This window comes from Enterococcus sp. DIV1279b, assembly GCF_050531515.1.
In the GTDB taxonomy this organism is placed as follows: Bacteria; Bacillota; Bacilli; order Lactobacillales; family Enterococcaceae; genus Enterococcus_D; species Enterococcus_D casseliflavus.
The window spans coordinates 461,371-519,041 of sequence record NZ_CP172891.1; the positions used below are offsets into that span (position 1 = coordinate 461,371).

46 protein-coding genes, 1 pseudogene and 1 other annotated feature (2 of these 48 only partly in view) are annotated in these 57,671 nt (G+C 43.5%); of the genes and pseudogenes, 40 read left to right on the forward strand and 7 right to left on the reverse strand.

Annotated elements, in window-relative coordinates; translation table 11 throughout:
- The 4 genes from chvE to IGI71_RS02205 form a co-directional block, all read left to right on the forward strand.
- A protein-coding gene (gene chvE, locus IGI71_RS02190) for a multiple monosaccharide ABC transporter substrate-binding protein (RefSeq protein WP_005231478.1) crosses the window boundary here: on the forward strand, positions 1-980 show its 3' portion. The gene continues 121 nt to the left of window position 1, outside the view; 980 of the gene's 1,101 nt are visible here — the last part of the coding sequence; its start codon lies beyond the left edge, outside the window; the stop codon is at positions 978-980.
- A gap of 146 nt (positions 981-1,126) precedes the next feature.
- Positions 1,127-2,656, forward strand: coding sequence for a multiple monosaccharide ABC transporter ATP-binding protein (mmsA, locus tag IGI71_RS02195; protein WP_005231476.1), 1,530 nt, complete (start codon positions 1,127-1,129; stop codon positions 2,654-2,656).
- 1 nt (position 2,657) lies between these two features.
- On the forward strand, positions 2,658-3,854 hold the full coding sequence (mmsB, locus tag IGI71_RS02200; protein ID WP_231472812.1) for a multiple monosaccharide ABC transporter permease: 1,197 nt from the start codon (positions 2,658-2,660) through the stop codon (positions 3,852-3,854).
- 12 nt (positions 3,855-3,866) lie between these two features.
- Positions 3,867-4,202, forward strand: coding sequence for a PTS sugar transporter subunit IIB (locus IGI71_RS02205; protein WP_010748708.1), 336 nt, complete (start codon positions 3,867-3,869; stop codon positions 4,200-4,202).
- A 185-nt stretch (positions 4,203-4,387) separates the two neighbouring features.
- On the opposite strand, the gene IGI71_RS02210 is transcribed toward IGI71_RS02205, so the two are convergent.
- The 4 genes from IGI71_RS02210 to IGI71_RS02225 all read right to left on the reverse strand — a co-directional run bounded on the left by IGI71_RS02210 (position 4,388) and on the right by IGI71_RS02225 (position 9,356).
- A complete protein-coding gene (locus tag IGI71_RS02210) occupies positions 4,388-5,683 on the reverse strand; it encodes an ISL3-like element ISEfa11 family transposase (RefSeq protein ID WP_016249833.1) in 1,296 nt (431 codons plus the stop codon).
- A 553-nt stretch (positions 5,684-6,236) separates the two neighbouring features.
- A complete protein-coding gene (locus tag IGI71_RS02215; protein ID WP_005227260.1) occupies positions 6,237-7,346 on the reverse strand; it encodes an ABC transporter ATP-binding protein in 1,110 nt (369 codons plus the stop codon).
- 107 nt (positions 7,347-7,453) lie between these two features.
- The gene (locus IGI71_RS02220) at positions 7,454-8,284 is read right to left on the reverse strand and encodes a helix-turn-helix domain-containing protein (protein ID WP_010748709.1); all 831 of its coding nucleotides are present in this window, start codon (positions 8,282-8,284) and stop codon (positions 7,454-7,456) included.
- A gap of 205 nt (positions 8,285-8,489) precedes the next feature.
- Entirely contained in the window at positions 8,490-9,356 is an 867-nt protein-coding gene (locus tag IGI71_RS02225) for an SHOCT domain-containing protein (protein WP_081116181.1), read from the reverse strand.
- Positions 9,357-9,505: 149 nt separating this feature from the next.
- On the opposite strand from IGI71_RS02225, the gene IGI71_RS02230 reads away from it, so the two are divergent.
- The 5 genes from IGI71_RS02230 to IGI71_RS02250 all read left to right on the forward strand — a co-directional run bounded on the left by IGI71_RS02230 (position 9,506) and on the right by IGI71_RS02250 (position 16,935).
- Complete coding sequence (locus tag IGI71_RS02230) at positions 9,506-10,612, forward strand: GntR family transcriptional regulator (RefSeq protein WP_081116182.1); 1,107 nt, start codon at positions 9,506-9,508, stop codon at positions 10,610-10,612.
- 4 nt (positions 10,613-10,616) lie between these two features.
- The gene (locus IGI71_RS02235) at positions 10,617-12,212 is read left to right on the forward strand and encodes a xylulokinase (protein WP_081116183.1); all 1,596 of its coding nucleotides are present in this window, start codon (positions 10,617-10,619) and stop codon (positions 12,210-12,212) included.
- Between the two features lie 19 nt (positions 12,213-12,231).
- Entirely contained in the window at positions 12,232-12,927 is a 696-nt protein-coding gene (locus IGI71_RS02240; RefSeq protein WP_010748713.1) for an L-ribulose-5-phosphate 4-epimerase, read from the forward strand.
- 19 nt (positions 12,928-12,946) lie between these two features.
- Complete coding sequence (gene araA, locus IGI71_RS02245) at positions 12,947-14,371, forward strand: L-arabinose isomerase (RefSeq protein ID WP_010748714.1); 1,425 nt, start codon at positions 12,947-12,949, stop codon at positions 14,369-14,371.
- 197 nt (positions 14,372-14,568) lie between these two features.
- Positions 14,569-16,935: a phosphoketolase family protein gene (locus IGI71_RS02250; RefSeq protein WP_081116185.1), complete on the forward strand. Its 2,367-nt coding sequence runs from the start codon at positions 14,569-14,571 to the stop codon at positions 16,933-16,935.
- A gap of 129 nt (positions 16,936-17,064) precedes the next feature.
- On the opposite strand, the gene IGI71_RS02255 is transcribed toward IGI71_RS02250, so the two are convergent.
- Complete coding sequence (locus IGI71_RS02255; protein ID WP_005227268.1) at positions 17,065-17,985, reverse strand: LysR family transcriptional regulator; 921 nt, start codon at positions 17,983-17,985, stop codon at positions 17,065-17,067.
- A 126-nt stretch (positions 17,986-18,111) separates the two neighbouring features.
- Here IGI71_RS02255 and IGI71_RS02260 point away from each other — a divergent pair, with 126 nt between their 5' ends.
- The 12 genes from IGI71_RS02260 (at position 18,112) to IGI71_RS02315 (ending at position 32,911) form a co-directional block, all read left to right on the forward strand.
- Entirely contained in the window at positions 18,112-19,266 is a 1,155-nt protein-coding gene (locus IGI71_RS02260) for a cobalamin-independent methionine synthase II family protein (protein ID WP_005227269.1), read from the forward strand.
- A gap of 126 nt (positions 19,267-19,392) precedes the next feature.
- Positions 19,393-19,627, forward strand: a binding site (T-box leader).
- A gap of 308 nt (positions 19,628-19,935) precedes the next feature.
- A complete protein-coding gene (locus IGI71_RS02265) occupies positions 19,936-20,580 on the forward strand; it encodes an amino acid ABC transporter permease (protein ID WP_010748717.1) in 645 nt (214 codons plus the stop codon).
- 12 nt (positions 20,581-20,592) lie between these two features.
- Positions 20,593-21,225, forward strand: a complete 633-nt coding sequence (locus IGI71_RS02270) for an amino acid ABC transporter ATP-binding protein (protein WP_010748718.1) — start codon at positions 20,593-20,595, stop codon at positions 21,223-21,225.
- A 13-nt stretch (positions 21,226-21,238) separates the two neighbouring features.
- Positions 21,239-22,042 carry an amino acid ABC transporter substrate-binding protein gene (locus IGI71_RS02275; protein ID WP_010748719.1) on the forward strand — a complete coding sequence of 268 codons (804 nt, stop codon included), beginning with the start codon at positions 21,239-21,241 and terminating at the stop codon, positions 22,040-22,042.
- Positions 22,043-22,218: 176 nt separating this feature from the next.
- Positions 22,219-22,536 carry an AbrB/MazE/SpoVT family DNA-binding domain-containing protein gene (locus tag IGI71_RS02280; protein ID WP_223597635.1) on the forward strand — a complete coding sequence of 106 codons (318 nt, stop codon included), beginning with the start codon at positions 22,219-22,221 and terminating at the stop codon, positions 22,534-22,536.
- Between the two features lie 7 nt (positions 22,537-22,543).
- Positions 22,544-22,981, forward strand: coding sequence for a PIN domain-containing protein (locus tag IGI71_RS02285; RefSeq protein WP_015508881.1), 438 nt, complete (start codon positions 22,544-22,546; stop codon positions 22,979-22,981).
- A 130-nt stretch (positions 22,982-23,111) separates the two neighbouring features.
- Positions 23,112-25,550 carry an FtsK/SpoIIIE family DNA translocase gene (locus tag IGI71_RS02290; protein ID WP_010748722.1) on the forward strand — a complete coding sequence of 813 codons (2,439 nt, stop codon included), beginning with the start codon at positions 23,112-23,114 and terminating at the stop codon, positions 25,548-25,550.
- A 41-nt stretch (positions 25,551-25,591) separates the two neighbouring features.
- On the forward strand, positions 25,592-26,293 hold the full coding sequence (locus tag IGI71_RS02295; RefSeq protein WP_428210999.1) for a GntR family transcriptional regulator: 702 nt from the start codon (positions 25,592-25,594) through the stop codon (positions 26,291-26,293).
- A gap of 61 nt (positions 26,294-26,354) precedes the next feature.
- A complete protein-coding gene (proC, locus tag IGI71_RS02300) occupies positions 26,355-27,155 on the forward strand; it encodes a pyrroline-5-carboxylate reductase (RefSeq protein WP_231472808.1) in 801 nt (266 codons plus the stop codon).
- A gap of 46 nt (positions 27,156-27,201) precedes the next feature.
- The gene (locus IGI71_RS02305; RefSeq protein ID WP_231472807.1) at positions 27,202-27,876 is read left to right on the forward strand and encodes an HAD family hydrolase; all 675 of its coding nucleotides are present in this window, start codon (positions 27,202-27,204) and stop codon (positions 27,874-27,876) included.
- Positions 27,877-28,164: 288 nt separating this feature from the next.
- Positions 28,165-30,870: a YhgE/Pip domain-containing protein gene (locus tag IGI71_RS02310; protein ID WP_231472806.1), complete on the forward strand. Its 2,706-nt coding sequence runs from the start codon at positions 28,165-28,167 to the stop codon at positions 30,868-30,870.
- A 217-nt stretch (positions 30,871-31,087) separates the two neighbouring features.
- Complete coding sequence (locus IGI71_RS02315) at positions 31,088-32,911, forward strand: APC family permease (protein WP_005227281.1); 1,824 nt, start codon at positions 31,088-31,090, stop codon at positions 32,909-32,911.
- Between the two features lie 73 nt (positions 32,912-32,984).
- Here IGI71_RS02315 and IGI71_RS02320 read toward each other — a convergent pair whose 3' ends face one another.
- Entirely contained in the window at positions 32,985-33,875 is an 891-nt protein-coding gene (locus IGI71_RS02320; RefSeq protein WP_005227282.1) for an ArsR/SmtB family transcription factor, read from the reverse strand.
- A 315-nt stretch (positions 33,876-34,190) separates the two neighbouring features.
- Here IGI71_RS02320 and IGI71_RS02325 point away from each other — a divergent pair, with 315 nt between their 5' ends.
- The 10 genes from IGI71_RS02325 (at position 34,191) to IGI71_RS02370 (ending at position 45,104) form a co-directional block, all read left to right on the forward strand.
- On the forward strand, positions 34,191-35,441 hold the full coding sequence (locus IGI71_RS02325) for an extracellular solute-binding protein (protein ID WP_005227283.1): 1,251 nt from the start codon (positions 34,191-34,193) through the stop codon (positions 35,439-35,441).
- A gap of 46 nt (positions 35,442-35,487) precedes the next feature.
- Entirely contained in the window at positions 35,488-36,378 is an 891-nt protein-coding gene (locus tag IGI71_RS02330) for a carbohydrate ABC transporter permease (protein ID WP_005227284.1), read from the forward strand.
- Positions 36,379-36,390: 12 nt separating this feature from the next.
- A complete protein-coding gene (locus IGI71_RS02335) occupies positions 36,391-37,242 on the forward strand; it encodes a carbohydrate ABC transporter permease (RefSeq protein WP_005227285.1) in 852 nt (283 codons plus the stop codon).
- Positions 37,243-37,250: 8 nt separating this feature from the next.
- Positions 37,251-37,667, forward strand: coding sequence for a hypothetical protein (locus tag IGI71_RS02340; RefSeq protein ID WP_010748727.1), 417 nt, complete (start codon positions 37,251-37,253; stop codon positions 37,665-37,667).
- Positions 37,668-37,682: 15 nt separating this feature from the next.
- The gene (locus IGI71_RS02345) at positions 37,683-38,639 is read left to right on the forward strand and encodes a glycoside hydrolase family 43 protein (RefSeq protein WP_115231664.1); all 957 of its coding nucleotides are present in this window, start codon (positions 37,683-37,685) and stop codon (positions 38,637-38,639) included.
- 18 nt (positions 38,640-38,657) lie between these two features.
- The gene (locus tag IGI71_RS02350; protein WP_010748729.1) at positions 38,658-40,280 is read left to right on the forward strand and encodes a glycoside hydrolase family 43 protein; all 1,623 of its coding nucleotides are present in this window, start codon (positions 38,658-38,660) and stop codon (positions 40,278-40,280) included.
- 10 nt (positions 40,281-40,290) lie between these two features.
- Positions 40,291-41,736: an alpha-N-arabinofuranosidase gene (locus IGI71_RS02355; RefSeq protein ID WP_034857854.1), complete on the forward strand. Its 1,446-nt coding sequence runs from the start codon at positions 40,291-40,293 to the stop codon at positions 41,734-41,736.
- Between the two features lie 4 nt (positions 41,737-41,740).
- On the forward strand, positions 41,741-42,007 hold the full coding sequence (locus tag IGI71_RS02360; RefSeq protein WP_005227303.1) for a DUF6171 family protein: 267 nt from the start codon (positions 41,741-41,743) through the stop codon (positions 42,005-42,007).
- Between the two features lie 136 nt (positions 42,008-42,143).
- Positions 42,144-43,070 carry an AraC family transcriptional regulator gene (locus IGI71_RS02365; RefSeq protein WP_231472804.1) on the forward strand — a complete coding sequence of 309 codons (927 nt, stop codon included), beginning with the start codon at positions 42,144-42,146 and terminating at the stop codon, positions 43,068-43,070.
- Positions 43,071-43,103: 33 nt separating this feature from the next.
- On the forward strand, positions 43,104-45,104 hold the full coding sequence (locus IGI71_RS02370) for a glycoside hydrolase family 31 protein (RefSeq protein WP_225000899.1): 2,001 nt from the start codon (positions 43,104-43,106) through the stop codon (positions 45,102-45,104).
- A gap of 123 nt (positions 45,105-45,227) precedes the next feature.
- On the opposite strand, the gene IGI71_RS02375 is transcribed toward IGI71_RS02370, so the two are convergent.
- A complete protein-coding gene (locus tag IGI71_RS02375; RefSeq protein ID WP_430616160.1) occupies positions 45,228-46,493 on the reverse strand; it encodes an alpha-galactosidase in 1,266 nt (421 codons plus the stop codon).
- A 120-nt stretch (positions 46,494-46,613) separates the two neighbouring features.
- Between IGI71_RS02375 and IGI71_RS02380 the strand changes: the two genes are divergently transcribed.
- The 9 genes and pseudogenes from IGI71_RS02380 to IGI71_RS02420 form a co-directional block, all read left to right on the forward strand.
- On the forward strand, positions 46,614-47,513 hold the full coding sequence (locus IGI71_RS02380) for an AraC family transcriptional regulator (RefSeq protein ID WP_428210993.1): 900 nt from the start codon (positions 46,614-46,616) through the stop codon (positions 47,511-47,513).
- Between the two features lie 40 nt (positions 47,514-47,553).
- Complete coding sequence (locus IGI71_RS02385) at positions 47,554-49,197, forward strand: sensor histidine kinase (RefSeq protein WP_231472801.1); 1,644 nt, start codon at positions 47,554-47,556, stop codon at positions 49,195-49,197.
- Entirely contained in the window at positions 49,172-50,722 is a 1,551-nt protein-coding gene (locus IGI71_RS02390) for a response regulator (protein WP_231472800.1), read from the forward strand. Before IGI71_RS02385 ends, IGI71_RS02390 begins: the two co-directional genes overlap by 26 nt.
- Positions 50,723-50,843: 121 nt before the next feature.
- Positions 50,844-52,430: an extracellular solute-binding protein gene (locus tag IGI71_RS02395; protein ID WP_016609625.1), complete on the forward strand. Its 1,587-nt coding sequence runs from the start codon at positions 50,844-50,846 to the stop codon at positions 52,428-52,430.
- A 102-nt stretch (positions 52,431-52,532) separates the two neighbouring features.
- Positions 52,533-53,456 (forward strand): ABC transporter permease, encoded by a 924-nt coding sequence (locus IGI71_RS02400; RefSeq protein WP_231472798.1) that lies wholly within the window; start codon positions 52,533-52,535, stop codon positions 53,454-53,456.
- Between the two features lie 12 nt (positions 53,457-53,468).
- Complete coding sequence (locus IGI71_RS02405; RefSeq protein WP_231472797.1) at positions 53,469-54,362, forward strand: carbohydrate ABC transporter permease; 894 nt, start codon at positions 53,469-53,471, stop codon at positions 54,360-54,362.
- Between the two features lie 4 nt (positions 54,363-54,366).
- Positions 54,367-54,999 (forward strand): DUF624 domain-containing protein, encoded by a 633-nt coding sequence (locus tag IGI71_RS02410; RefSeq protein WP_060792627.1) that lies wholly within the window; start codon positions 54,367-54,369, stop codon positions 54,997-54,999.
- 49 nt (positions 55,000-55,048) lie between these two features.
- The gene (locus IGI71_RS02415) at positions 55,049-56,989 is read left to right on the forward strand and encodes a glycoside hydrolase family 127 protein (protein WP_231472796.1); all 1,941 of its coding nucleotides are present in this window, start codon (positions 55,049-55,051) and stop codon (positions 56,987-56,989) included.
- 174 nt (positions 56,990-57,163) lie between these two features.
- A pseudogene (locus IGI71_RS02420) lies at positions 57,164-57,671 on the forward strand (endo-beta-N-acetylglucosaminidase); it runs 2,324 nt beyond the window's last position.

Consider the following 57,671-nt stretch of genomic DNA (forward strand, 5'->3'; position numbering starts at 1 on the left):
TTGGGATCGCGATGCCGACCAAATCGGCAGAACGGTGGATCGCAGATGGCGACAACATGGTAGAAGAATTAGAGAAGCTCGGCTATAAAACTGACCTGCAATATGGAGAAGACAAAGTAGAAAACCAAGTGGCACAAATTGAGAATATGATCACCAAAGGCGTTGATACTTTAGTGATCGCCTCGATCGATGGTTCGGCACTGACAGACGTGTTGGAAAAAGCCCATAACGAAGATATCACAGTCATCGCCTATGACCGTTTACTGATGAACTCGGAATACGTCGATTATTATGCCACCTTTGATAATTTTGGAGTCGGCGTGCTGCAAGCGTCTTATATTGAAGACAAATTGGGTCTCAAAGACGGTGAAGGACCATTTAACATTGAATTATTCGGCGGCTCTCCAGATGATAACAATGCACTGATCAATTATAATGGGGTCCTTTCGGTCTTCCAACAATACTTTGACAGCGGACAGCTAGTCGTTCCTTCTGGTCAAACCAACTTCAACCAAATCGCTACTTTGCGTTGGGATGGTTCAACTGCGCAAGCTCGGATGGACAACTTGTTGAGTGCCAACTATACGGATCAAACATTGGATGCCGTTCTTTCACCTTATGATCCAATCAGCCTAGGAATCATTTCATCGCTTAAAGGCGTTGGCTATGGTTCTTCCGATAAACCACTACCTGTGATTACCGGTCAAGATGCGACGGTGGCAGGGGTGAAATCGATCATCGCGGGCGAACAGACCCAAACGATTTTCAAAGATACACGGGTGTTGGCGAAAAACACGATCGAAATGATCGAAGCCATCACCAATGGCGAGGAAGTGCCAGTCAACGATACGGAAACCTATGACAATGGCGTCAAAGTCGTACCAACCTACTTGTCAAATCCCGTTTCTGTGGATAGCGACAACTACAAAGAAGAACTGATCGATACCGATTACTATACAGAAGAAGAGCTAGGCATTTAAGCAAGAAGCGCTGATCCAGCGAGAAAAGATACTAGTTTCCCCGAAAGCAGTAGGGAAGAACGAATCATCCCCAATATTCGTTCTTTCCGCTTTTCTTACAAAGGCAGCGCACCACTTTTACATAAAAAGGAAAAGGGTGAAAGAACATGGCAGATAATATTTTGATGATGAAAGGCATCGTCAAAGAGTTTTCAGGGGTTCGCGCCCTTGATAACGTCAACCTCTCGATCGAGCGAGGAGAGATCCACGCACTGTGTGGAGAAAATGGCGCTGGCAAGTCCACGCTGATGAATGTCTTAAGCGGACTCTATCCTTACGGCAGCTATGACGGAGAGATCTATTATGAAGGGGAGTTATGCAAGTTCAAAGATTTGCGAGACAGTGAGGACAAAGGAATCGTTATTATTCATCAAGAGTTAGCATTAAGTCCTTACCTGTCGATCAAAGAAAATATCTTTCTAGGAAACGAACAAGCCAAACACGGCATCATTGATTGGGATCTGACCGAAAAGAAAACAGACAACCTCTTAAAGATTGTTGGCTTGAAATTAGACCCGAATACGCTGGTTTCACAAATCGGTGTCGGGCATCAACAGCTGGTGGAAATTGCCAAAGCATTTTCAAAATCCGTCCGATTGTTGATTTTAGATGAGCCAACCGCGGCGTTGAATGAAGAAGAAAGTGCCAATCTGTTAGAGCTGATCAAAGAGTTCCGCAACCAAGGGATCACCTCGATCATCATCTCCCACAAGTTGAATGAAATCGTCAATGTGGCGGATCGCATCACGATTTTACGTGACGGGCAAACGATCGAGACGCTGAGTGGTGCCGAAATCTCTGAAGAGCGCATCATTCGCGGCATGGTTGGCCGAGATTTGACCAATCGCTACCCAGAGCGGAACCCCACTATTGGTGAACCGTTTTTTGAAGTCAAAAATTGGACGGTCCATCATCCAATCGACCATACCCGTGTGGTGAATGAGAATTTGAACTTGATGATCCGCAAAGGAGAGATCATCGGCATCGCCGGTTTGATGGGTGCGGGACGGACAGAGTTTGCCATGAGTGTCTTCGGTCATTCCTACGGCAGTTCGATTTCGGGGGAAGTCTATAAAGACGGCCAACCGATTTCTGTCAAAGACGTGCCAACCGCCATCAAAAATGGGTTAGCCTATGTGTCGGAAGATCGAAAAGCGCTGGGTTTGAATCTGCTGATGGATATTCGCGAGAATACCACCATTGCTAGTCTTGCCAAAATCAGCCGCCAAGGGGTCATCGATAAAGAAAAAGAAGTCACGATGGCTGAAGAATTCCGCAAAAAAATGCGGACGAAAACCAATTCGATCTATCAAAACGTCGGCAGCTTGAGCGGCGGGAATCAGCAAAAAGTCGTTTTGGCAAAATGGCTGATGACCACACCAGACATCTTATTTTTAGATGAACCGACCCGTGGGATCGATGTCGGGGCGAAATACGAAATCTATACGATCATCGAAGAGATGGCAGCAGCTGGCAAAGCCATTTGCATCATCTCCTCGGAGCTGCCAGAACTATTAGGCATGTGTGACCGAATCTATACGATGAACGAAGGCCGCTTCACTGGCGAGGTCCTGCGGGAAGAGGCGGACCAAGAACGATTGATGAATCTAATGACATTAGAAGAGAGTGGGGTTTGAGATGGAAACAACCAATAAATTAAAAAAAGAACGCAGCCATTCGCTGAAAGAAAAGGCACTGGAAATCTTTAGCAAATACAGTATGATCATTATCTTAGCAGTGCTGCTGGTGGCCTTTCAGCTCATGACCGACGGGATTTTCTGGCGGCCGCTGAATATCACCAACCTCGTGTTGCAAAACAGTCATATTCTCGTTTTGGCAGCTGGTATGCTCTTGGTCGTCTTGTTAGGACACGTTGATTTATCCGTAGGGTCCGTGATGGCGTTTGTCGGTGCGATTGCAGGCGTCTTAATGGTCAATAACGGCATCAGTCCTTGGCTGGCAGTGCCTCTTTGCTTACTGATGGGCGCAGTGATCGGTGCCTGGCAAGGCTTCTGGGTCGCGTATGTCGGTATCCCAGCATTTATTGTGACCTTGTCTGGTTTACTGATGTTTCGAGGACTGACCCAAGTCGTCTTAGGTGGTCAATCATTGGCGCCGTTTCCCAAGGCATTCCAACAAATTTCTACTGGGTATTTGCCAGATATTGCAGGCGGTCAGATCCATTTACTTTCCATGATTTTAGGTGTAGTGATCACGGGCATCCTGATTTTAGGCCAATGGCGGACCCGTGAGCGTCGCAAAAAAAATCTTTTTGAAGTGGAATCAATGGCAGCATTTGCCTTTAAAGCCGCCTTTACTGCGGTCGTATTTCTCGGCGCTACCTATATCTTTGCCTCTTATCAAGGGTATCCGATCATTTTGATCGTCTTAGGGGTGATCGTGGCTGCTTATGGCTTTTTGACTAACAAAACCGTTGCTGGTCGTCAAATCTATGCAACCGGCGGCAACAAAAAAGCAGCCGAACTTTCTGGGATCAAGACGAAGAAAATCACCTTCTGGGTCTTCGTGAACATGGGGATGATGGCAGCTTTGGCGGGCTTGGTTTTAGCCGCTCGGTTGAACGCAGCCACCCCGCAAGCAGGAACGTCAATGGAATTAGATGCAATGGCCGCAGTGTATTTCGGCGGTGCTTCCACCTCAGGCGGTATTGGTACTGTGATGGGCGCGATCGTTGGTGGGCTCGTGATGGGTGTCTTAAACAATGGGATGTCGATCTTAGGAGTCGGTGTCGATTGGCAGCAAGCCATCAAAGGATTGATTTTGCTGCTGGCCGTCGTGTTGGATATCTACAATAAGAAAAAGAAAATATCGTAGGAGGGCCTGTTTATGGAGGAACAAGCACAAAAGACGATTTTATTGATTTGTACCGCAGGTATCACTACGGGTCTCTTAGTGAAAAATATGCAGCGAGCTGCAGATGAAAAAGGATTAGCCGTGCATATCTATTCGGCACCAGCCATCATTGCTGAACAGATCCTGCAGCAGCAGACTGTCGATGCCTTGCTGATCGGTCCGCAGTCGAAGTACGAAGTCAATCGATTGAAAGACTTTCTCATGGTCAAAGCGGTGCCTTATAAATTGATCAAAGAAACAGATTACGAGTTGTTAGATGGCGAAGCTGTCCTTGCAGACAGCCTGACCCTCTTGCAAAACGATCGCTAACCAGCAGCTTGGCAAAAAGCTAGGTGGTCAGCAGTTGAATAGGCTCCCCAGAGTAGTGCTTGTCATCCCCTACAAGCACTACTCTTTTTGTGGTGCTTTTTTGGGCTCTTTGTCAATAAGGACTGATGAGTTGTGCAAAATCAAATCTGGGTCAGAATGAACCAGATTCTGGCTCAGATTTTTTGTTATCTTACATTGATTAATTGATTGATCAAAAAGATTCTAATTCTCATGTTCTCGAATGATTTAAATCCGTAGGATACTCGTTTCATTGTCTTTATGTGGGTATTCTTCGCTTCTATTTTTCCATTGGAATAAGGATAGATCATTGCGTTGGTGATGCCTTCTTCATAGGTCAGAAGGTTTTGAAGCTTTTCCCGAAAGCCGTCATCTAACGTTTCGGGAAGTTCTGCCAATAAGGAGAAAAATAAGTCAGGGTCTTTGTCTCGAAAGGCTTCAACTAATTCATGAAAAAAGCGATACGCCTCCTTTAGGGGCGGAGAAAACTCAAGCAATCGATCAATCATCATTGCTTCAGTAAGAAATGGGTATTTTGGTGCTCGGAAACTTTTCCATGTTTTGTATTCATAATGGTTGATGTTTGCACGATTTTTTAGCAAAAAGCGCCAGTTCTTTTTCAGTTTTTCTGCCTGGCTTTTCTGTCCGGCTTTACGAAGTTCATTCATTTCACGGATACGCAACTCATTGAACGCTTGATTCATGTGTTTGACAATATGAAACCGATCAATCACGACTTTCGCATTTGGCAGAACACGTTTGGTGAGCTGGAAGTAGGCGGCGTTCATGTCTGTCACCAAGAATTCTACTTCTTCTGGATTGGTACAACCTAAGAAATAGCTTGTTAATCGAGGTAATTTACGCGTAGGCAAAACATCTATTAATTTTCCTGTTTCGCCATCTGCACAAATAAAGCTCATTTTATCTTCTATGGAAGCATGCGAACGAAATTCATCAACCATCAATACTCTTGGGAGAATCTTCTTAGATTGCTTTGGTAAATAGCTTTTAAACTCTTTCAATGTACGAATAACGGTGGTCAAAGATACCTGACAGCTTTTCGCAATAAAAGATAAAGATACTTTTTCAGTCAGTAAAGAAGCAATTTTATATCTAACATGATTTGCGATTGAATGTCTGGGTTGGACAAAATAACTTTGAGCAGTCCAATGGGTGCGACAGTTTTTACAGGTATAGCGCTGCTTTTTTAGGCGCATAACCAAAGGCATATGATTGTATTGTTCAAAACGGACAATTGTTTCCTTCTTCCCATTTTTCACTATAATTGCTTTCCCGTTTCCATCTACCACAGTAGAACCACAACTTCTACAAGCACGAGGAGTAGGCGAGAGAACAGCATCGACGACCAACGTCTTTTTCTTCTGAAGGGTCTCGTAAGAGACCTCTGTAATCATCAAATCTTTCTCTATTATTCTCAGCATTTTTTTGATAGAATCATTCATATAGCATATCGTCCTCTCAGTTGTTTATTTTGTGGTGATTTAATCATACTAGAGAACGATATGTTTTTTAATACCTAAAATGAAAATGGGGCTGAAGAATCAATTCTGATTCATCAGTCCCATAAATTATAGAGCCCTTTTTTGCCTACACTAGCCAAGAAAGCCCCTCTTAAGCAGCAATGCGTGGCAAGCCCGTTGGTTCGTTTTCTCGTGTTTAGGACATCGCATCATAGACAAACAAAAGAGAAGTTGAGGGGGAAGAGGACGAAGCTGACACCACGCGTATGTTGTCTAAAGGCAAGTGATGGGCGAGTGTTTCACGTACTTAAAGCATCGAGGCTGTGGGCGGTAGAAGGGGGGAAATGAGCTGCTTACACCGCTTCTGGTTTCTCGTTCGTAACTAAGCGTTTCGTAGGAAACACAACGAAACCCAAAAACAGACAGTCTGCTGACTGTCTGTTTTTAGGGGATACAAATAAGGAATAAAAGTGGATATTAGTTAAATGCGACTGCCTAGGGGGCAAATCCGAGAACAGTGCATGGTAACTACAAATTAAGGAAGTGTGATGACATTTTCTGAATCTTTGTCGAAGAAGTGTGCTTTGTTGATGTTGAAAGCCAAATCAACTGTTTCACCTGGACGGTGGAAGTCACGAGCATCAACTTTCGAGATAAATTCAGTCGCACCTACGCGTGTATAAAGCATCGTTTCTGCACCTAATAATTCAGATACGACTACTTCGGCACGTACAGTTGCTTCAGGAGAAGCTTCCAATGCGATTTGTTCACTGTGAATATCTTCTGGACGAATACCAAAGACTAATTGTTTGCCTTCGTACCCTTTTTCCACAAGAATCTTGTTCTTGCCTTCAGGAATACGTAAGTTCAAGCTTTGTCCATCAGAGATCATACCGTTTTTCAACGTAACATTGAAGAAGTTCATTGCTGGTGAACCGATAAAGCCGGCAACGAAAATGTTTTTCGGTGTGTTGTAGACTTCTTTTGGTGAACCGATTTGTTGAATGAAGCCATCTTTCATGATAACGATCCGGTCAGCCATGGTCATCGCTTCTGTTTGGTCATGGGTTACATAGATCGTCGTTGTTTCTAAACGTTGGTGTAATTTTGCGATTTCCGCACGCATGGCAACCCGCAATTTCGCATCTAAGTTTGACAACGGCTCATCCATCAAGAAGACTTTGGCATCACGGACGATGGCACGGCCTAGGGCAACCCGTTGACGCTGACCACCTGAAAGGGCAGCTGGTTTACGATCTAAGTATTCTGTCAATCCTAAGATCTCAGCGGCATTTTCTACCCGTTTTTTAATTTCTTCTTTGTCGTATTTACGCAATTTCAAACCAAATGCCATGTTGTTGAAAACAGTCATATGGGGATACAATGCGTAGTTCTGGAAAACCATCGCGATGTCGCGGTCTTTTGGTGCCACATCGTTCATTACTTTTCCACCGATGCTCAATTCGCCTTCAGAAATATCTTCTAAACCAGCGATCATTCGAAGCGTTGTTGATTTTCCGCAACCAGAAGGTCCAACGAAAACGATGAATTCGCGATCTGCGATATCTAAATTAAAATCAGTTACCGAATACGCATCATTATTATCATATTTTTTGTGGATATTTTTTAAGGCCATTTCTACCATTGGGATTACCTCTTTCCATTTAGTTTACATGAACATCATAAATGAAAACGCTTCGAAGGTGCAACGGAAACATGCACAAGAAAAAAACGTTTTCTTGTGCATGTTGTTTAATTGCTCTGATGGGTGAACTGATCGATCAATAAATAGCAAAGCAGCAGATCATCCATATTTTTTAAATTTAAACGTGTCAGTGTTTGAAACTTATCGATCTTATATAGGAGAGAATTCCGATGCATGAACAGTTCTTTGGCTGTGGAGCTTGCATTGCCTTGATTGCGCCACAGTGATTGAATGATCGTTTCGGTCTCTTCTTCAAACCAATCTAGATATAAGGTACGAAACAAGGAAATATACTCGGAAAAGCCGTTGCGAAAAAGAGAGAAGACCACTTTGGGCAGATCCATACTTTTACTGGTGGTTTTCGTTTTTAACTCATTTTTGAACAGGGTAGACTCACTTGCCCATAAGGTAGTGAAATCGTGGCGCGGATGATGGAAGGGACCGACGAACAGCTGAGAATAGCAGTCGAAATCCATATCCAAAGCGACGAATAAGCCGTCGAGATCTTCGATGGGCAAATTGGCACCATCTTGTTTTTCTACGATCACTGCATGGTCTTCGGTGAGGAAAAAAAGATCCACCACGCTAGGGAGCATTTGCTGAATCTCTGCGAGCCATTCGGATTGCAAAGAGTCGATGGTTCGGGTGAAATGAACTTGCAGCAGGCGAATCCACTCCGGCTCTTGAACGGGCTGATGTTCAAATAAAATCGGATACCATGGATGGTTTCGGTTATCGATTTCTGGTTGCAAAGAGCCGTTTCCCAGTTGGATCAGCAATTTTTCACTGTCACTTAATTGGTCAGTTGGCAGCCAAATATATTTTTTGCCGAATGCGATGGATTCGATATCCTTCGTTGTGGCAACTTTGTCATGCAACGTTGCCTGGGGGAAACGTGCTTTGATGTCATTAAAAGAAAAAATGAGAAAGACCTCCTTTGAGATACTCTACGTATTCTTCATTTAGTATAGCATGTTCTAAAAAAACCGTTCAAAATTTTCCCAGGAAAAAAGCACAGCCCTTCACCGAAAGCTCTGCCTTCTCATGGCAGGAGGGCGGCTTTTTTCTCCGAAGTGATTGCTTCTATAATCCTAACAGTTGTTTTTTCTTGAATGCAAATTCTTCTTCAGTCAAAATTCCTTCGTCGACCAGCACTTTTAGTTCGCGTAGTTCAGCAATGAGCGCTTCCGTCGGCTTCGCAGCTGGCGGCGGCGATGGGTTCGTTAACGGGACCGACCGCTCCCGAGGGAAGTTGGTGAGGTAGCGCTGTATGATCCGAGCAATCACCAGGTCTTTTTCGGCAAAGCAAAGAGAGTGATTCGGTTCCATTCGTCTGAAGGAATGGGTTTCTCTGATCGCTCCGCCGCCAATATACAATTCTAAAAAGCCATTGCCTTTCCAAAGACCTGATTCAGCAACTTCTTTCAAATTGACACTGGTAATTTGGGGAATCTGCAGAACCTGTTTCGCTTTCTTCTTGTAATCGATGATTGTGAGGGTATCTTCTGAAATGACCCAAGCATCACGATAATGATAGGAAAGTAATTTGATTTTTCCAGCCTCTTCATCCACGTAACTTTTGGCTGATTGCCCACCAAGTGCTGCCAAATGATCCGTTAAAAATTCATAGGCTTTTTGGGCATCGATTCGATTGGTGAAATAGAGCAATTGAGAATTACCTGGTACCTGCAGTCGGAGGTAGTCCACTAAGAGACCTTTGCCTATATGTAATTCCACATCGGCAATTTTTGCCATGGGGATCTTTTCATCTGGGATTTTTGGATGGGTGTTGTTTATCCAGACGCCTTTTTTCGTAATGATCCAACGACAGCTGGCATCATGTCTGCGATTTTCTCGATATTTTTTTGAATACAAAATAATGGGTTCCTCGTAGGTTTCATTAGGTGTTCTCGTCAAAATACTTACCTCCTTAAACGTAATAAGCAACATTTTATTCAATTATACAACAAATAGTGTTTTGATTCGTTTTATTCTGATGAAAATAAAGGGAATTTATCATTTATCTTCTTTTCGTTAGGTTTTTTTAGAAAAAAAGCCATAGCAGCAATTGACACGGAAGCGGTTTCTTGGTATCTTAGATGTACGGACAACTTTTGAAAGATGGGATTAAAATGGCGAATAAGTACGAACAACTTGCGGATATCTTAAGAGAAAAGATCCGCTTAGGCACCTATCAAGAAGGCGATGCGATCCCTTCAGAAGCAACCTTACAGGAAGAATTTCATTATAGCCGCCACACGGTGCGCCAAGCGATCGCTGTTTTGGTCAATGAAGGCTATTTAAGAAAAGAACGGGGCTCAGGCACCTACGTTTCAAAACCTGAGACTATCAATCATAAAAACCGCAAAACGATTGGGATCATCATGACCTATTTGTCTGATTATATTTTCCCTTCGATCATGCGCGGCGTGGAACAGACATTGCGGGAGCAAGGTTATTCACTGCTTCTAGGATCAACCAACAATGACCATGAGCAAGAAAGAGCGTGCTTGCAGCAAATGATGGATCAAGGGGTAGACGGGTTGATCGTTGAGCCAACGAAGAGCAGCCAGTACAACCCGAATCTTGCCTATTATGTCGCCCTCCAAGAAGCTGGGATTCCTCTCGTCATGATCAATGCCTATTATGAAGAACTAGACTTGCCGCATATTTGTGTCAACGATACACGTTCTGGTTTTTTAGCAACCAATTATTTATTAGAACAACAGCATCAGCAGTTGATGATGATCACGAAAATCGATGACTTACAAGGGAAATATCGGATGAAAGGGTTTGTCAAAGCATTGACCCAAGCCAAGCGGACGTTTGCAGCAGAAGACGTCTTGACGTATACGACGGAGACGAAAGAAGCCGTTATTGAACAAGCGATCCAGCGCTTGACGGCTGCCGATAATCAAGTCACAGGCATCGTTTGTTACAACGATGAGATCGCGCATCGCTTGATTCAAGCATTGACGGCTGCTGGGAAGAACGTTCCTACTGATTTTTCGATCGTGGGTAACGATGACTCGCCTCTTAGCACCTTGTCCACACCGACGATCACCACACTGACTCACCCGAAAGAAGCGATGGGGGAATTGGCGGCACAATGGATCACTACAGGTAAGGCAACAGAAGCGCAACGCTTTTATTTTGAACCGGAGCTGATCGTTCGCGGTTCAGTCAATAACCAAAAAGGAGAATAAGAAGATGACGCAACAAGTAAGGCAAGCAATTATTGACGGGCGCACGTCTCTTGGGATCGAGCTAGGCTCGACACGGATCAAAGCTGTCTTGATCGATGAGCAGTTTCAGACGATCGCTTCAGGTAGCTTTGAATGGGAAAATCAATTGGAGCAAGGGATTTGGACCTACTCACTAGAGGCGATTTGGCAAGGACTGCAAGCCAGCTACCAAGAGTTGGCGCACAACATCCAACAGCAATTCGAGGTACCTTTGACGACGATCGGCAGTATCGGTTTTTCTGCAATGATGCACGGCTATATGGCTTTTGATCAGCAAGGCACGCTGTTGGTACCTTTTCGGACATGGCGCAATGCGATCACGGAAGAAGCAGAAAAAGCCTTGACGGCATTGTTCCAATACAACATCCCGCAGCGTTGGAGTATCGCGCATTTGTATCAAGCGATTTTGAATCAAGAAGCCCACGTCCCAGAGGTTGCTTTTTTCACTACCTTAGCCGGCTATGTCCATTGGCAGCTGACAGGGGAAAAAGTTATCGGAATCGGCGATGCATCAGGGATGTTCCCAATCGACAGTACGACAAAAAACTATGATGCGAATATGCTGCAGCAATTTGATGCACAAATCAGCAGTCAGGGGTATCCTTGGCAGATCAAAGACCTTTTGCCGCAAGTGTTGACAGCAGGCGAACCAGCCGGCACATTGACGGCAGAAGGGGCAAAAAAACTCGACCCAACTGGTACTTTGCAAGCTGGCATCCCGTTATGTCCGCCAGAAGGCGATGCGGGCACTGGCATGGTTGCCACGAATAGTGTGGCACAGCGAAGCGGGAATGTTTCAGCCGGGACGTCTGCTTTTGCCATGATCGTCTTAGAAGAACCCTTAACTAAAGTGTATCCAGAGATCGATTTGGTCACGACGCCTTCTGGTGATTTGGTGGGGATGGTCCATACGAATAACTGTACCTCGGAGATCAATGCCTGGGTCAAACTTTTCCGCGAATTTGCCGATGCAGCTGGAATGAAACTTTCCACAGAAGAATTGTTTGCGACCTTATTCAACGAAGCATTGAAAGGGGATTCAGACTGTGGCGGGATGCTTTCTTATGGCTATTATTCTGGTGAAAATATCACTAAGATCCCTGAAGGACGGCCGCTTTTCGTCCGATCGCCAGAAAGTTCTTTTACTTTAGCAAATTTCATGCGCTTACATCTGTTTAGTGCCTTTGGTGCGATGAAGATCGGGATGAAGATTCTGGAAGCCGAAGACGTCGCTATTGATCGAATCGTTGGTCACGGTGGGATCTTCAAGACGCCAGAAGTTGCCCAACGTGTCTTGGCAGCTGTCATGGAAGCCCCAGTCACGGTCATGGAAACGGCTGGTGAAGGCGGCGCCTGGGGGATCGCCCTTTTAGCAGCGTACCTTCGCCGTCACACGCCAGAACAATCCTTGGCCGCATTCTTAGCAGATCAAGTGTTTAAAAATGACCACGGCGTGACCTTAGCCCCGACAGAAGCCGACATTCAAGGGTTCACCGTCTTTACCCAACGTTACCAAGCAGGGTTGCCGATCGAGCAAGCGGCAATCGATGCGTTGATTTAAAAAGAAAGAAGGGAATTTTGTGTTAGAAGGATTAAAAGAAGAAGTCTTTCAGGCCAATTTGGCATTGCCGAAGCAAGGATTGATCAAATACACTTGGGGCAATGTGTCAGCAGTGGATCGCCAACAGCAATTGTTTGTCATCAAACCTAGCGGTGTTGACTATGAAACCATGCAAGCCAGTGATATGGTGGTTTGTGATTTTGAGGGCAACGTAGTGGAAGGAGCGAAAAATCCTTCCTCCGATACGCCAACGCATGCCGTTTTATACAAAGCATTTCCAGAAATTGGTGGGATCGTCCATACCCATTCTACTTGGGCGACGAGCTGGGCTCAGGCAGGACTCGATTTGCCAGCGATGGGCACAACCCATGCCGATACGTTTTATGGAGCAGTCCCCTGTGCCCGCTTTTTGACGCAAACCGAGATCGATGAAGGCTATGAAGCACAAACAGGACAGGTGATCGTCGAAACCTTTAAGGAACGCGGCATCACGCCAGAAGAAATTCCTGGTGTCTTGCTTCACGGTCATGGACCATTTACCTGGGGCAAAACGGCGGATGCGGCGGTGATGAACGCAGTGGTCTTAGAAGAAGTCGCTAAGATGAATTTTATCACGCGTCAGCTGAACAGTTACGCACCCGAATTGCCGCAGCGGGTCTTAGACAAACATTATTTACGCAAACATGGAGAAAATGCCTATTACGGGCAAAAATAACGAAAAAGGAGCAAGTAGAATGTTAGAAATCGGGAAAAAAGAATTTTGGTTCGTCGTAGGATCACAGCACTTATACGGAGAAGAAGCGTTACAAGAAGTACGGGACCATGCAGAAGAAATGGTCAAAAGCTTAAATGACAGCTCAAAGCTGCCTTATCCAGTCGTTTTACAAGAACTCGCTGTTACTGCCGATACGATTACGAAAATCATGAAAGAAGTCAACTATCGGGATGAAGTCGCTGGGGTGATCACCTGGATGCACACCTTCTCACCAGCAAAAATGTGGATTCGCGGCACGAAATTATTACAAAAACCATTGCTGCACCTTGCCACTCAATACAATGAACAAATTCCATGGGAAACCATCGATATGGACTTTATGAACTTGAACCAAGCGGCTCATGGTGACCGAGAATATGGATTTATCAATGCTCGTTTGAAAAAGCAAAACAAAATCGTTGTCGGCTATTGGAAAAATGAAGCCATCCAAAAAGAAATCGCTGCTTGGATGGACGTGGCAGTCGGCTACAATGAAAGCTTCCAAATCAAAGTCGCTCGTTTTGGCGACAACATGCGTAACGTTGGGGTGACCGAAGGCGATAAAGTCGAAGCACAGATCCAATTTGGCTGGACCGTTGATTATTTTGGGATCGGCGATTTGGTTCAAGTCGTCGATGCGGTGACTGACGAAGAAGTCGATGGACTCTTTGAAGAATACAGCCAGCTGTATGATTTCGATTATGGCGATTACGACAAAGAAGAATGGGCACGTCATGTCAAAGCCCAAGCCAAACAAGAAATCGGTCTGCGCCGCTTCCTTGAAGCAGGCGGCTATACGGCATTTACCACGAACTTTGAAGACCTATATGGTATGCAGCAGTTGCCTGGTTTAGCTGTACAACGTTTGATGGCAGAAGGCTATGGGTTTGCTGGTGAAGGGGACTGGAAAACCGCCGCTATTGACCGCTTGATGAAAATCATGGCCCACAATAAGGCGACTGGCTTTATGGAAGACTATACCTATGAGCTGACACCAGGAAAAGAAGCCATCTTGCAATCCCACATGATGGAAGTCGATCCAGTATTAGCAGCCAACAAACCAAAAATCGTGGTTTCGCCATTGTCGATGGGGGATCGTGAAGACCCAGCCCGACTCGTCTTTGACGGCCAAGGCGGCGAAGGTGTCGTGGTTTCGATGGCAGACTTTGGCACCCACTACAAATTATTGATCAATGAAGTCGATGCCTTTGAGCCAACTGAAGAAGCACCAAAACTACCGGTTGCACGAGTAATGTGGACACCAAAACCAAACTTCCACGATGGCGTCAAACAGTGGATCGAAACAGGCGGTGGCCATCACACCGTCGTCTCACTTGTCCTAAATTCTGATCAGATCGAAACATGGGCGAAGCTTGTGGCATTAGAATACGTAACGATCAAATAAGTACCCAATCACAAAAGAAACCGTTGGCGATGGTCGGCGGTTTCTTTGCGTTTTTCTTAAGCTTTCTTGCCTTCTATCTGCAAAGTGCGGATAAGCAGACCCCTGAAAGCACCAGCAATCAGCAAAATTGACTTTTAAATATAGGGGGCATAGACTTTTATGTAAGAGTGGAACAATGGACTAAAAGGAGGAGCACAATGAAGACAACCTACGATACACCAGAGTATTATCAGAAAATGAACGCTTGGTGGCGAGCAGCCAACTACCTTTCCGTTGGTCAGATTTATTTGAAAGACAATCCCTTATTGCGCCGCCCCATCGAAGAAAAAGATTTGAAAGTGAATCCGATTGGTCACTGGGGAACGATCGCAGGACAAAATTTTATTTACACCCATCTCAATCGCGTCATCAATAAGTACGACTTAAACATGTTTTATATCGAAGGACCAGGCCATGGCGGACAAGTCATGGTTGCGAATGCTTATTTAGACGGCAGCTACAGCGAGATCTATCCAAAAGCCACCCAAGACGAAGCAGGGATGAAACATCTATTCAAAACCTTCTCTTTCCCAGGTGGGATCGCTTCTCATGCGGCACCTGAAACGCCAGGTTCGATCCATGAAGGCGGCGAGCTAGGCTATTCCATCGCCCACGCTACTGGAGCTATTTTAGACAATCCCGATGTCATTGCAGCAGTAGTGGTCGGTGATGGCGAAGCCGAAACTGGACCATTAGCGGGCAGCTGGTTTTCAAATACCTTTATCAATCCAGTCAATGATGGCGCAATTTTGCCTATCTTGCATTTGAATGGCGCCAAGATTGCCAATCCAACGATCTTGGCTCGTAAAAGCGATCAAGATCTCACGAAATATTTTGAAGGCATGGGTTGGACCCCTTATTTCGTAGAAGGGGACGATCCAGAAGCCGTTCATCCGCAATTGGCACAGAAAATGGATCAAGCCATCGAACAGATCCACGCGATCCAAGCAGAAGCCCGCAAAGGTTCTGCGGAAGAAGCCGCTATGCCTCATTGGCCTGTTTTGATCGTTCGCACACCGAAAGGCTGGACTGGACCGAAAGTCTGGGATGGCGAGCCGATTGAAGGGGGCTTCCGTGCCCACCAAGTGCCGATCCCGGTCAATGCGAAACATATGGAACACGTGGATGCTTTGACGGATTGGCTGCAGTCTTATCGTCCAGAAGAGCTTTTTGACGAAAACGGCCGCATCAAAGCTGAGATTCAAGAATTGGCGCCAAAAGGGGAGCAACGGATGGCGGTCAATCCGATCACCAATGGGGGGATCGATCCGCAACCGCTACGCTTGCCAGATTGGCAAGCACATGCCATTGCGATTGAGACACCTGGGGAAACGACTGCCCAAGACATGATGGTCTTTGGGAAATTTGCCCGTGACATCATCAAAGAAAATCCTGACAACTTCCGCATCTTTGGCCCAGATGAAGCCAAATCCAATCGGTTGAACCATGTGTTTGAAGTCACGGATCGCCAATGGTTGGAGCCAAAACATCCTGATTACGATGAATGGCTGTCTTCAGTGGGCCGTGTGATTGATTCACAATTATCAGAGCATCAAGCAGAAGGCTTCTTGGAAGGCTATGTGCTGACGGGTCGTCATGGCTTCTTTGCCAGCTACGAGTCATTCTTAAGAGTCGTTGATTCTATGATCACGCAACACTTCAAATGGTTACGAAAAGCCCATGATCTTGACTGGCGCAACCCGTACCCCTCATTGAATTTGATTGCTTCATCAACGGTCTTCCAACAAGACCATAATGGGTACACCCACCAAGATCCAGGGATCATGACCCATATTGCAGAGAAAAAAGCCGACTTTGTGCGGGTCTACTTGCCAGCCGACGCTAATAGCTTGATGGCTGTCATGGCAGAAACGCTCGCTTCTGAAGAAAAGATCAATCTAGTGGTCTCTTCAAAACACCCACGTCCGCAGTTTTATTCGGCGGATGAAGCGAAAGTGCTTGTCAAAGATGGCTTGAAAGTCATCGACTGGGCATCGACAGATGAAGAACAAGAACCCGATATTGTGATCGCAGCTGCTGGGACGGAACCGAATTTGGAAGCTTTAGCCGCTGTTTCCTTGCTGATTGAAGCCTTCCCAGAGTTGAAAGTCCGCTTCATCAATGTGGTTGATCTATTGAAATTGCGTCGTCCAGCAGTCGATCCTCGTGGGTTGAGCGATGAAGCATTCGAAGCCTACTTTACGAAAGACAAACCGATCGTGTTTGCTTTCCACGGGTATGAAGGACTGATTCGCGATATCTTCTTTGGCCGTCGCAACCAACAGCTTCATATTCATGGGTACCGAGAAAATGGCGACATCACGACACCGTTTGATATGCGGATCCTTTCTGAATTGGATCGCTTCCACTTAGCCAAAGACGCCGCCGAATGGGTCTATGGAGAAAAAGCAACGGACTTTGCCCAAAAAATGGCAGACACCGTTGCGTATCACCATGACTTTATTCGAGAAAACGGCTATGATATCGCCGAAGTCGAAGAGTGGGAATGGAAACCATTGCGTTGATTTATTCTCCACAACGCCAACGTAAGACAGTTTAAGAACAAAAAAAGCACAAAAGAAACAAAACGATCCGCAACAGGGTCGGGACACCTTACTAAGGTAGCCCGACCGACTGTCTGCGGATCGTTTTTTTTAAAAGACGTCGAAACCGTAGTTTTTGATATGCTGCTTCAACAAGGCGAGATAGTCCAAAGCCATCTCACTCAGTTCCATTTTCTTGTGTTTTAGGTAACCTAGTGTCATCGCATCATCGACTTCCAAAGGGATCGCAACGATTTTTTCATCATTCAGCTCACTGCTGATGATCCCAGAGCTGATGGTATAGCCGTTGAGACCCACCATCAAATTGAAGATCGTGGCACGATCGCTGATGCGGATGTGTTTTTTGCGCTGTAAAGTGCTTAAGATCTCTTCAGAAAAGTAGAAGGAATTGGTTTCCCCTTGTTCGTACGACAGATAGGTATATGGTTCCAAATCAGCTAATGTGATGCTTTTTTTCTGAGTCAGGGGATTTTCTCGGCCGATGAAGACGTGGGGTTTGGCTTCAAATAAAGGAATGAATTGCAGGTCTTTTTCGTGGATCAAACGGGTCAAGACCGTTGTGTTGAAATCATTCAGATAAATGACCCCTAATTCGCTCTTAAACGTCTGGATATCATCCAGTACATTTTGTGTCTGGGTCTCCCGCAAGGTGAATTGAAATTCATCTTCCCCTAACTGTTTGACCAGCTCCACGAAGGCGTGGACGACGAAGGCATAGTGTTGTGCGGAAACACTGAAAACATGCTTGCGATGGCTGTCTTTGCGAAAGCGTTCGTCCAAGAGATTGACTTGGTCTAAAACATTTCGAGCATAGTTGAGAAAGGAACGGCCATCATCGGTCAAGGTCACCCCTAATTTACTGCGGTAAAACAGCTGCAGATCATACTCTTTTTCCAACTCTTTCATGGCTTGAGAGAGGGAGGGCTGACTGATGAAAAGCTGTTTGGCGGCTTCATTGAAAGAGCCAGTTTCTACGATTTTTTCCAAATATTCAAGCTGCTGGATACGCATGGGATACAACCTCCTTTTTATGTTATAGGTATTGCCTATGGAATATACAAGTTTATAAGTATTATCTATAGTATAAGATGTTTGCTAGAATAAATCTAACAATTTTGAAAACTTTGTATAGGAGGAATGGATATGGCAACAGACAAATTTCAGCTTGTGGGGTCATTGTTACGACCACAAGATTTATTGGACTACAAAAATCAAATCGAGCATCGGGAGGATATCCGCTACCCGTTTTATGATGCGTTTCCTGGCTACCAAGAAACGGAAGCAAAAGCGATCGCTGACATCATTGCAGCGCAAAAAGAACACGGCATTACAGTCATCACAGACGGCGAACATGGCCGCTCAATGTGGCACCTGGATTTTCTCTGGGGATTAAAAGGCGTTGAACGCTATATCTCCGATCATGGGTATGCCTTTGAAGATTTGGACGGTGGACATTTTGAGACACGTAAAGACATCGGCATCCGAATCACAGAACCATTATCTGGCAAAAACCATCATTACTTGACGTTATTTAAAGAAACCAAACGCCAAGCTGGCGACCTGCCAGTCAAAATCACCGTCTGGGGGGCTGCCCACGCCTTTACCGAGCTGACTGTCTTTAACGACCTCGTTGGTGAAGGTCAGGTGTATCCAACGAAAGAAGCCTTGCGGGAAGGGCTGCTTAACGCCTACAAGGAATTCTTGCAGGAATACCGAGAAGCCGGTGGTGAGATCGTTCAGTTCGATGATTGTTTATGGGAATTATTCGCCGAAGACAATGACAAGAGCTTCTTCACCCAAGGCAATGACGGCTTAGAAGCGTTAGCCGATGAATTCGTGGCGATCAACAACGAAGTCGCTGACTACGCCCACGAATTAGGATTAAAAGTCTGGACCCACAACTGCCGCGGCAATTACCAAAGCCGCGCGGCCGCCAGCGGTACCTACAAAGCGATCGCCGAAAAATTCTTGCGTGATCAGCATTATGACCGCTTTTTCCTAGAGTGGGACGATGACCGTGCTGGTGATATCTCGGCTTTAGAAGCGCTGAAAGACCGTCCAGAAGTGGAGGTTGTCTTAGGCTTATTATCCAGCAAAACCGCCACATTAGACGATGAAGAGCGAGTGATCGCTTTATTAGACAAAGCCAGCCAAATCATTCCTAAGGAGCGGCTTTATCTTTCTCATCAATGCGGCTTTGCCTCTTGTGACTGCGGCAATGAGCTTTCGACTGAACAGCAATGGGCAAAAATCAAGCAAGGACAAGCCTTAGCTGAAGCGTACTTCGGTTAAGCAGCTGCGTCTTCTTTTCCCTGAATCTTCCCTTCGAAATCGGTGCATGCGACAAAGTTTCGAAAATTTCAGAAAAAATGTTTGACATTTTCTTTAAGAGCGAGTAAAGTAAGACACAACTTAATGAAACAGACATCGAAAAGAAGAGTAGCAAGGCTTGCTGTTTGAAGAGAGTCTCTGGTTGGTGCAAAGAGATAACGCATGGTTGTGAAACACATCTTGGAGTCGTTTTTCCGAAAGAAAAGTAGGAGAGACCGGGTTTGCCCGTTACAGCAGCAGTCATTGATTGATGACTTTCTGAGTTCAGTTGCTGTGAAGCACTGATAAACAAAGGTGGAACCGCGTTGATAACGTCCTTTAGCTATAATGGCTAGGGGACGTTTTTTTTCTCTTTTTTTGCATCTCACCGAAAACCGAAAGTGGAAGGATCACAAGGACTGCACGAGGCCTTTTCCTGTGAAGGAAAGGCAAATTGAGGTGGAACCACGTATCAAGCGTCCTCTGGCAAATGCCAGTGTGCGCTTTTTTTGTTTTTCTTTTTTAGAAAAATGAAATTTGCCAGTTGCCCCTCACCAGCCAACGCCCAGCGTCACATAAGCGTCGGAGCAAACCGTCGCTAAGCTGTATCGCTGCTAATCGAAATTGAAACCTATCAAGGAGGAAGTCACCATGTTTGAGTATTTAGTCAATGTTATGCCCCAACTGATTTCAGGAACTGGAATCACCGTTAAATTGTTCGCACTGACCTTAATCGGGTCCATTCCCTTAGGCATCTTGTTGGCCTTTGTTTTAGCCAGTCGCCTGCGTATTTTGAAATTGATCGTGCAAGTCTACGTATGGTTGATGCGAGGAACGCCTTTATTGCTACAGCTGATCTTCGTATTCTACGGTCTGCCGATCTTAGGGATCGTCTTTGACCGCTTTGAAGCAGCCTTGATCGCCTTTATTATCAATTACGCTGCTTATTTTGCCGAGATTTTCCGTGGAGGGATCCAATCGATTCCAGCAGGACAATATGAAGCCGCGAAAGTCTTGCGTTTGTCCCCGATCCAAACGATCCAAAAAATCATCATCCCACAAGTCGTCAAGATCACCCTGCCATCTGTCGGCAATGAAGTCATCAATCTTGTCAAAGACACATCCCTCGTCTACATCTTAGGATTGTCAGACGTGATGCGAATCGGGAAAATCGCCATGGAGCGAGACAGTACCTTGCTTCCGTTAGTTGGGGTCGGCTTGATCTACTTGGTGATGACGGGCGTCTTTACGTTATTGTTAAAACAAATCGAGACCAAACTGGACTATTACCGTTAGGAGGAACCACATATGTTAGAACTAAAACAAGTATCAAAGTCATTTGGCGCTAAAAAAGTCATCGATCAGCTAGACTTGACGATCGAAGACGGCAGTATCTTAGCGGTGGTCGGTCCTTCCGGTGGCGGGAAAACCACCTTGCTTCGGACACTGGCTGGTTTAGAAACGATCGATTCTGGAAGCTTTTTACTGGATGGCAAAACCTTTGATCCCACCGACACAAAAGAACAAGAACAAGTCGTCGGTGTCGTCTTCCAAGACTTCCAATTGTTTCCGCACTTGTCAGTTTTTGAAAACATCACTTTGGCGCCAAAAATGGTGCTAAAACAAGACAAGGCCGCGTATACAGCAAAAGCCGAACAGTTGGCAGAAAAACTAGGATTAAGTGACCTACTAGCCCAATATCCCTTCCAATTGTCCGGGGGGCAGCGGCAACGGGTGGCTATCGCACGAGCGATGGCGATGAATCCCAAAGTGTTGGCCTATGACGAGCCTACCAGCGCCTTAGATCCAGGCTTGAGACAGCAAGTCGAACAGCTGATCTTGGATCTGAAAAAAGAAGGAGTGACCCAGATCGTGGTGACCCATGATTTGGTTTTTGCCGAAAATATCGGTGATCAATTATTAAAAGTAGCAGGAGAATAAGGGGGAGAACAAAATGAAAAAATTACTATTGACGGGAATCGCAGCAGCAAGTGTATTTTTATTAGGGGCGTGTGGCAGCAGCAATGACACCACAACCAGTGCCGCTGACAAAGAAGAAGTGATCGTCGGCCTAGACGATACCTTCGTACCGATGGGCTTTAAAGACGACCAAGGCAACATCGTTGGGTTTGATGTGGATTTAGCCACAGCGATTTTGGATCTAACAGGAACCAAAGTCAAATTTCAACCAATCGATTGGTCCATGAAAGAAACCGAACTAAGCAATGGCACCATCGATATGATCTGGAACGGGTATACCAAAACCGCAGCTCGTGAAGAAAAAGTATTGTTTACAGATACTTATATGGAAAACAAACAAGTCTTAGTCACAGCAAAAACCAGCGGCATTACTAGCTTTGATGATATGGAGGGCAAAGTCTTAGGCGCCCAAGAAGGTTCTTCTGGTTATGAGACCTTCAATAACCAACCGGAAGTTTTGAAGGATCTCGTAGACGGCAATGACGCAACCTTGTATGCCAGCTTTAATGAAGCCTTTATCGATCTAGAAAACGGTCGGATCGACGGTCTTTTGATCGACCGCGTCTACGCAGAATATTATTTGACTCAAACAGGCAAAACCGATGACTTCAACGAAATCGAAAGCCCCTTTGAAGCAGAAGATTTTGCTGTAGGTGTGCGTAAAGACGATCAAGCCATGGCAGATAAAATCAATGATGGCTTGAAAGAATTGCAAGACAATGGCACCTTTGCTGAAATCTCTGAAAAGTGGTTTGGCGAAGACGTCACACCAAACTAAAACAAGTCAACAAGATACACTGGCTGCTTAGCAGTTGGTGTTTTTTTATACATTCATTTCTTTTGCGTATTTAAGGAAAGAAGGAACGATTGAAGTATATACTTGTGTATACATATGCTTGCTCATGTTATAATGATAGGTAGTAAGGAAAATCCGATTAAGAGGGGGGGAGCCTAGTGGAACATTATAAAGAGACCGCTCATTTGATTAAGTGGGGCAACGGACAGGGGGTTCGCTTGTCTAAGAAAATGATTCAGAAATTGGATCTCCAGGTAGGTTCTGAACTAGAAATGGAACTGGCAGAAGAAGTCAATGGCAAAAAACAGTTAGTTATTACAGAAAAGCAGTCAGTAGGAGAGTTGTCCCCAGAGGAGAAACTTCGTTTAGTCGATTCTTTGCAAGGCATTTTAGCAGATTCATTTGAAACACCTGACGTTGTGGACATCAAAAAAGTAAGAAACGAACGGCGTAGGAAAAAATATCTGGGAGAATAAAATAAGCATGACCAAATACAAAGCCAAACGAGTCGTGATTGACACCAATGTGATCCTTGACTATTTATTAGGAAGAGGGTCTAAAAGCCATCAAGAAGCCATCAAACAGATATACAACAGTTCCATTTATGGACTTTGCGAGGGCGTGATTACGGCAAGTACCTTAACGGATCTTTTCTATATTCTCGATGGAGCAGCAGGAGTCGATGCTCGGAGGGAAGTCAAAAAACTGATCCAAGTGCATACCGTCTTAACAGTTACGGAAGCAGATTGCCTTCAGGCGCTTGATTCAACAATGACAGATTTTGAGGATGCTGTTTTAGCAGCTTGTGCGAAGCGAAATCAAATCGACAGTCTAGTAACGACTAATACAGCTGATTTTGAATCATCGGGACTGATTGTCTATACAGTCGCTGAATTTGTGCAGCAGCTAAAAAGAGGATGATCACTGCTATATCTGGCAGACATCCTCTTTTTTCCTTAAATTCCAACAGCTAACCAAAATTTCTCACAGGAAAACTTTTGTTCGCCTTCTTTTTTCGTTATAATAGGGAAAGATGAAAAGAGGGATAGAAATGGCGCAAAAAAAACGCGCAAAGAAACGCAAAACAAAAAAACAACAAAAACAGCAAGAGAAATTAATGCTGGTCGGCGTCGGCCTGCTCTTTGTCTTGTTTTCGATATTTGGCTTTTTCCATTTAGGTTTTTTAGGAACCTTGATTGCCAACGGGTTTCGGATCGTTGGCGGAAACACGTACCAATTTTTGAGTGTTGCCCTAGCCGCTTATGGTGTCTGGTTAGCGATCAAAACGACCGATGCTCGCTTTAAGAGTATTCGGCGAGTGATTGGCTGTGTATTGGTGTATTTTGGTTTACTGATCATCCTCCATGCGCAAATCTTTAGTAATGTGGTGGGAGAACAAGCCAATATCTTCCAAACCACGTGGATGACGCTGTTAGGCGATATTCGGCGCAGCCAAGTGACCCAAAATGTCGGGGGCGGAATGATTGGCGCCATGCTCTATGGGGCGACCTATTTTCTTGTTTCCCAGATCGGCAGCTACATCATCGCTGTTTTACTCATGCTGATTGGGGCGTTCTTGTTCAGCCAAATGAGCAGCCACGAGTTAGTCGAGCACCTGCAAGCAGCTGGTGACAAGCTGCAGCGGTTGTTAGAAGGCTCTCCAGAAAAGCAAGCCGAACGAGAAGCCCGCAAAGCGGAACGAGCAGCAGAGAAACAAGCTGCGAAAGAAGCCAAAAAAGAAGCCGAACGAGCAGCAGTCATGGCGGAGATCAAAGAAAAGAATCAAGTCCGACCAATGACAGAAGACGAAAAATCAGCAAAAGAACAACAGATGCAAGCGCCAGCTGATTTTGAACCAGAGCAGCTGAGCTTTGTACCCATCGACCACTTCCAGGAATTGCCGCAAGCGGCGGGACCAGAGGCCGCTCAAGCACCACATCCAGCAGGAAACAAACCGGGACCAAGCAAAAAGGTCAATGAAGACGGGGAGATTCTTGATGATGATGGTGAAGTATTGGAATTTGAGATTTCGGAAGAAGCTGAAAATCGTGATTATGAATTGCCTTCAGCGCAATTACTCGATTCGATCCCTTCAACGGATCAAAGCAGCGAGTACAAAAAGATCGAACAAAATATCGGTGTGTTAGAAACCACCTTCCAAAGCTTCGGTGTTGACGCAAAAGTCGTCAAAGCCAGCTTAGGACCAGCAGTAACCAAATTCGAAGTTCAACCAGCAGTAGGGGTCAAAGTCAGCAAAATCGTCGGGTTGACCGACGATATCGCCTTGGCCTTAGCTGCCAAAGATGTGCGGATGGAAGCGCCGATCCCAGGGAAATCATTGATTGGGATCGAAGTTCCAAACAGTGCAGTCAGCATGGTTTCATTCCGAGAAGTGATCGAAGCCCAACCGGATCATCCAGATAAACTATTAGAAGTACCTTTAGGACGCGATATTTCTGGCCGTGTCCAAACGGCAGACTTAACGAAAATGCCCCATCTCTTGATTGCCGGATCGACCGGGAGCGGGAAGTCCGTAGCCATCAACGGCATCATCACCAGTATTTTGATGCGGGCAAAACCCCATGAAGTCAAACTGATGATGATCGACCCGAAAATGGTTGAATTAAATGTTTATAATGGGATTCCCCATCTCTTGACACCTGTCGTGACCAATCCCCGCAAAGCGGCGCAAGCGTTGCAAAAAGTGGTCAAGGAAATGGAAGAGCGCTACGAAAAATTTGCGGCAACTGGGGTCCGAAACATTACTGGCTACAACGATTTAGTGATCAATAAGAATTTAGAAGACGGCGAAAATCGTCCGATCTTGCCATTCATTGTAGTGATCGTCGATGAGTTAGCCGACTTGATGATGGTTGCCAGCAACGAAGTCGAAGATGCCATCATTCGTTTGGCGCAAATGGCACGGGCAGCAGGTATCCATATGATCCTAGCAACGCAACGACCAAGTGTGGATGTCATTACAGGGATCATCAAAGCCAATGTTCCATCACGGATGGCCTTTGCGGTTTCCAGCGGTGTCGATTCGCGGACCATCATTGATGGGAACGGAGCCGAAAAACTGCTGGGTCGCGGCGACATGCTGTATCTGCCGATGGGTGAGAACAAACCGATTCGGGTCCAAGGGGCCTTTATCTCCGACCAAGAAGTCGAACGAGTGGTTGAATTCGTGACCGATCAGCAAGAAGCCAATTATGAAGAAAAAATGATGGTCACTGAGGAAGAAACGAGTACCGGCAGCAGCGGACAACCGCAAGATGAGCTATTCGAAGATGCCAAAGCCCTTGTGGTGGAAATGCAGACCGCCAGCGTTTCTCTCTTGCAGCGACGTTTTCGCATCGGCTATAACCGAGCGGCTCGGTTAGTGGATGAATTAGAAGATCAAGGCGTCGTTGGCCCTTCTGAAGGCAGCAAGCCGCGGAAAGTCTTGATCGAGCCGCAACCAGAAGACATTCCTACCTTTGATGAATAAGGAGAACAAGACCAATCCAATGAGAGAAAGGCGAGATAGCAATGAAACGCAAACACATTCTTTACCGTGATGTTGCCGATAAGCTCAAAGAAGACATCATGTCGGGTCGCTACCCGATTGGTTCATTTTTACCGACGGAAACAGAATTGGAAGCCACCTTCAATGTCAGCAAGATCACTGTCCGCAAAGCCATCGAATTGTTAGCGGCAGATGAGTATGTGGAAAAACGCAGCGGACGTGGGACGACGGTTTTAAGCAATCGCCCTTATAACAAGCTGTCAAAAGGCACGACGTTTAGCCAATTGCTTGAAAAGACTGGCAAGGAATACACGAAGAAAAACCTCAGCTATGAATTAGTCGAACTTGCGCCTGAGCACCCCGCGTATTCTTTGATGGGCAAAGAAGTCATGCGTTTACGTCGCATGTATTATTTTGACCACCAACCCTTTATTTACTATGAGTACCATTTGCCAAAGCAGCTAAAGGGTACCTCCATCGAGGTCTTTGAAGAAAAATCATTGTATCGCCTATTGGATGAACATCGAATGATCATCGATCGCTTTCAAGATGCGTTCGTGGCAACGACCTTGACCGAAGAGCAACAGAAGTTTATGATCACGCCAGAGGTCGCTGCCTTGAAACGAACCCGTTATTCATATGATCTACAAGGAGATGTGGTAGAATATACAGAAGGGATCTATAACACCGCCTTGCATCCGTATATGATCGAGTTTGAAGCCTAGTCATTGATTAGGCTTTTTTAGCAAAAAGTGGTACCAAAATCAGAAGTGGAGCGTGAAAACTATGAGAAAAATCGCCTTTTTAGGAGCCGGTAACATGGCAAAAGCCATCATCAACGGCTTGATTGCAGCAAACCTGTATGAAGCAGCAGAGATCTTGGTTTATAACCATCGCTACGAGCCGACTTTGGCACAATTAGAAAAAGAAACCGGGATCACTGGGACAACTAAGCTGGCAGATGTCACCGAAAAAGCAGAGATCCTTGTCTTAGCAGTCAAACCTTTTGTCTTTCCCCGCTTGCTTGCTGATTTAAAAGACGGCTTGACCAAGGAGCATTTGCTAGTATCCATTGCCGCGGGCGTGACGATCGCGCAAATGGAAGAAATCATTGGTGCGCACAAAATCGTGCGGGTCATGCCAAATACCCCTGCACTGGTGGGGGAAGGGATGTCTTCTATCAGTCTCAACGGTCAAGTGACGGAAGCCGAAGCCAACGAAGTCAAACAGCTTTTTGAAAGCCTAGGGAAAGCCGAGCAAGTACCAGAAAGCATGATCGATGCAGTCATTGGTGTCAGCGGTTCTTCACCAGCCTACACGTATTTGTTCATCGAAGCTTTGGCAGATGGAGCAGTAGCAGAAGGAATGCCGCGTCCGATGGCGTATGAATTTGCTGCTCAAGCGGTATTAGGCGCAGCGAAGATGGTACTAGAGACGAAGGAACACCCAGGTGTCTTAAAGGATCGTGTCAGCTCGCCAGGGGGCACAACGATCCAAGCAGTCAAAACCTTAGAGGAAAATGGCTTTCGGGCGGCTGTCATCAAAGCAGTGCAAGCAGCTGCTGACAAAAGTCGGGAGATGTCTTGATCCCCAGTGAGTGAGGAAAAAATCTTAGCAAAACGAAGGAGCGTTTATGAAAGAACTTTTGATTTTTGATTTTGATGGATTGTTAGTCGATACCGAAAGAGTCTATTTTGATGGGTGGTTGGCGCTATTTAAAAGGTATGAGCTTCCGATTACAGCCGCTGATATTTTTGGTTGGCGTGGTCAAAGTTGGCAACAGACTGCCACTAAATTAGCCGACCTCGTAGGCGGTCAGCAGCGGGTGCAGGAATTACGAGCAGAACGGGAAGTCTATATTGCCCAGCAAATAACCGATGGCACCTTCAAAACCAAACCTTATGCGAAAGAAACCATCGCCTTGGCTCGTGAGAAAGGCTTCCAAACGGCATTAGCCACCTCGACGATGAAAAAAAGAGCCTCTGAATTGTTGACGCATTTCGATTTGTTGCAGGCCTTTGACTATCAGACCTTTGGCGATGATGTCTCCGCCCATAAGCCTGATCCAGCACCGTACTTGCTGACTTTAGAAAAAGCGCAAGTCGCAGCAGAAAAAGCTTTAGTCATGGAAGATTCTCTTGTGGGAGCAACAGCCGCGACGCGTGCGGGCATCGATGTCGTGCTGATTCCCGATCAAAGCTTTGATCAAGTCTATTCCCCAGAGGAAAAAGCAGATCTTCAATTATATGGCGAAGCTACCTCATTGAAATATGTGTATGAGTTATTGGCAAAGGATCAACTGAAATAATGCCTAAAAAAGCTTCCTTTTTCTGCAACGAAAAAGGAAGCTTTTTTTTGTATAGGAAAGGCCTGTAAAAAAACAGATCAAAGGATATGAGTGGTGTGTTTTTCGCCATCATGGTAAAGTTAAAGAAAGTTTAACAATAAGCGAAAAAAAACAAAAAGTAAAGGGGTTTCATTTTGACAAAAACGTCCATTTGTCAAAAGGACTTTTCTTGGTCGATCCTAGCCGTTGGCGGCAGGGGAAAAACATGGTAAATTATCCTTCGACGAAGAACTAGTGGGGGAAGAAAAAATGAATAAACTAAAGAATGTTTTCTATTTATATAAACTGGACTGGAAGCGAATTTTCAGCAATCCAATCTCTGCATTTTTGATCATTGCCTTAATGATTTTACCCTCGCTTTATGCGTGGTTCAATATCAAAGCCCTCTGGGACCCATACGGCAACACCAGTGAATTGCCGATCGCCGTTTACAGTGCGGATAAAGGGGCAGAATTTCAAGACAAGCACATCGATATCGGTGATGAAGTCATCGATACCCTCCATAAAAACAAGCAGTTGGGCTGGCGTTTCTTGGATTCAAAAGAGGACTTAGTAGAAGGGGTCAAGTCAGGAAAATATTACGCGGGTATTTATCTGCCAGCGGATTTTTCAGATGATCTGATCAGCTTTACCAGCGGGAAAATCGAAAAACCGACCATCGAATATTATAGCAACCAAAAAATCAACGCTATCGCACCAAAAATCACCGATAAAGGAGCCAGCAGCCTTCAAGAAGAGATCTCACAAAACTTTATTGAAACCGCCAGCTCCACGTTGATAAAAGTCTTCAATGAAATCGGCTATGACATTGATTCCAACTTAGTCAGCATCAACAAAGTCAAATCGATGATCTTAGACACCGATGACAATTTGGCTACGATCGATGGCTATACGAAAGAGATCGTCACCTTGCACGATAAGTTTCCAGAAATCAAAGAAAAGATCGCAAAAGCCGAAGAATTCACCGATTATATCCCACAAGTGGATGCCATGGGGGAAAAACTGATCGGCTTAAACGATAAGCTGCCTGCATTGAAGAAAGAAGCCAGCATCATTTTGACCTTGCAAGAAAAGATCCCAGAGATCCAAAATGCTGGCAAACAATTGAAGATGATCGACGATGATTTCGATGACATTGCCAGCACCATGACGGACGGCATCGACACCGCCAAGCAAGGACTGCAAGTCATTGAACAAGTGCAAACCGCTTTACCACAGATCGAACAACTAGGCGACCAAGCCGCCAGCTTCGCCACCGCGACCAAAGATGGGGCGCAACAATTGCAAGATGCCCTGCCAAGTATTTCTAGCAGTGTGAAGGTGACGATTGAGTCGATCAGTCAAGTGGCAACCACCACTGCCGGTCTAACAAGTACGATTCGCCAAGCGCTGGCTGACAATGAACTAACGGATGAAGAGCGTCAAGCAATCAGTGCAACGATCACTGACTTTCAAAAGAACATCCAACAACAACAAGCCGCCTTGGATTCCTTGATTGCCTTTTTAACCAATATTCAGAATTCTGGCAGTAATGCCGACCTAGAAGGTATCATTGCACAACTAAGCAATGCCAAAACAACGTTAGGTGTTTTATCTGACCGCTTATCGCAATTGAATAACCTTGTTCAAAATGGGTCTGTTGATGAAATTACAGCGTATCTCGATCAAGTTACCGCAGCTGCTCAAAACGTTGCCAATCTCATGAACAGCATCAATGTTGATTCAATCACCACCACCATCAACGACATCCTAACCAAACTAATCGAAACCATCACCACCGCCGAAGATGTCTTGAAAAAAGCCCAAGAGATCGATTTTGACTCGTTGCTGTCTTCCACCAAATCAGTGGTCAGCAATGCCGTGACGATTTTGGAAAAATACCAAAAAGAATTGCCTGCCATCAAGCAAGAATTGCACGATGCTAATACGATGCTGAATGGTCACATGGATGAAATCGTCAATGCCATCAACAAAGGAGCCGACCTATACAACAACGAATTGCCAGTTGTCGAAGAAAAATTAGGGTTGGCCGTAAACTTCTTGCAAAACGACTGGCCAACTATCAAATCAGAAATCAGCTCTACAATGGCGATGGTGGATGAAAAACTGCCAGAAGTTGAAAAAGCCTTGGATGCGGCTGTCGATTTGATCAATAACGATTGGCCAAGTATCAAAGCAGGCATTCACAAAGCCGCTGATGCGATCCGAGCAGGAGAAAATGAAGTCGATCTCGGGGAAGTCATCAAATTATTGAAACTTGATGCCACCGATGAAGCCGACTTCTTCAAACAACCAGTGGAATTAAAAAGCAATGAAATCTATCCAATCGCCAACAATGGTTCAGCTAGCACACCGTTTTATACCGCATTGTGTTTGTGGGTAGGGGCATTATTGTTGTCAAGTGTCGCTACAACGGAGTATCATTTAGAGAAGAAAGACAAAAAACGCTTTACCCAACGTGAAACCTTTGTGGCACGAATGCTGACGTTCTTGACGATGGCAGTCGCCCAAAGTTTGATCGTGACCCTAGGAAATATGTTTTTATTAGGCGTTGATGTCCACAATCCAGTGTACAGTGTCTTCTTCGCATTACTCGTCGGACTCGCCTTTATGATGATCGTTTACGTACTGGCAGGACTGTTCGGCAACCTCGGGAAAGGGATCGCCATCATCATTTTGGTTCTCTCCATCTCAGGTGGGGGAGGAAACTACCCGATCCAAGTTTCTGGGAAGTTCTTCCAATTCATTAATCCGCTTCTGCCATTTACCCACGCAGTCAATCTGTTAAGAGAATCAGCTGGCGGGATCTATTGGCCAAATGCCGTACCACAATTGGTTATTTTAACGATTTTGTTCCTGGTCTTTGGGATCGTCGGTACCTACGCGTATCCTTATCTAGTCAACTCTACGAAGAAATTAAGCGACATTTCCAAAGAAAGTCATTTCTTCCACTAACATCGAAAAGCAGAAAGAGCATTTGTTCTTTCTGCTTTTGTGCCATCACGTGAAATTTCTAATAATCAAAAGAGGGAAAAAGGGTCGTTTTTTCATCTGATTTTCATTGACTTTTCGCGGTTACAAGAGTAGCATACAGTCTTGATAATTCAATATTTGTGAGGATATCGTTACAAGTTTAACGAAGGATTTTTTCATGAAAAGGAGTGTAGAAAAAGTGGAGTATTTGAAACGTTTGTTGGTCGGACGTCCATTGAAATCCGCAGAGAATGATGAACAAAAACTGAGCCGGACGGCGGCCCTTGCGTTGCTATCTTCTGATGCTTTGTCTTCGATTGCTTATGGGACAGAGCAGATCGTTGTCGTATTAGTGGCACTTTCCGCTGCTGCCATCTGGTATTCATTACCGATCGCTGCTTTTGTTATTATTCTTTTGATTTCATTGACCTTGTCTTACCGTCAGATCATTCATGCTTACCCTCACGGTGGTGGGGCGTATGTAGTAAGTAGTGAAAATTTAGGGAAAAATGCGGGCCTGATTGCCGGCGGCTCACTGTTGATCGATTATATGCTGACAGTAGCAGTATCCGTCTCAGCAGGGGCGGAAGCCATCACTTCTGCTGTGCCAGCGTTGTTCGGCCATCAAGTGGCGATTTCTGTCGTGATCGTGCTCTTGATCATGATGATGAATCTGCGAGGGCTGCGAGAATCAGCTAGCTTCTTAATGATTCCTGTCTACACCTTTATCGCAGTGATCACAGTCTTGATCGTGGTCGGCTTGTACAACATCGTAACTGGTGCGCAACCGTTGAATGCAACCGCACTGCCGGGAGCTGTGGTGCCTGGGGTATCCGTAGCCTTGATCTTACGGGCTTTCTCATCAGGTTCCTCTTCTTTGACGGGGGTCGAAGCGATCAGTAACGCGGTGCCATTTTTCAAAAAACCACGGGCGAAAAATGCAGCTGCGACCTTGACGATCATGGCTGCGATCTTAGGGTTCTTCTTCGTCGGCATCACTTTTATCAACTATTGGTACGGTATCGTACCAGAAGCAGAAGTGACCGTACTATCTCAAATCGGCTCTGCTGTTTTTGGTCATGGGTTTATGTACTACGTTTTGCAATTTGCCACAGCGCTGATTCTAGCAGTTGCCGCAAATACTGGATTTTCCGCCTTCCCTGTGTTGGCGTATAACTTAGCCAAAGACAAATATATGCCACACATGTATCAAGACCGTGGGGATCGTCTCGGCTACTCAAACGGGATCATCACCTTGGCTGCTGGTTCCATCGTCCTATTGTTTATCTTCCAAGGATCGACCGAGCGTTTGATTCCGTTGTATTCCATCGGGGTATTCATTCCTTTTGCACTATCTCAAAGCGGAATGGTCGTCAAATGGAAAAAAGAAGGCAAAGGCTGGTTCTTTAAATCGATCGCCAACATCATTGGGGCTTTGATTTCTTTTGCGATCATTGCCATCTTGTTCGTGTATCGCTTAGGCGATATTTGGCCATTCTTCATTATCATGCCGATCCTCTTGTATATCTTTTACAAGATCCATGATCATTATAAAAAAGTCGCAGAACAGCTGCGATTGGAAAAACAAGAAGCACTACATGTTTATGAAGGAAATACCGTGATCGTTCTAGTCGGAAATGTTACCCGAGTAAATATCGGCGCATTGAACTATGCCCAATCGATTGGTGATTATGTCGTGGCGATGCACGTCTCGTTGGATGAAGATGTGAAGAAAGAAAAAGAGATCGAACAAGAATTTAAGCAAAAATTCCCAGACGTGCGTTTCTCCGTCGTTCATTCTTCGTATCGTTCGATTGAAAATCCCATCTTGCGTTATGTGGATCTAGTCAGCCGCAATGCAGCCAAACACAATTACACAACGACCGTCATCATTCCACAGTTTGTCCCAAGACGTCGCTGGCAAAATATTTTGCACAACCAAACAAGCCTGCGCTTGCGTTTCAGACTCTCTTGGCGTGAGAACATCATTGTAAGTACGTACAGTTACCATTTGAAGAAATAACAAAAACGCTAGTTTAGCGACCTGATTCCCAAAAGAAATGTTTGGGTCAGCCGCTAAGACTAGCGTTTTTTTTTTAGCTATAAAACATTTTCAGTTTGATATCCTGATCGTAATTCCCAAACCCCTTGCCAAAGAGGGTACAACCGCCGACATGCTCTGCATCTTCTTTGACTTCCACTTTTAAGTGCCACGTATCTTCGTAGGCAGGTATATCCTTGATCGTAATGTCGGAAAGAGGAACACCTTCCATGTAGGTTCCGTGATCCATGATGCGGATCGTCTTCAATAACCCGTACTGATTGAGATTGTCTGGATACCAATCCGGTGTATACTTGCCGCGAATATCTGCAAAATCCCCTGGGCTAGTCCATGTACCAAGCTCCACACCATTTAAGCTGAAGGTGATGTCTGACGGCCAGTTGTTATTGGAAAAAGGAAATTCAGACGAAACTTCCATTGAAATCTCCATCATTTCAAGTTTTTCTTCTCTTGCTAAGAAGTTTGGCGATTGGTATTCAACAAATCCTTTCGTAAACCACAAGATGCGGGCATCCATTCGTCGGGGATCCATGAAAAACTTCGGTTCATCCACCATTCCCACAAAATCAGCTGAAGTAGCAAGCCCGCACGTTGGTTCTACCGAATAATTTGTATAATGACCGATCGGTATCGCCGTTTCTTTCGTATCAAAGGCATTAAAGATTTTCTCAGGAAAGTTGATATCGATATGATCCACTCTCAAACTGGAAATCTTTTTTTGTCCCACACGCTCTGTTTTGATGATTTTGGCTTCTTCTAATTTTTTGATGTGCATCGTAATGATAGCGCTGCTTAAGCCCAACTCCTGTGCCAACTCTTTGACATTCATCTTGTTTTTAGCCAGCAATTGAATGATTTTGATTCGCACGTTACTGGCAAGTGCCTCATAGACAGGCAATGCTTCTTGATTGATTTCTAATTGCATCGTATCACCTCCGCTTAAACTGTTTGATTTACTTGAATGTTAACATATTTGCTAATTTGTGTAAATAGCGTTGTTTATTTCGCTGTTTATTAATATATTTATTAATTAATATAGATATTATCCTAAATAAATTAATCAAAATATTGTTGACAGCGATTACAAATCAAGTTATGATTTATTTGTAAATTGAAAGTGTTTGCAAACGCTAGAAATGAATAATGCAATTATAAATGCTGGGATAGCAAATAAGAGAAGGAGGATAGGCGTGTTCGGCTTCAAAGACCAAAATTCAATTTCTATGAAAGAGGGAAAAACATGAAGAAGAAACTTATTATTATTGGTGCTTTAGTTGCAGTCGTTGCAGTTGCCCTTATTGGTTTTAATCGTTATCAGGCAGCGGAAAAAGAAAAATACACGATTAATTTTTGGTCACCCCTTACTGGTGATGATGGCGCTTATATGGATCAGATCGTAAATGAATTCAATGAACAATCAGGTTCCGATTATACAATCAATCATGTGATCACGTCTGATATGTACACTAAATTAAGTACGGTTGTAAGTTCTAAAAGTGGGATTCCAGATTTGACTTTGATGCATTCTTATAAAGTAGAGGAATTTGTCAATTCCGATATTATTGATCCGGTTGATCGTCTGGTTTCTTATCAACCTGAGTTAGAAGAAAGCAATTATTTAGATACGGCGTGGAATGCAGGGAAAATCGGCGATACTCAATATACGATCCCATTAGATATTCATGCCAGTGCCATGTATTACAATCAAGATCTTTTAGAAAAATACAATGTCACTTCTTGGTTAGACGATAACATCGTGACGTTTGATGAAATGATGTCATTAGCAGGGCAGATGGAAGAAGGCGATTATGTCGTAAATAATGCGTTACTTTCTTGGGTTATCTTAGCGCAAATCCGTAACTTAGGCGGCGCGATTTCTGACGATGCTGGGAACCCGACGGTGAATACGCCAGAAATGAAAGAAGCGTTAGAAAGAATTAAAGCGTTAACAGATGCAGGCCTGATGACACCCTATGGAGAAGATGGGTATTTGATGTTCCAAGGCGGAAACGTACTCTTATCAACAGATGGTACTTGGACTTCTACCGCTCATGATGCGGTTGAGGGCTTGAATTGGGGCGTAACAAATATTTATTCGACTTCAGATGACATCGCAACCAACCGAGCAGCTTCTCATATGTTTGGCATGTTGAAGAGTGAAAGCAGAACAGAAGAAAAAGAAGAAGTAATCGCACAATTTTTAGAATTCGTTCGTACAAACTCGATCGAATGGGCAAAAGCCGGTCAAATCGTTGCAAGTAAAGATATTTTAGAAAGTGATGATTACCAACAATACCCACAATCATTCTTTACTTCTACACCAGAGGAAGAAGAAACACTTTACATCTTTGACTACGTTTATTTCTCTTATGTCTTAGAAGCATTAGATGTTTATAGTACAGATATCGCTTACGGTGAATTAGATATGGATGAAGGATTAGAAACGATGCAACAATATGTCGAAGATAAGATTGCAGAAGTAGCTAGATAAGTGAAGGGGGGATAATTCTATCCCCTTTTCCAATTTTTAGAAGGGAATGAAAGGAATGAAAAAAAAGAGCATTAACTGGGCATCGATCGCATTCATTGGACCACACATGGTACTCTTTATTATTTTTGTATGTATTCCAACGATCTATGGTATTTATGCTTCATTTACGCAATGGAATTTGATCTCTGATCCAGTCTGGGTCGGTTTTAACAACTATAAAACATTATTGTTTGATAGTTCCTCGACGTTCTATACCCAATTTTGGAATGGTTTGAAAAATACCTTTATTTTCGTTTTGATCATGGTGCCGTTACAAATCATCATTCCACTGATGATTGCAGCTGCATTGCAACATAAAAAAGTGAAGCTGAAAGGACTTTTTCAAGCAATTCTATATATTCCAGGTCTTATCTCTGTTTCAGCAGGTTCTTTGATTTGGTCATTGATTTTCCACTCTCGATTAGGTGCCGTCAATAATATTTTTGGGTTCGATTTCTCTTGGGCTTCGCGACAACCCTATGCTTGGATCTTAATTTTTGTTGTCAGCATTTGGGGAGCGATCGGTGGTAACATGATCATTTATCGTTCAGCTTTAGCAGGTGTCAATGAAGACCTTTATGAAGCGGCAGAGATCGACGGAGCGGGAGCATTCCAAAAATTCTTGAATGTGACCTTGCCATCTATTCGCTTTCCACTGTTATATACGATCGTGATGACAACTGCTGGAGCATTTAATGTCTTTGCACAGCCTTTGATGATGACAGGTGGAGGTCCAAACCAAAGCACGACTGTATTGATGATGTATATCCGCTCACTGGCTTTTAGTCAAGGAGAATCAATTGCAGGAATGGCTTCGGCAATGGCAGTCATCTTAGGATTGATCATTATGTGTGTGTCCGTATTTCAATATTTTCTTTTAGATAGAAGCAATACTTAAGGGGGCAAAAAAATGAATACACAAAAGAAACATATACCTAGTATGGTCATCGCATATTTGTTTCTGATCGTTTTATGTATCATCTGGGTTATTCCATTGATTTTTAGCTTCGCCACTTCTTTTCGTTCTCAAACCGAAATCGTCTCCACTGGGTTTCGTTTATTACCCGTAAACTGGATATTAGATAACTATGTAGCGATTTTAACTAATACGTCTACTGCACCAATAATGCAGTGGTTATGGAATTCAATGTTTATCGCAGTCACGCACACTGTTTTAGTTGTGATCGTTGTTTCAGTGACCGCTTATGGCTATGGCAGAATGCGTTTTAAATACCGTGATCGTATCTTTTATCTTTTGATGGGGATCTCGATGTTTCCCGGTGTAGTGAATTTGATCCCGTCTTACAAAATCATTGAAACCTTCGGCTGGGTCAACTCTTCTCTTGCCATGATCATTCCAGGCTTAGCAGGGATGGGAAATATCTTTCTTGTGCGCCAGTTTATGAAAGGTATTCCGCTTGAATTTGACGAGTCAGCACGAATGGATGGTGCAGATGAATTTACAATTTTTGCAGAGATCATCGTTCCTTTGATCAAACCTGTGTTGATCGTTGCAGGCCTCTTTTCTTTCACAGGTTCATGGAATGATTTCTTGTGGCCAGTGATCGTGTATACGGATGTTAGTAAAATGCCGATCACAGCCGGTTTGCTATTACTACAAGACATTTATGGCAACTACCGAATGATTGGTCAATTGATGGGCTCGGCATTGATTGCGATCATTCCAACGGTCATGCTGTTTCTATTTGCTCAAAAATACTTCATTGAATCTATGAACTTAAATGCAGGAATAAAAGGATAGTGAAGATCATGAATCGAAAATTGGAAAGAAATTTACTACGTGCCAGTGCGGTCTGGGATGTCTGTATTGGTCTTGTAACGATGTTTGGGTATTATCCTTGGTTTGAAGAACAAGGGATCGCAGCATTTCAAAATCAAAATCAGTATGAATACTTGCAGTCAAGTCTGGTAGGAATGATATCGAAGGTAGTTATGATCGTTGCGTTAGCGACGATTTTGATGGGCGTTATCAGTTGGATCAACGCGAAGAATATGCGAGACAAACAAATAAACAAAGGAACGATACGTTGGATGATCGCCTGTGTCATCATCCATTTGATCATCTATGATGTGATCGGTGTTGTCCTCTATTTACTAGCTACGACGATGTATATGTCTAAAAACAAAGCAATAAAAATACTAAAAACGGAAAACGGAATTATTTAAGAAGGTGTAGAATTTATGGCAGAAAATTATTTGGAACCGATTGTATTAGAACGAGCAGACCCATGGATATACAAGCATACTGATGGATATTATTACTTCACTGGATCAAAACCAGGGTATCAGGAAATCGAATTAAGACGCGCAAAAACCTTGAAAGGACTGGCTGACGGTGAAGTAAAAGTCATCTGGACGGCTCATGCCGAAGGCCCCATGAGTGAACTGATTTGGGCACCAGAGATTCATTTTATTCAAGGAAAATGGTACATCTATTTTGCTGCTGCAGATCATGGAGAAGTCAGAAATGATCAGCATCATCATCGGATGTTTGTGATCGAAAATGCGAATGAAGATCCCTTTGCAGGCGAGTGGGTAGAAAAAGGACAGATCAAGACGCAATTTGAGAGTTTCAGTTTAGATGCTACGGTATTTGAACACAGGAACCGATTGTATTATGTCTGGGCACAAGCAGATCCAAACATTCCAGGCAATTCCAATCTTTATTTATCAGAGATGGAAAATCCTTGGACATTGAAAGGAAAGCAGATTCTGCTGAGCATTCCTTATTATGAATGGGAAAAAATTGGCTTCAAAGTGAACGAGGCACCAGCTGCTTTGATTAGAAATGGAAAAGTGATCATTACTTATTCAGCCAGTGCGACGGATGAAAACTACGCGATGGGACTGTTGTGGGCAGATGAAGATAGTGATTTATTGAATGGGTATTCTTGGCATAAGTTGAAGGAACCAGTCTTTTCAAGTTCTGAACAAAATTCCCTATACGGACCAGGACATAACTCCTTTACAGTCGATGAGGAGGGGGAACAAGAGATCTTAGTGTATCATGCAAGACCAGAAAAAAATGATTACAGTAATCCTTTAGAAAATCCCAATCGACATGCGTATGTCCAACCGTTTACTTGGAAAAACAATGGATTACCTGATTTTGGCGAACCCGGTGTAGTCAAAGGATAGATAAAAGAGAGGGAAAAAATGAATACAAAAAGAAAAATGCTCTGTTTAACCATGTCCGTTTTTTTTACTAGTTTATTTCTTGCTGGCTGTCAAACAGGAGATGCTGCTGAGCAACTTTCACAAAAGGAGTGGGAAACAACGACAAAAAATCGAGTGTCGATTCATGACCCATCGATTACTTCTATTCATGTTGGTGACCAAGAGCTGTTTTACGTATTTGGTTCGCATCTCGCCCAAGCGAAAACAGAAGATTTACAAACTTGGGAAGTGCCTTTCACTCACGAATATGAATCAATGGAAGACAATATGATCTATGGTAACACAAAAGAAAATCTAGCTGAGACTTTTGAATGGGCAGGCTATGATGATGCCGATTCACAAGGTGGTTACAGCCTTTGGGCACCAGATGTCATTTGGAATGCTGATTATGAATGGTCAAATGGAGACAAAGGAGCCTACATGCTCTACTACTCAGCTAGTTCTACTTGGCGGCGTTCAGCGATTGGATTGGCCGTAGCTAAAACGATCGAAGGACCCTATAGCTATGCGGATACCGTGATCTATTCTGGCTTTACAGAAAAAGATTCGACAGATGGTAGTGAACGCAATACCAACTATCAAAATACCCATTTGGCCAAATTGATCAAAGAGGGGAAAATCAGTGGGTTCAGTGAAAACTGGGCGATCGAAGATGGTCTGACGTATAACACCGATTATGCGCCAAACGCCATTGATCCAGCGTTGTTTTATGATGAAGAAGGGAAACTATGGATGACCTATGGTTCTTGGTCTGGCGGTATCTTTTTATTGGAAGTTGATCCAGCTACTGGAAAACCAATGTATCCTGGGGAAGATAGCACGACGGAAGATGGGCGTATCATTGATCGCTATTTCGGGATCAAGCTTTTTGGCGGCTATCATCAATCAGGAGAAGGCCCCTATATTGTATATGATGAGGAAACCGATTATTATTACCTATTCGTCACTTACGGTGGTTTAGCAGCAAAAGGTGGTTACAATATGCGACTATTTCGCGCTGAAAAACCAGAAGGACCTTACCTTGATGCCCAAGGAAATAGCCCAATCTTAGAACAAGGGGACCAAAATTCAAACTACGGCATCAAATTGATTGGAAACTACCAATTCTCGTTTCAACAAATGGGGTATCGAGCAGCGGGACACAATTCGGCGATCATCGATGAGAATGGTCAGTGGTCCTTGGTGTACCATACGCGCTTTAACAATGGAACCGAAGCCCATGAAGTGCGGGTCAACAGAATGTATATGAATGAGGAGGGCTGGCCAGTTCCAGCACCCTACGAGTATCGAGGCAATGAACAAGTAGCGGATGCTTTGACAGAAGATGACATTATCGGGCGCTATGAAATCATTAACCATGGTACCGACAATGGAACGACCATGCTAAAAACGCAGACGATCGAGCTTCAAAAAGATGGAAGCGTTACTGGTGACTTGACCGGAACTTGGACGTACGATGCGGGATACTTGGCATTGACTTTTGAAGAAGCGACCTTCAAAGGAATTTTATTAACTCAGGAAATAACAGAATTTGAGCAGCAAAAATTAACGTTCTCAACGATTGGCGATAATAATGAGTCCATTTGGGGAATCAAAGAATAGGAGTATAACAATGACGATTAACATTCAAAACACAAAATCAGGAACAACGATCAGCAAATATATCTACGGTCATTTTGCAGAGCATCTAGGCCGTTGTATCTATGAAGGATTATACGTTGGAGAAGATTCGCAGATCCCAAATAAAAATGGGATGCGGATCGATGTGGTTGAAGCACTGAAAAACATTCAAATCCCTGTGCTGCGTTGGCCAGGCGGCTGCTTCGCCGATGAATACCATTGGAAAGACGGAATTGGACCTAAAGAAAACCGCAAAACGATGGTCAACACTCACTGGGGCGGCGTGACTGAAAACAATCATTTCGGGACCCATGAATTTTTTGAATTGATCAAGCAGCTGGAATGTGACGCGTATGTCAACGGCAATGTCGGCAGCGGAACGGTGCAAGAAATGTCGGAATGGGTGGAATACATCACGATGGATGGCATTTCTCCGATGGCTGATCTTCGCAGAGAAAATGGCCATGAAGATGCGTGGGAAATGAAATTCTTTGGCGTAGGAAACGAAAACTGGGGCTGCGGCGGCAATATGCGGCCAGAGTACTATGCGGATCTGTATCGCCGCTATCAAACCTATGTCCGCCAATACGGTGACAAAAAAATCTACAAAGTTGCTGGCGGAGCGAATGTCGCAGACTATCATTGGACAGAAACGCTGATGAAAAACGCCCATTGGTTGATGGACGGCCTAAGCTTGCACTACTACGTTCATCCGCAGGGCTGGGAAGAAAAAGGTAGCGCCTTGGAATTTGATGAGGCAGAGTGGCAAGTGACCTGTGAAAAAGCAGCCTACATGGATGAATTATTGACCCGCCACAGCGCGATCATGGACCAGTATGACCCAGAACAGCGTGTTGGAATCATTGTTGATGAATGGGGCACTTGGTTCTCAGCAGAACCTGGGACGAATCCAGGCTTCTTATACCAACAAAATACGATTCGTGATGCCATGGTCGCAGCGATCACCTTGAATATTTTCCATAAACATGCCAAGCGAGTGCATATGGCAAATATCGCACAAACCGTCAACGTCCTGCAGGCGATGATTTTGACAGATGGCGAACAAATGGTGAAAACCCCAAGCTATCATGTCTTTGATTTGTACAAAGTCCATCAAGATGCTGAAACCATTGATAGCCATGGAACTAGCAGTGATACCATTACGTATACGATTTCGAAAAAAGAGGATACGATCCATCTATCGGTTTGTAATTTTGCTACCCAAGGCACGGAAGAATTAACCTTCTCCCTGGAAACAGCGATCAATGAAGTGAAAGAAGCTCGTTATATCGTGGGGGACAAAATGAACGCACACAATGATTTTGATCATCCTGAAGATGTGGTGATCCAAGACTTCACCGCTTACGATGTTAAAGAGAACAAAGTCAGCTTGCGGGTGCCAGCAATGAGTGTTCTAACGATTTCATTGACAGTCTGATCCCATGACTTGTAAAGGATGCGAAGTGAAAGATGCTGCTGCAGCAGCACAGGAAGACATTGAATCCTTGATTGCAGAACAACTTTCTTTAGAAAGCGACTTGGCTTCGCCGGAGATCGTCAGTAGGAGAATCGCTGTTTGTGAGACTTGTCCATTGCGATTGAATCATACCTGTACCAAATGCGGCTGCTTTTATCGGTTTCGCGCAAACTTAGCTAAGAAAAACTGTCCTGCAGGAATGTGGGAACAAACAGGACAGCTCGTCAAGTAGCTGTCCTGTTTGTTTCAATTGGTCAGAAGGATCAACAGATAAACTATTTTTTGATTACGCTTACATAATCGTTGTAGATACGCTATGATAAAACGAAAAACACTGTTAACAAAGTGGAAAGTGAGCGAGTGATTCAATGAAAATAAATCAACCTGCAGCGCTTGCTTATTATGAAGCTGCGAACCATGGCACAGAAGATTTCCCATTAGCATATTATCCTAATTTAGTGAGTGTTTGGCGAGAATTCTTTTTTGTGCCACATTGGCATAAAGAAATCGAAATTTTATGTGTCCATCAAGGACAGCTAGAATTAGTCGTTAATGGAGTCTCACGCAAGATTAAGGCAAATACGATCGTACTGATTCCTCCCAACGCTTTACACACTGCCTATCGAATCGCACAACAAAGCTGCCGTTTTTCGTGTATCGTTTTTTCTGAACAATTAATCACGAGTCGACAATCAGATAGAATTCAAAGCCAACAAATCGATCCTTTTTTGAGACAAGAAGGTGTTACTTCTTATGTGGATTTTCCAGATAAAAGTCAACAAAGTCTCACCTTGTTTCAACTATTTGATCAATGCTTTATGGGGAAATCGTCCTATCGTGAATTACGTCTGAAAGGGATTGTTATCCAACTCTTGTCATATCTATTAGAAGTTGGGACCGACCAGCCAGCAAAAAAATCAAGCGAGCGCCTCCAAGAAAAACGGGAAAAAATGGTTTTATCTTATATTCATAGTAATTATCATGAAATGATCCAATTACAAGATTTGGCCGATTCTGTTTCCTTAAGTAAAGAGCAATTTACACGATTTTTTAAACAATCATTTCGAACTTCCCCAATGGCTTATCTAAATCATTATCGCTTGATCCGATCGGCAGAATTGTTGCGAGAGACTGATTTGACCATGGTGGCGATCGCTCAAGCTGTCGGTTTTTGTAACAGTAATCATTTTTCTGTGTGCTTCAAAAAGATGTTTGGTGAGACCCCTACACAATATCGGAAAAATGACATGATTACGATAGAACACGCCATAAAATCGAAGGATAGCCCTCTGTAATCCAGCTATACTGAAAAAAAGGAGGGTTCAAAAATGTCGTTTTTTTCAATAGGTGAGAATTACCTCGAATTTCAAAATGGAAATGAAGTCGTGCGCATTATTGCTTGGGGCACGAACAGTTTGCGGGTGGTGAGTGCACCGTCTGGTGAACTAGATTTATCCTGCTGTGCATTATTAACACAAGATTCTAAGGCCGAGGTTGCGATTGAGGGGGATGTAGGATCTATCGGTAATGGAAAAATCCACGCAATAGTCACCAAAGAGTCAGGCTGGAACAACTATGGCAAGATCACTTTTTGCAATCAAAAAGGCGAAGTGATTTTGAAAGAAGCAGCATCTGGCGGTGCGCTCTTGAAAAAGGCGCGGTTTTTTAAGTCGATTATTGGAGGAGATTTTCAACTAAAAGCTACTTTCGAAGCCAATCATGAGGAGAAAATCTATGGTATGGGGCAATATCAGCAGGATATTTTTGATCTAAAAGGGTGTAATTTAGAATTAGCGCATCGAAATTCACAAGCTTCGATCCCCTTTTATTTATCAAACAAAGGATACGGCTTTTTTTGGCACAATCCAGCAATCGGTTCGGTCTCTTTTGGTAAAAATACGACCGAATGGCGTGCCGAAAGTACGAAGCAATTGGATTACTGGATCACTGCTGGAGAGACACCAGCTCAAATCGAAGAACAATTTAGCCAAGTGACAGGACGGGCACCTATGATGCCCGAATATGGTCTAGGATTTTGGCAATGTAAACTTCGCTATGCGACACAAGCGGAAGTAGTGGCGATCGCTAGGGAACACAAAGAGCGGAACATTCCCGTTGATGTACTAGTGATCGATTATTATCATTGGCCGCGCTGTGGTGATTTTCGCTTTGATGAAAATTTCTTTCCAGACCCCAAGGCGATGGCAGAAGAAGTACGAGATAAATATGGAATCGAGCTAATGGTATCGATCTGGCCCCAAATCGACACGCGTAGTGAGAATTTTCAAGAGATGAAAGAAAAAGGCTTATTAGTCAAAACGGATCGCGGCATTGATGTACAGATGTTGTTTCATGGGAATAACATTTTTTATGATCCAACAAATCCTAAAGCTCGAAACTATGTCTGGGAGAAAGTATCAAAAAATTATGTCAATAACGGCATTCGCTTGTTTTGGTTGGATGAGGCTGAACCAGAATTTGGTACGTATGACTATGATTCCTATCGTTATTATGTAGGGAGTGTGTTGCAAAAAGGCAATATTTATCCCCGTGAGTATGTTCGTGGTTTTGATGAGGGAGAAGCCTCCTCACAAAAAGAACATTCAATCAAATTGGTTCGTTGTGCTTGGGCGGGCAGCCAACGATATGGGGCATTGGTTTGGTCCGGCGATATTCATTCGACTTATCAAGACTTTCGCAACCAAATCGTTGCTGGCATGCAAATGGGGTTAGCAGGCATCCCGTGGTGGACAAGTGACATCGGCGGATTTCATGGTGGTTCTGTGACAAGTCTAGATTTTCAAGATTTATTGATCCGCTGGTTTCAATACGGGACTTTTTGTCCAGTCATGCGATTGCATGGTTCACGTACTCCCCATAAAAAAATCTTCAAGGCAGATGGTGAAGAAACAGAGCAAACCGGAGCAGCTAACGAAATATGGGCGTTTGGGGAAAAGAACTATGAGATTATGAAAAAATTTATTGGAATTCGTGAATTGATGCGGGATTACTCGCGTGAATTGATGCGCGCAGCTCATGAAAAAGGAACGCCAGTCATTCGCCCAACTTTTTATGAATTTCCAGAGGATCACCAGGCATGGGAACTGACAACACAGTATCTCTATGGTTCTGATATTCTAGTAGCGCCCATCGTTGTAGCGCATGCTACTGATCGTGAGGTATATTTGCCAACAGGAGCAAAATGGACCGATGCTCGAGATGGAACTATCTATGAAGGTGGACAATGGATTGTCGCACAGGCACAAATTGATTCCTTACCAATCTTTTTACGAGAGGGAAAACAGAGTTACTTGATTCATGAAGTGTAACTGGAAATGGTTACGGTGAGTTGTTTGTAAGGCTAGTAGGTACCTTGTTGAGAGGGTAAGAACCATATGAATAGAAAAGCAACACAATGTGCTCGGTACATTGTGTTGCTTTCATTGAGAGGACTATTGTAATGGGCTTTTGAGTAACAAGACACCATGAGTAGGAACCTCAACATCGGCAGTTGTTTGTTCTTTTTGTTGCCATAACTCAGTGCCGCTTTTAATTGGTAGTAAAGCAGCGATCGATTTTGGGATGGTTTGCGTTTGATCAGAAACATTGAAAATGGCATAGTAGACGGCTGTGTCGCTCAACGCCTCCCAAATGATCCACTCTTGATCACGATAGAACTCTTTTTTCGTATGGATTCTTCGATACATTTCGAAGACTTCAGTATTCGTCAATAAACGTAACGTAAAGGGATCGATGTCTGGTAAAGTACCACCGAACATCAATGGAGATTGGAAGATCGTCCATAAACTCATCAATAAGTATTGCTCGTCTTCCGTAAAACGCGTCCAGCTATCACCACCGCCACCATCAACTGCCCGAATGCCGATATGACCCAACGGCAGCATATCACAGTCAGGCCAGTTACCTGGACGGACGAAAGGTGCCCACTCTGCTGCTCGGTCAAACATGGCGTAAAGGGCGTCCCAATGATCCCAAAAGTCATCCGTCAAGCGCCACATATTGGCATGATTTTGAAAGAAACTACCATTTTTGAGGGCAGCTGGTCCGGGAGACAAAGAAAGGACGATCTCTCGACCGGATCGATCGATCGCACGGCGAATCGCTTTGATTTCTGCTTTATGGGCATCACCGTAAATTTTCGAATCGCCGATATCATCCACCTTTATAAAGTCAACACCCCAAGAAGCATATAATTCGAGCAAAGAATCATAATAAAGCTGTCCTTCAGGCAATGAAACATCGACCCCATACATATCAGAATTCCAAGGGCAGATTGAATTCATAGCAATGTCTCGTGCCCGTTTATCCGTTCCTTTGATCGGCGTATTTTGATGAACTGCTTGTCGTGGAATGCCGCGCATGATATGGATACCAAACTTCAGCCCTTTTTGATGCAGATAGTCACCAAGTTTTTTGAAACCAGCGCCATCTTTTGCTGAAGGGAAACGGTTCTCAGCAGGAATCAAGCGAGAATAGTCGTCCATACACAATGGATAAAAATCATTGTACCTTGTAGACTTTGCTTCTGGTTCGCTCCATTGAATATCCACGACGACGTATTCCCAACCATAAGCTTTCAAATGCTCTGCCATAAAATCAGCATGGGCGATCACTTCTGCTTCGGTTACAGAAGCGCCATAGCAGTCCCAAGAATTCCATCCCATTGGGGGTGTTTGTGCAAAATGTAAAAAAGACATTGATTTCCTCCTAGTACGTTTTTCTTATAGTATAGTAAGCAATAAAAAAGAGAGGGAAAGTTTTGTCTACTAGCAATAAAAAAGAAAGAAATCGTCAACGAATGAAAAAGGAGTTGATCAATGGTGTTTCCACAAGAAACAAACTATGCGAAGATTACAGCATACTATAGTGTTGCCCTTGAGCGTTTTTCCATGGATCCACATCAACACCCAGCGTGTGAGATCATGTTTGTGACCAAAGGGAAGTGTAAGATAAAGATGCAAGATCAAGTAATTGTTCTGGAAAGAAATGATTTCGTTTTCATAAATGCCTTTGTGGAACACGCCTTACTCGTTGAAGGAGATTCCTGCACCTTACTGAATATTGAATTTCTTCTGAGTGAGACACCGTCCGCCCTTTGTGTTCGTGATGTTTTTGCATACATCAAAGGAAATGTACAATTGAATGAGCCTTACGCGAAAAGTCGCGATGTCCGCCAATTTGGACAAGCGATCAAGTCATTGCTGCAGCTGCTAATGATCGATGATACTCAAGAGCAACCGTCTGCTGAACGGCAATTTACGATCGAGCTCTTGTTTAAGCGGATGCTGATGGAATTAGCCTTTTCATTACGTACGAAAGAAACCAAACGGGGCAATTGCTATGTGAACGCTGCGGTCAACTATATTCAACAGCATTTTGATGAAGATATTCAAGTCTCCCAAATCGCAGCGGCTGTGGGGATTACGAAAGCCTACTTGCATAAACTCTTTCATGAGCAACTGGGAGTGACGGTCAACCATTTTCTCACTAGTGAGCGTCTGAAGCAGGCAGCATTTTTACTAAGCAATAGTCAGCTGCCAATCGTCGAAATTGCCGCTCAAGCAGGATTCAACAGTAGGCAGCACTTTACCAATACCTTTAAACAGAAAAAAGGCATGAGTCCTAAAGTTTATCGTCAAATCTACACCCATCAAATCAAAGAAGAAGCAGGACAACATATATTAGGGGAACATACAGCTTTTTTAAGAATGAAGTAAAGACAGATAGTTAGAAAGTGTGAAGCGATTGAAGATAAAAATGAAACTTATGGTAACGATCATTATTGCGAATGTCGTTACTTCGTCACTGATCATTCTCTTTTTTTCTAATACCGCGAATAAGATCATTGATAAAAATATGGAGATCCAAGCGAAAGAGATCGAGGTCTCTATTTTACGTAATATCCATACGATCAGTACGGATCTTAATCATATCAATTATAAATTGATTATGGATGGCTACGACACGTTGAAAGAGGCCAGTGAACAACCACGGATTACGAGAGACACCTTTGAGAGTATCAAACTGACCATGGAATTGAAGGAGATCGTGGAACCATTGTATCAATTTCAACCTTATTTGCTGGGAATGGCGATTTATTCCAAAGAAAATCGGTTGATGTCGTTTGGGTTAGTTGATCCAGTTGTTGAAGAAACGTTGATTGGTTACACCAATGAGGCCGCTTATGCAAGAAAAATTGATGATTCGACTGTTTATATCAAAAATGAAATCAAAGTCGGACAAGTAGTCCTAGGGCACTTGGTGGGATTTCTTCATACAAGCGAGTTTCTTAATGATCAATTAGAAAACCTCCCAGCTGGGACGCAGATCGCCTTGTTAGATCAAAAGCAAACGGTGCTTGCTGAAGTTGGCACCATTGATGAAGACCAAGCCAATTTGTATGAGAAATCATTCTATAGTGAAGAAGTCGAAGCGTGGTTTCATCTCCATCTCCCCAAAAAACCATTTTTGGGACCGTTGACACAGAATTTGCGACTGATGATTTTCCTGTGTATCGTGATCGTCAGCATGAGTATTTTTGTGGCTACGCTGATTATATTAAAATTGTCGAAACGAATCGATCAATTAAACCAAGCAATGGAGCGGGTCAAGAATAAGGACTTATCGACCACTGTTGAGATTCAAGGAAATGACGAATTAAAACAAATGAGTATAGTCTTTAATTCGATGGTTGCCAATATCAATACTTTAATGGAAGAAAATAAAGCCAGAGAAAAAGAGAAAAAAGAAATTGAAATCGACTTTCTACAAGCTCAAATCAACCCCCATTTTCTGTCCAATACGCTAAACTCGATTACTTGGATGGCTGAATTACAACAGGCTAACAATATTGCCCATCTTTCGAAATCACTTGTATCATTGTTGCATGCCACGATGTATAAGGGACAAGACTTGATTCCTTTGTCTGAAGAAGTAGCCCATGTCAAAAGCTATGTTTCCATCCAAAAAGTTGCCTATATTGATAGCTTTGATGTTCATTGGGCGCTTGATCCAGCGATTTTATCTTGCCGTATCCTTCGATTTATTTTGCAGCCCATTGTTGAAAATAGCATTTTGCACAATTTTGTTGGAACGAATAGCGAAAAAGGGCAAATAAAAATAAGTGGAGAAAAAAAGGGAGATAAGCTTTGTTTAATGGTTGAAGATAATGGCAATGGACTAACAGAAGAAGCGATAAAACAGATAAATGAGCGAGAAAAAAGCAATGGAAAACACTATTCGAAAATTGGTATCCATAATATCGATAAACGAATCAAGCTCTACTATGGTCCAGACTATGGGATCACATATGAAACAGAGTTAGGGGTTTATACCCGGGTCATTATTGAGCTTCCTATGATTGGAGAAAAAGACGATGAAGAAAATAGCCCTCTTAGATGATGAGTTGATTTCACGCAACAAAATAAGTACTATTTTACAAAATTTCCCTCAATTTGAAATTGTACTCAGTACGGCAAATCCTTACGAGTTGTTAAATTATCTGGAGATTTATTCTGTAGATCTCATTTTTTTAGACATGAATATGCCAATTATGAATGGCTTAGCCTTTTTAGAACAATTGGAACTGATCGATCGCACGACTAAAGTGATCGTGATGAGTGGCTACGCCGACTTTAATTATGCGAGTGGTAGCATGAAATATGGAGTCGTTGACTATCTTTTGAAACATGAATTGAGCGAGGAAGTGATTTCGGAAGCGCTGAAAAAAATCAATTTTTTTACAGACGAGCCAATGGCTGCGCCTGCTTACGAGACACCCTCTCTACGAGACTTTTTTCATGGAAATACAAGCTTCTTGATGCAACAGTATCCGCATTTTGTAACTGAAAAAATGGTAGGACTTGTTATGATACCTATCTCTATCAGCAAAAATGTTTGGGACAAAGAAAAGTATAAACGAAAAGTGAGCGCTGTTTTAGAGCAATTGATTTTAGACACAAAGAATGAAACCATAGAAATGCTCTCTTTCGTGACTGATGATGGGAAGCTTTTTATGCTTTACTCGTTTGCAAAAATCAAATCCTATAAAGCGATCAATGATTACTTGGAAACGATCAAAACCAAGTGCTACCATGCTGCTAAGCGCTTACTAGATGTTGAACTTTTTCTCCTGCGATCCCCAGTAAGCAATCAACTGTCGGAGGTATTAGAACTATTTAAGAGCGATGAACGAATCTCAGATTTACTCTTTTTTTCACGTCCGAATGAGTTGCTGCATTTTTCAAGCCAAGAATGCAGCAAAAACGTCTTTCAACAGCATGAGATCGCTTTGTATCTGAAAAAAATCTATTTTTATACTAAATACATCGAACCAGAGAACATCGAATATTATAGTAAAAAACTGTTTGAGTATATAAGAGAAAAACGGGTCGCACGTTCGTTGGCTTTAGAGCTAATTGCACAAATTGATTTTCAAATCAGTTTAGCGATGAGTAATAGCTATAGACAGCCGATGGAAACGATGATTCAAATCAATTATTATCAACAGTTCGATACGTTACTAAGAATCGAAGCAGATTTTTTTGAAGCCATTTCATTAAGTGTAAAAAATTTCCAAAAAGAAGTCTTTAAGCCTGTTGACGAGCCGGTAAAAAAATGTATTCTTTATCTTCATCAACACTTCAAAGAGCCGATCAGCTTGCAGACCTGCGCCGAAGCGATTGATTTAAATTATTCCTATTTAAGTAGGGTGTTTAAGCAGCAATGGGGACAGTCTTTTTCAAAATACTTGTCTGAGTTGCGGATCGATTATGCAAAATTATTGTTGAGTACCTCGTCTTGTAGTGTCAATGAAGTCGCAAGGCAAAGCGGATTTGCGAACTATAATTATTTTTTCCGTGTTTTTAAAGAACGTGTAGGAATCTCTCCATATCAGTTTAACCGCAACATTATGGACTATGAATGAAGCGAATCATGTAAAAATGGTTGGCGAGTAAAAAAAAGAGAGTAGAAGTAAAAATTGTTAATAAAAGCGTTTTCATTTTCGACGTTATACTTAGTGTAACAAGAGTGAAAGGGATGAGAAAATGAAAAAATTAGGTTTGGTGTTTTGTTCCGCAGCATTGATCGGATTGCTCTCTGGATGCGGGGGAGGATCTTCAAGTGAGGGAGATGGAGAGTCGTCAAGCAACCAGTTAAATGTGTTAGTGGTAAAGCATGGCTTGACGCAAAAGAACAAAGATATTGAGTGGTTGAACAAACTAGAAGAAGAACTTGAGCTGACCATTAAGTGGGAGGAAGTTTCCGCTGATTGGGATCAGAAAAAAGCCCCAATGTTGGCTTCTGGAGATATTCCCGATTTGATTCTGGGACCAAATGTTGTGACGGATGCGGAATTTGCGAAGTTTCCTGGCTTGTTCACCGATTTATCTGATCACTTAGATGCCCTGCCAAATGTTCAAAAGATGTTTGAAGAAAAACCAGAAACAAAAGCACTTGCTACTCAACTGAATGGAGAGATCTATGGCTTACCAAAATACCAACGTTTTTGGCCTAAATCTGCTTCTCGTCAATATATCAATCAAACGTGGCTGGACAATCTTGGGTTAGACGTACCTGAAACATGGGATGAACTATTCGAAGTGTTGGTCGCATTCAAAGAAAACGATGCGAATGGAGATGGGGATGCTAGCGATGAAATTCCAATGGATTGGAGTCCAGTTGGAACCGGCGGTTTTGGCTATTTCCAACCAATGCAGCTTTTAGCAAGTACGGGTATCGTTGTTTCTGAAGGAGGAAATACCGGCTACTTTGCTGAAAATGGACAGGTAGGCAACTTCTTTGTTGATGAGCGTTACAAAGAAACAGTGGAATTTTTGAACAAGTGCTGGGAAGCTGGCTTGATTAATCCTAAGGCTTTTTCTCAAGATTATAGTGCCTATCAGTCCACTGGTAGAGGAGAAGGCGAGACGGCAAAAGTCGGTTTTACTTGGGGCTGGGAAGCTTCAGACCGATTTGGTAATCAGTTAGCAGATCAATATACATCAATGGCACCATTGATTCAAAAAGCTGGAGTGGAACCGACATGGAGCTATGAAACCTCGCTTAATTATGGGGTAAACTTTGCCGTTGTTTCCTCTCAAACCAAAAATATGGACGGAGCCTTAAAATTCGTCAATGCGCTATACGATCCAGAAATCGGAATCCAAGCATTGTTTGGGTCATTGGGCACTAACATCGAAAAAGACGGGGACACTTACCGCGTCTTGCCACCTGCAGATGAAAATGTCGATCCAGGGACATGGAAGTGGACAACAACTTGGGCGGACAATAGTCCAATGTATATTTCAGACGCTCTTGATGTCGAACTTGGCGCAGATATGAAAGCGAATGAGGTCCAAGATGAAGTGTTGCATCCTTACGTGGATAAAATCGTTCCTGAAGAACAAGTAGTACCATTCAATCTCTTGAAATTTAGTAATGAGGATGCCACAACACTAGCAAACAACAATACAACGATCCTCAATGAAGCAATGACAAAATTTGCTAAATGGGTGACAAAAGGCGGCATTGAAGATGAGTGGGAGCAATATGTCACAACCTTGCAAAATAGCGGCTTAGATCAAAATATCGAGATCGTTCAAAAAGGATTTGATCAATATTACGGGAATTAAGTGAGTGGTGAGGCTGGTCAGAGTTGAGTAAAGCAATCGCAAGTTCATGCTTGAATAACAAAGACCAGCCATTTACCTAAATCTATCAAAGGAGTGAAGATCATGGACACAGTTCTCGTGAAAAAAAATAATCGGCTACTTTCTCATTTCAGGCGACAATGGCAGCTATGGTTGATGGTTTTACCGGCATTAGCGATCATTTTGGTTTTTAATTACATACCAATGTATGGTATCCAACTAGCATTTCGGGAATTCGATTTTACGAAGGGACTCACTGGTGGCGAATTTGTCGGTTTCAAGTATTTCCAACAATTTTTCGAAAGCCCGATGTTCCAAACCGTGATAGTCAATACGTTGCGGATCAGTGTGACAACGCTGATTTTTGGGTTCATTGCCCCCATTTTATTGGCATTGATCATCAATCAAATCAGAAACCCTAAAAGAAAAAAAGTCATGCAAACTGCGGTTTATTTACCTCACTTCATTTCTACGGTCGTGATGGTAGGGATATTGCAAGTCTTTCTTTCACCAGAAACAGGTGTTTTAGTCAACCTCTTGAACTTGGATTCTTCTGTCAACTTAATGGGGAGCGACAGTATGTTCGTGCCCGTCTATGTCATTTCTGAGGTTTGGCAGCACTGTGGCTGGAACAGCATTATTTACTTAGCGGCACTTTCGAGTATCGATACGCAACTCTATGAATCAGCAGATATCGATGGCGCCAATCGTTTTCAAAAAATCCTCCATGTTGATATACCAGCATTAGTGCCAACGATGGTTATTTTGTTGATTATGAATATGGGTGGGGTTTTAAATGCTGGCTTTGAGAAGATTTTCCTGATGCAAAATAGTTTGAATTTGAGCGTCTCAGAAGTCATTTCTACGTATGTGTATAAAATTGGGATCTTAAACAGTCAATTTAGTTATTCAACAGCGATCGGGCTATTCAATAACATCATTAATTTTCTCTTTTTAGTTTTAGCAAATGGTCTTTCGAAAAAATACACGAACCGTAGTTTATGGTAAAGGGGTGGCTATATGAATCTATCACTAACAAACAAACCTAAATCAGATCTTCTTTTTAACCTAGCGATCATCATACTTTGCTTGAGTCTCTTTTTGATTGTCGTCTATCCGCTCTTTTTTGTCGTCATCGCTTCAATTAGTGATTCCAACATGGTTTCTAAAGGATTAGTCACACTCTTTCCTAGGAATATCAGCTTTTTTGGTTTTGAAAAAATTTTACAAGATGCTAGGATCTGGACGGGCTATCGCAATACCTTGATTTATACGTTAGGAGGAACGGCGGTCAATTTAATTTTTACTTTGCCCGCAGCTTTTGCCTTATCGAGAAAGGAATTTAAACCTCGAAAACTTTTGATGTTTCTCTTTACCTTTACGATGTTTTTCAATGGTGGCCTGATCCCTACGTATTTACTTTATCGAGATGTGGGGTTGATCGATAGTATGTGGGTCTTTATTATTCCCTCAGCAGTCAATGTCTATAACTTGATCATTGCAAGAAGCTTTTTTGAGACAAGCATTCCGGATAGTCTCTATGAAGCAGCCGCTCTAGATGGTTGCTCCTATGCAAAATTTTTTGTTACTGTGGCGCTACCGCTATCCAAAGCAGTCATTTCTGTGGTGGGTCTTTACTATTTGGTCCAACATTGGAACGATTTCTTTACAGGACTCGTATTTATTCGCGACTACGAAAAACAACCTTTACAGATCGTTCTGCGAGATATTTTATTATCAAATCAAGCATCTGCAGGTGGTGCGGGCGCTTTGGGTGATGGCTACGGACAACAATATGCAGATCAGATCAAATATGGCGCCATCATTGTTTCGACCTTACCGATTTTGGTGATCTATCCTTTCCTACAGAAATACTTTGATAAAGGAGTCATGATTGGTGCAATGAAAGGGTGAGTACATGAATAAGCTAGTCGATTTACATGTGAGCATTGGGAAAAAAGGCTTACTGTTATTTCTGTTGCATTGCTATTGGCTGCTGTTTACCTTATTCGGCTTAGTTCTTTTCGGACTATTGCCAGCAACCAATGCGGTTTACGAACTTTGCAATGATGAAAAATATCAAGAAGCAAATGCGATAAAATTGTTTCAGTCCTTTGCAAAAAGCTTTCGTAAAAACTTTTGGAGAATGAATCGATTAGGACTCTTTATCCTTCCTTTAGCAGCCCTTTTTTCGATTGACTTGATGCTAATGAGACACTATGTCTTTACCGAAGCCGATACAACCGTTTATTTGTTGATCCAACTTCTGATAGTGATTAGTCTCCTTTTTCTAGCCAATCTCTTTTGGTTTTTTCAACACGAACGAGCTTGGAAACCCATGCTTAAAAAAAGTTTGATTCTAATGCTTGGCAAACCTGGATTGACCGGTCAAATTTTCGTCCTTATGGTCGGGATCAGCTGTTGCTACTACCTACTACCGGGTTTATTCTTCGTATTTGGTGTTACACCGCTGGTTTATTTTCAACTTAATTTGTTTAAACAAAAAGATGCGTATGTCTTTTTACCTGAAAAAAAGCATACGACTGTCTAAGCTCGTACATTTACCATAAAATCTCAAAATAAAAGAATAGGAGAACGAAATGAAAGAATTCGCATTAAACAAGATCCAGCTCACGGACGAGTTTTGGCAAGGATACCAAGAGCTTGTTCGCAAAGAAACGATTCCTTATCAATACCAAGTCCTAAATGATGAAATCGATGTAGATGTTCAAGCAGAACGGGAAGATCCCAATTTGCCAGCTGGGAAAAGCCATGCATTGGCGAATTTTCGCATCGCTGCAGGGCAAATGGAAGGGGAACATTTTGGCTGGTTTTTCCAAGATAGTGATGTCTACAAATGGATCGAGTCGGCTGGGTATAGCTTGTTGAATACTAGTGATCCGCAATTGGAAAAGACAGTAGATGAAGTGATTGACTTAGTTGCTGCTGCGCAAGAAGCGGACGGCTACTTAAATACCTTCTTTCAATTGACCCGACCGAAGTTAAAATACCGTCAGCTGTATTTCAGTCATGAACTTTATTGTGCCGGGCATCTAGTCGAAGCGGCTATCGCTTATGATCAAGCAACAGGCAAGGATAAATTACTGACCGTGGCAGAGAAAAATATCGCCAATATTTGCACGTATTTTGGGCGGGAGCCTGGAAAAATTCAAGGTGCTGATGGCCATCAAGAGATCGAATTGGCTCTGGTGCGTTTGTATGAATACACTGGTAAACAAACCTATTTGACATTAGCTGATTTCTTTCTTGAAGTACGTGGGGAAGATCCTGCCTTTTACGAAAAAGAAATTTTGAAAAACCAAGCGGATGGCTTATCAGATGAAACACCAAGGGTAGACCTCACCTATTTACAAGCCTACGATCAACCTAAAAAGCAGCATGAAGCCAAAGGTCATGCGGTACGAATGCTGTATATGGCAAGCGGGATGGCAAAAGTCGCCCAGCATACCCAAGATCAAGAATTAATTGATGCTTGCGAAGCGATCTGGGAAGACATCGCCTGTAAGAAAATGTATGTGACCGGTGGCGTCGGCTCAACCGTTCACGGGGAAGCCTTTGTCGGTCCCTATGATTTGCCAAATGATACGATGTATTGTGAAACTTGTGCAGCCATTGCATTGGTCCAATTTTCTTTTGAGCTGTTCAAACTAACCAATGAACCAAAATATTTAGCGACGATGGAACGAGCGTTGTATAATAGCGTCCTTTCTGGTGCGGCAATTGACGGCAAACACTTTTTCTACGTGAATCCTTTGGAGGTCAATCCCCAACGAGATCAGGAAAATCCTGGCAAAGGCCACGTCAAAGCTCAACGACCTGATTGGCTCGGTTGTGCGTGTTGTCCGCCGAATTTTGCGCGGATGGTCGCTTCGCTGCAGCGCTTGGTTTACACTTGCGATCAAGAGAAGCTTTACGTGAATTTATTTGTAGCAAGCCGTTTAGAAGAACCTGATCAATTTACGTTTGAACAAACGGGCGGGTTTCCTTTTACAGAGGACCTCACGATTCGCTATCAAGGCATTCCAAAGACGCTCATCATCCACAAACCTAATGGACTAAGTAAGTTTCAAATCGATAGTGAACACGAATGGCAGGAGACGAACGAGGCAATCATCTTTGAGGCAGTCGAAAACGTGACGGCCAATATCCGTTTTGAACAACCATTGCAAATCTTGCGTGCGAATCCTCAAGTTATTCAAGACATCAATCAAGTCGCATTGCAACGTGGCCCATTCGTGTATTGCATAGAAGAAGCCGACAATGGTCAAGCACTCTGGCGTTGCCGCATCGACCCACAGGCGCTGGAGGCGACCTTTTCGAAAGAGGATACGTTGTTGCCAACTACTTTACGCTTGGCGATCAAAGGCTACCAAAGCGAAGAATGGTCGGGAACAACCCTTTACGAAGAACGAGCGGAAACGGTCATACCTCGTACGTGGCAACTGATCCCATACCATTTATGGGGCAATCGGGGCATAGGCGAAATGCGCGTTTGGCTGCCGCTCGTTGGAAAGGAGTAAGAAGTAAGCAGGGCCAAAGAGCTTCCCTAAACGGAGGCTCTTTTTTTCTAAACTCAACCTTCTTGGATTTGTTGCATGATTTCTTTAATTTGTTCCTATATTCCGATCTTTGAAAGCGTTATCGTTTTAGTGTAGGAATGTTGGCGGATTTATGTAAAACAAGGAGGAAGAAGTGTGACAAGGAAAATCAGTAAAGTTGGCGCATCTTTGTTGGTATTAGCAGCGGCAACGGCAATCGGTGGCTGCACCCAAAGTGAGGCGAAGACAACTGGAAAAGTCGTTTACCAAGAAACAGCCAAAAGTACGTTGGAAAAAGCGATGGACAATCAACCGGAGTCGTCTTATTGGTTCCCAGAGGATTTGTTGGCATGGTCTTTTGAAAAAGATCCAGATGCGAAATACAATACTAGCGTTGTTCCATTAGCGCAGCGGGCAGCTAAAGAGACGTTGCCGAAGATGAATGACACGCAAACGGCAGAAACCAAAGTCGTGGCGCTTTCGATCATGAATAGCAGTACGAGCGGCAATGCACCACGAGGGATCAATACCTTTGATGCCAATGTCTTTTCTTATTGGCAATACATCGATCAATTGGTTTATTGGGGCGGCTCTTCTGGCGAAGGGATCATCGTACCGCCAAGTCCTGATGTGACAGATGCTGCTCATAGGAATGGCGTGCCGG

Bases quoted from the DNA above. Each gene is read 5' to 3' on its own strand.
- mmsA (WP_005231476.1), top strand. From the start codon at position 1,127: ATGGCAGATAATATTTTGATGATGAAAGGCATCGTCAAAGAGTTTTCA.
- mmsB (WP_231472812.1), top strand. From the start codon at position 2,658: ATGGAAACAACCAATAAATTAAAAAAAGAACGCAGCCATTCGCTGAAA.
- IGI71_RS02205 (WP_010748708.1), top strand. From the start codon at position 3,867: ATGGAGGAACAAGCACAAAAGACGATTTTATTGATTTGTACCGCAGGT.
- IGI71_RS02210 (WP_016249833.1), bottom strand. From the start codon at position 5,683: ATGAATGATTCTATCAAAAAAATGCTGAGAATAATAGAGAAAGATTTG.
- IGI71_RS02215 (WP_005227260.1), bottom strand. From the start codon at position 7,346: ATGGTAGAAATGGCCTTAAAAAATATCCACAAAAAATATGATAATAAT.
- IGI71_RS02225 (WP_081116181.1), bottom strand. From the start codon at position 9,356: ATGTTGCTTATTACGTTTAAGGAGGTAAGTATTTTGACGAGAACACCT.
- IGI71_RS02230 (WP_081116182.1), top strand. From the start codon at position 9,506: ATGTACGGACAACTTTTGAAAGATGGGATTAAAATGGCGAATAAGTAC.
- IGI71_RS02235 (WP_081116183.1), top strand. From the start codon at position 10,617: ATGACGCAACAAGTAAGGCAAGCAATTATTGACGGGCGCACGTCTCTT.
- araA (WP_010748714.1), top strand. From the start codon at position 12,947: ATGTTAGAAATCGGGAAAAAAGAATTTTGGTTCGTCGTAGGATCACAG.
- IGI71_RS02250 (WP_081116185.1), top strand. From the start codon at position 14,569: ATGAAGACAACCTACGATACACCAGAGTATTATCAGAAAATGAACGCT.
- IGI71_RS02255 (WP_005227268.1), bottom strand. From the start codon at position 17,985: ATGCGTATCCAGCAGCTTGAATATTTGGAAAAAATCGTAGAAACTGGC.
- IGI71_RS02260 (WP_005227269.1), top strand. From the start codon at position 18,112: ATGGATATGGCAACAGACAAATTTCAGCTTGTGGGGTCATTGTTACGA.
- IGI71_RS02265 (WP_010748717.1), top strand. From the start codon at position 19,936: ATGTTTGAGTATTTAGTCAATGTTATGCCCCAACTGATTTCAGGAACT.
- IGI71_RS02270 (WP_010748718.1), top strand. From the start codon at position 20,593: ATGTTAGAACTAAAACAAGTATCAAAGTCATTTGGCGCTAAAAAAGTC.
- IGI71_RS02275 (WP_010748719.1), top strand. From the start codon at position 21,239: ATGAAAAAATTACTATTGACGGGAATCGCAGCAGCAAGTGTATTTTTA.
- IGI71_RS02285 (WP_015508881.1), top strand. From the start codon at position 22,544: ATGACCAAATACAAAGCCAAACGAGTCGTGATTGACACCAATGTGATC.
- IGI71_RS02290 (WP_010748722.1), top strand. From the start codon at position 23,112: ATGGCGCAAAAAAAACGCGCAAAGAAACGCAAAACAAAAAAACAACAA.
- IGI71_RS02295 (WP_428210999.1), top strand. From the start codon at position 25,592: ATGAAACGCAAACACATTCTTTACCGTGATGTTGCCGATAAGCTCAAA.
- proC (WP_231472808.1), top strand. From the start codon at position 26,355: ATGAGAAAAATCGCCTTTTTAGGAGCCGGTAACATGGCAAAAGCCATC.
- IGI71_RS02305 (WP_231472807.1), top strand. From the start codon at position 27,202: ATGAAAGAACTTTTGATTTTTGATTTTGATGGATTGTTAGTCGATACC.
- IGI71_RS02310 (WP_231472806.1), top strand. From the start codon at position 28,165: ATGAATAAACTAAAGAATGTTTTCTATTTATATAAACTGGACTGGAAG.
- IGI71_RS02320 (WP_005227282.1), bottom strand. From the start codon at position 33,875: ATGCAATTAGAAATCAATCAAGAAGCATTGCCTGTCTATGAGGCACTT.
- IGI71_RS02325 (WP_005227283.1), top strand. From the start codon at position 34,191: ATGAAGAAGAAACTTATTATTATTGGTGCTTTAGTTGCAGTCGTTGCA.
- IGI71_RS02330 (WP_005227284.1), top strand. From the start codon at position 35,488: ATGAAAGGAATGAAAAAAAAGAGCATTAACTGGGCATCGATCGCATTC.
- IGI71_RS02335 (WP_005227285.1), top strand. From the start codon at position 36,391: ATGAATACACAAAAGAAACATATACCTAGTATGGTCATCGCATATTTG.
- IGI71_RS02340 (WP_010748727.1), top strand. From the start codon at position 37,251: ATGAATCGAAAATTGGAAAGAAATTTACTACGTGCCAGTGCGGTCTGG.
- IGI71_RS02345 (WP_115231664.1), top strand. From the start codon at position 37,683: ATGGCAGAAAATTATTTGGAACCGATTGTATTAGAACGAGCAGACCCA.
- IGI71_RS02350 (WP_010748729.1), top strand. From the start codon at position 38,658: ATGAATACAAAAAGAAAAATGCTCTGTTTAACCATGTCCGTTTTTTTT.
- IGI71_RS02355 (WP_034857854.1), top strand. From the start codon at position 40,291: ATGACGATTAACATTCAAAACACAAAATCAGGAACAACGATCAGCAAA.
- IGI71_RS02360 (WP_005227303.1), top strand. From the start codon at position 41,741: ATGACTTGTAAAGGATGCGAAGTGAAAGATGCTGCTGCAGCAGCACAG.
- IGI71_RS02365 (WP_231472804.1), top strand. From the start codon at position 42,144: ATGAAAATAAATCAACCTGCAGCGCTTGCTTATTATGAAGCTGCGAAC.
- IGI71_RS02370 (WP_225000899.1), top strand. From the start codon at position 43,104: ATGTCGTTTTTTTCAATAGGTGAGAATTACCTCGAATTTCAAAATGGA.
- IGI71_RS02375 (WP_430616160.1), bottom strand. From the start codon at position 46,493: ATGTCTTTTTTACATTTTGCACAAACACCCCCAATGGGATGGAATTCT.
- IGI71_RS02380 (WP_428210993.1), top strand. From the start codon at position 46,614: ATGGTGTTTCCACAAGAAACAAACTATGCGAAGATTACAGCATACTAT.
- IGI71_RS02385 (WP_231472801.1), top strand. From the start codon at position 47,554: ATGAAACTTATGGTAACGATCATTATTGCGAATGTCGTTACTTCGTCA.
- IGI71_RS02390 (WP_231472800.1), top strand. From the start codon at position 49,172: ATGAAGAAAATAGCCCTCTTAGATGATGAGTTGATTTCACGCAACAAA.
- IGI71_RS02395 (WP_016609625.1), top strand. From the start codon at position 50,844: ATGAAAAAATTAGGTTTGGTGTTTTGTTCCGCAGCATTGATCGGATTG.
- IGI71_RS02400 (WP_231472798.1), top strand. From the start codon at position 52,533: ATGGACACAGTTCTCGTGAAAAAAAATAATCGGCTACTTTCTCATTTC.
- IGI71_RS02405 (WP_231472797.1), top strand. From the start codon at position 53,469: ATGAATCTATCACTAACAAACAAACCTAAATCAGATCTTCTTTTTAAC.
- IGI71_RS02410 (WP_060792627.1), top strand. From the start codon at position 54,367: ATGAATAAGCTAGTCGATTTACATGTGAGCATTGGGAAAAAAGGCTTA.
- IGI71_RS02415 (WP_231472796.1), top strand. From the start codon at position 55,049: ATGAAAGAATTCGCATTAAACAAGATCCAGCTCACGGACGAGTTTTGG.